The sequence below is a fragment of the Methanomethylovorans sp. genome, assembly GCF_041305605.1.
Classification (GTDB): domain Archaea; phylum Halobacteriota; class Methanosarcinia; order Methanosarcinales; family Methanosarcinaceae; genus Methanomethylovorans.
The window spans coordinates 1-53,584 of sequence record NZ_JBFYLB010000085.1; the positions used below are offsets into that span (position 1 = coordinate 1).

At 43.5% G+C, this 53,584-nt stretch carries 65 protein-coding genes; 22 read left to right on the plus strand and 43 right to left on the minus strand.

What is annotated here, in order from left to right; genetic code table 11:
- The coding region (trpB, locus tag ACCM36_RS05480) for a tryptophan synthase subunit beta (RefSeq protein ID WP_370572745.1) at nt 1–1,108 on the plus strand (1,108 nt) is incomplete at its 5' end.
- Nucleotides 1,105–1,884: a tryptophan synthase subunit alpha gene (trpA, locus tag ACCM36_RS05485; RefSeq protein WP_370572746.1), complete on the plus strand. Its 780-nt coding sequence runs from the start codon at nt 1,105–1,107 to the stop codon at nt 1,882–1,884. The genes trpB and trpA, both read left to right, overlap by 4 nt.
- A 27-nt stretch (nt 1,885–1,911) precedes the next feature.
- On the opposite strand, the gene ftsY is transcribed toward trpA, so the two are convergent.
- The 11 genes from ftsY to ACCM36_RS05540 all read right to left on the minus strand — a co-directional run bounded on the left by ftsY (nt 1,912) and on the right by ACCM36_RS05540 (nt 8,281).
- On the minus strand, nt 1,912–3,054 hold the full coding sequence (gene ftsY, locus ACCM36_RS05490; protein ID WP_370572747.1) for a signal recognition particle-docking protein FtsY: 1,143 nt from the start codon (nt 3,052–3,054) through the stop codon (nt 1,912–1,914).
- A gap of 31 nt (nt 3,055–3,085) precedes the next feature.
- Nucleotides 3,086–3,520, minus strand: a complete 435-nt coding sequence (pfdA, locus tag ACCM36_RS05495) for a prefoldin subunit alpha (RefSeq protein ID WP_370572748.1) — start codon at nt 3,518–3,520, stop codon at nt 3,086–3,088.
- A gap of 3 nt (nt 3,521–3,523) precedes the next feature.
- A complete protein-coding gene (rpl18a, locus tag ACCM36_RS05500; protein WP_370572749.1) occupies nt 3,524–3,700 on the minus strand; it encodes a 50S ribosomal protein L18Ae in 177 nt (58 codons plus the stop codon).
- A 32-nt stretch (nt 3,701–3,732) separates the two neighbouring features.
- Entirely contained in the window at nt 3,733–4,395 is a 663-nt protein-coding gene (locus tag ACCM36_RS05505; RefSeq protein ID WP_370572808.1) for a translation initiation factor IF-6, read from the minus strand.
- A gap of 45 nt (nt 4,396–4,440) precedes the next feature.
- Nucleotides 4,441–4,707: a 50S ribosomal protein L31e gene (locus ACCM36_RS05510; RefSeq protein ID WP_015324267.1), complete on the minus strand. Its 267-nt coding sequence runs from the start codon at nt 4,705–4,707 to the stop codon at nt 4,441–4,443.
- A gap of 13 nt (nt 4,708–4,720) precedes the next feature.
- Nucleotides 4,721–4,876, minus strand: a complete 156-nt coding sequence (locus ACCM36_RS05515; RefSeq protein ID WP_321420896.1) for a 50S ribosomal protein L39e — start codon at nt 4,874–4,876, stop codon at nt 4,721–4,723.
- A 124-nt stretch (nt 4,877–5,000) separates the two neighbouring features.
- Nucleotides 5,001–5,597, minus strand: coding sequence for an alpha hydrolase (locus ACCM36_RS05520; protein WP_370572751.1), 597 nt, complete (start codon nt 5,595–5,597; stop codon nt 5,001–5,003).
- Between the two features lie 9 nt (nt 5,598–5,606).
- Complete coding sequence (locus tag ACCM36_RS05525) at nt 5,607–5,957, minus strand: DNA-binding protein (RefSeq protein ID WP_370572752.1); 351 nt, start codon at nt 5,955–5,957, stop codon at nt 5,607–5,609.
- 67 nt (nt 5,958–6,024) lie between these two features.
- Nucleotides 6,025–6,474 carry a 30S ribosomal protein S19e gene (locus ACCM36_RS05530; RefSeq protein ID WP_370572753.1) on the minus strand — a complete coding sequence of 150 codons (450 nt, stop codon included), beginning with the start codon at nt 6,472–6,474 and terminating at the stop codon, nt 6,025–6,027.
- Nucleotides 6,475–6,607: 133 nt separating this feature from the next.
- The gene (locus ACCM36_RS05535) at nt 6,608–7,879 is read right to left on the minus strand and encodes an adenylosuccinate synthase (RefSeq protein ID WP_370572754.1); all 1,272 of its coding nucleotides are present in this window, start codon (nt 7,877–7,879) and stop codon (nt 6,608–6,610) included.
- 45 nt (nt 7,880–7,924) lie between these two features.
- Nucleotides 7,925–8,281, minus strand: coding sequence for a hypothetical protein (locus ACCM36_RS05540; RefSeq protein WP_370572755.1), 357 nt, complete (start codon nt 8,279–8,281; stop codon nt 7,925–7,927).
- Nucleotides 8,282–8,453: 172 nt separating this feature from the next.
- Here ACCM36_RS05540 and ACCM36_RS05545 point away from each other — a divergent pair, with 172 nt between their 5' ends.
- Nucleotides 8,454–8,726 (plus strand): hypothetical protein, encoded by a 273-nt coding sequence (locus tag ACCM36_RS05545; RefSeq protein ID WP_370572756.1) that lies wholly within the window; start codon nt 8,454–8,456, stop codon nt 8,724–8,726.
- Nucleotides 8,727–8,998: 272 nt separating this feature from the next.
- Here ACCM36_RS05545 and ACCM36_RS05550 read toward each other — a convergent pair whose 3' ends face one another.
- Both ACCM36_RS05550 and ACCM36_RS05555 read right to left on the minus strand, forming a co-directional pair.
- A complete protein-coding gene (locus ACCM36_RS05550; protein ID WP_370572757.1) occupies nt 8,999–9,829 on the minus strand; it encodes a lysostaphin resistance A-like protein in 831 nt (276 codons plus the stop codon).
- Nucleotides 9,819–10,739: a DUF1616 domain-containing protein gene (locus ACCM36_RS05555; protein ID WP_370572758.1), complete on the minus strand. Its 921-nt coding sequence runs from the start codon at nt 10,737–10,739 to the stop codon at nt 9,819–9,821. Before ACCM36_RS05555 ends, ACCM36_RS05550 begins: the two co-directional genes overlap by 11 nt.
- Before the next feature lie 328 nt (nt 10,740–11,067).
- Here ACCM36_RS05555 and ACCM36_RS05560 point away from each other — a divergent pair, with 328 nt between their 5' ends.
- Together ACCM36_RS05560 and ACCM36_RS05565 are read left to right on the plus strand one after the other, a co-directional pair.
- The gene (locus tag ACCM36_RS05560) at nt 11,068–11,409 is read left to right on the plus strand and encodes a hypothetical protein (RefSeq protein ID WP_370572759.1); all 342 of its coding nucleotides are present in this window, start codon (nt 11,068–11,070) and stop codon (nt 11,407–11,409) included.
- A 252-nt stretch (nt 11,410–11,661) separates the two neighbouring features.
- The gene (locus tag ACCM36_RS05565) at nt 11,662–11,958 is read left to right on the plus strand and encodes a hypothetical protein (RefSeq protein ID WP_370572761.1); all 297 of its coding nucleotides are present in this window, start codon (nt 11,662–11,664) and stop codon (nt 11,956–11,958) included.
- 60 nt (nt 11,959–12,018) lie between these two features.
- On the opposite strand, the gene ACCM36_RS05570 is transcribed toward ACCM36_RS05565, so the two are convergent.
- The 6 genes from ACCM36_RS05570 to arsB form a co-directional block, all read right to left on the minus strand.
- On the minus strand, nt 12,019–12,984 hold the full coding sequence (locus tag ACCM36_RS05570; protein ID WP_370572762.1) for a permease: 966 nt from the start codon (nt 12,982–12,984) through the stop codon (nt 12,019–12,021).
- Nucleotides 12,985–13,043: 59 nt separating this feature from the next.
- The gene (locus tag ACCM36_RS05575; protein WP_370572763.1) at nt 13,044–13,514 is read right to left on the minus strand and encodes a universal stress protein; all 471 of its coding nucleotides are present in this window, start codon (nt 13,512–13,514) and stop codon (nt 13,044–13,046) included.
- Nucleotides 13,515–13,572: 58 nt separating this feature from the next.
- Nucleotides 13,573–13,806, minus strand: coding sequence for a thioredoxin family protein (locus tag ACCM36_RS05580; RefSeq protein ID WP_370572764.1), 234 nt, complete (start codon nt 13,804–13,806; stop codon nt 13,573–13,575).
- A 243-nt stretch (nt 13,807–14,049) separates the two neighbouring features.
- Nucleotides 14,050–14,757, minus strand: coding sequence for an aromatic aminobenezylarsenical efflux permease ArsG family transporter (locus ACCM36_RS05585; protein WP_370572765.1), 708 nt, complete (start codon nt 14,755–14,757; stop codon nt 14,050–14,052).
- Complete coding sequence (locus tag ACCM36_RS05590) at nt 14,758–15,201, minus strand: nitrophenyl compound nitroreductase subunit ArsF family protein (RefSeq protein ID WP_370572766.1); 444 nt, start codon at nt 15,199–15,201, stop codon at nt 14,758–14,760.
- A 57-nt stretch (nt 15,202–15,258) separates the two neighbouring features.
- A complete protein-coding gene (gene arsB, locus ACCM36_RS05595) occupies nt 15,259–16,443 on the minus strand; it encodes an ACR3 family arsenite efflux transporter (RefSeq protein WP_370572767.1) in 1,185 nt (394 codons plus the stop codon).
- Between the two features lie 197 nt (nt 16,444–16,640).
- On the opposite strand from arsB, the gene ACCM36_RS05600 reads away from it, so the two are divergent.
- Nucleotides 16,641–17,123: an ArsR/SmtB family transcription factor gene (locus tag ACCM36_RS05600; protein WP_370572768.1), complete on the plus strand. Its 483-nt coding sequence runs from the start codon at nt 16,641–16,643 to the stop codon at nt 17,121–17,123.
- Between the two features lie 156 nt (nt 17,124–17,279).
- On the opposite strand, the gene ACCM36_RS05605 is transcribed toward ACCM36_RS05600, so the two are convergent.
- The 7 genes from ACCM36_RS05605 to ACCM36_RS05635 all read right to left on the minus strand — a co-directional run bounded on the left by ACCM36_RS05605 (nt 17,280) and on the right by ACCM36_RS05635 (nt 22,530).
- Nucleotides 17,280–17,612: a carboxymuconolactone decarboxylase family protein gene (locus tag ACCM36_RS05605; protein ID WP_370572769.1), complete on the minus strand. Its 333-nt coding sequence runs from the start codon at nt 17,610–17,612 to the stop codon at nt 17,280–17,282.
- A 37-nt stretch (nt 17,613–17,649) separates the two neighbouring features.
- Nucleotides 17,650–18,048 (minus strand): putative zinc-binding protein, encoded by a 399-nt coding sequence (locus tag ACCM36_RS05610; protein WP_370572770.1) that lies wholly within the window; start codon nt 18,046–18,048, stop codon nt 17,650–17,652.
- Nucleotides 18,049–18,062: 14 nt separating this feature from the next.
- Nucleotides 18,063–18,299, minus strand: a complete 237-nt coding sequence (locus ACCM36_RS05615) for a thioredoxin family protein (protein WP_370572771.1) — start codon at nt 18,297–18,299, stop codon at nt 18,063–18,065.
- 52 nt (nt 18,300–18,351) lie between these two features.
- The gene (locus tag ACCM36_RS05620) at nt 18,352–19,041 is read right to left on the minus strand and encodes a metallophosphoesterase (protein ID WP_370572772.1); all 690 of its coding nucleotides are present in this window, start codon (nt 19,039–19,041) and stop codon (nt 18,352–18,354) included.
- 18 nt (nt 19,042–19,059) lie between these two features.
- Nucleotides 19,060–20,100, minus strand: coding sequence for a permease (locus tag ACCM36_RS05625; RefSeq protein WP_370572773.1), 1,041 nt, complete (start codon nt 20,098–20,100; stop codon nt 19,060–19,062).
- An 83-nt stretch (nt 20,101–20,183) separates the two neighbouring features.
- Nucleotides 20,184–21,425 carry a UDP-N-acetylglucosamine--N-acetylmuramyl-(pentapeptide) pyrophosphoryl-undecaprenol N-acetylglucosamine transferase gene (locus tag ACCM36_RS05630; protein WP_370572774.1) on the minus strand — a complete coding sequence of 414 codons (1,242 nt, stop codon included), beginning with the start codon at nt 21,423–21,425 and terminating at the stop codon, nt 20,184–20,186.
- Nucleotides 21,426–21,594: 169 nt separating this feature from the next.
- The gene (locus ACCM36_RS05635) at nt 21,595–22,530 is read right to left on the minus strand and encodes a PHP domain-containing protein (RefSeq protein ID WP_370572775.1); all 936 of its coding nucleotides are present in this window, start codon (nt 22,528–22,530) and stop codon (nt 21,595–21,597) included.
- Between the two features lie 224 nt (nt 22,531–22,754).
- On the opposite strand from ACCM36_RS05635, the gene ACCM36_RS05640 reads away from it, so the two are divergent.
- On the plus strand, nt 22,755–23,993 hold the full coding sequence (locus ACCM36_RS05640; RefSeq protein WP_370572776.1) for a UDP-N-acetylglucosamine--N-acetylmuramyl-(pentapeptide) pyrophosphoryl-undecaprenol N-acetylglucosamine transferase: 1,239 nt from the start codon (nt 22,755–22,757) through the stop codon (nt 23,991–23,993).
- Here the strand turns inward: ACCM36_RS05640 and ACCM36_RS05645 are convergent.
- Both ACCM36_RS05645 and ACCM36_RS05650 read right to left on the minus strand, forming a co-directional pair.
- On the minus strand, nt 23,920–24,597 hold the full coding sequence (locus ACCM36_RS05645) for an HAD family hydrolase (RefSeq protein WP_370572777.1): 678 nt from the start codon (nt 24,595–24,597) through the stop codon (nt 23,920–23,922). The genes ACCM36_RS05640 and ACCM36_RS05645 overlap by 74 nt on opposite strands.
- A 65-nt stretch (nt 24,598–24,662) precedes the next feature.
- A complete protein-coding gene (locus ACCM36_RS05650) occupies nt 24,663–25,925 on the minus strand; it encodes a diaminopimelate decarboxylase (RefSeq protein ID WP_370572778.1) in 1,263 nt (420 codons plus the stop codon).
- A gap of 149 nt (nt 25,926–26,074) precedes the next feature.
- On the opposite strand from ACCM36_RS05650, the gene bcp reads away from it, so the two are divergent.
- Nucleotides 26,075–26,566, plus strand: coding sequence for a thioredoxin-dependent thiol peroxidase (gene bcp / locus ACCM36_RS05655; protein WP_370572779.1), 492 nt, complete (start codon nt 26,075–26,077; stop codon nt 26,564–26,566).
- A 199-nt stretch (nt 26,567–26,765) separates the two neighbouring features.
- Here the strand turns inward: bcp and ACCM36_RS05660 are convergent, their stop codons facing one another.
- The 13 genes from ACCM36_RS05660 to ACCM36_RS05720 form a co-directional block, all read right to left on the minus strand.
- On the minus strand, nt 26,766–27,383 hold the full coding sequence (locus ACCM36_RS05660; RefSeq protein ID WP_370572780.1) for a V-type ATP synthase subunit D: 618 nt from the start codon (nt 27,381–27,383) through the stop codon (nt 26,766–26,768).
- Between the two features lie 20 nt (nt 27,384–27,403).
- Nucleotides 27,404–28,786, minus strand: coding sequence for an ATP synthase subunit B (locus ACCM36_RS05665; protein ID WP_370572781.1), 1,383 nt, complete (start codon nt 28,784–28,786; stop codon nt 27,404–27,406).
- Between the two features lies 1 nt (nt 28,787).
- A complete protein-coding gene (locus ACCM36_RS05670) occupies nt 28,788–30,524 on the minus strand; it encodes an ATP synthase subunit A (protein WP_370572782.1) in 1,737 nt (578 codons plus the stop codon).
- The gene (locus ACCM36_RS05675) at nt 30,515–30,817 is read right to left on the minus strand and encodes a V-type ATP synthase subunit F (RefSeq protein WP_370572783.1); all 303 of its coding nucleotides are present in this window, start codon (nt 30,815–30,817) and stop codon (nt 30,515–30,517) included. Before ACCM36_RS05675 ends, ACCM36_RS05670 begins: the two co-directional genes overlap by 10 nt.
- Nucleotides 30,817–31,896 carry a V-type ATP synthase subunit C gene (locus tag ACCM36_RS05680; RefSeq protein WP_370572784.1) on the minus strand — a complete coding sequence of 360 codons (1,080 nt, stop codon included), beginning with the start codon at nt 31,894–31,896 and terminating at the stop codon, nt 30,817–30,819. The genes ACCM36_RS05675 and ACCM36_RS05680 overlap by 1 nt, the downstream gene beginning before the upstream one ends.
- Nucleotides 31,897–31,903: 7 nt before the next feature.
- Nucleotides 31,904–32,455, minus strand: a complete 552-nt coding sequence (locus ACCM36_RS05685) for a V-type ATP synthase subunit E (RefSeq protein ID WP_370572785.1) — start codon at nt 32,453–32,455, stop codon at nt 31,904–31,906.
- Between the two features lie 46 nt (nt 32,456–32,501).
- Nucleotides 32,502–32,750, minus strand: coding sequence for a V-type ATP synthase subunit K (locus tag ACCM36_RS05690; protein ID WP_370572786.1), 249 nt, complete (start codon nt 32,748–32,750; stop codon nt 32,502–32,504).
- Between the two features lie 4 nt (nt 32,751–32,754).
- Complete coding sequence (locus tag ACCM36_RS05695; protein ID WP_370572787.1) at nt 32,755–34,701, minus strand: V-type ATP synthase subunit I; 1,947 nt, start codon at nt 34,699–34,701, stop codon at nt 32,755–32,757.
- Nucleotides 34,694–35,020: an ATP synthase archaeal subunit H gene (gene ahaH, locus ACCM36_RS05700; RefSeq protein ID WP_370572788.1), complete on the minus strand. Its 327-nt coding sequence runs from the start codon at nt 35,018–35,020 to the stop codon at nt 34,694–34,696. Before ahaH ends, ACCM36_RS05695 begins: the two co-directional genes overlap by 8 nt.
- A 208-nt stretch (nt 35,021–35,228) precedes the next feature.
- Nucleotides 35,229–36,413 (minus strand): radical SAM protein, encoded by a 1,185-nt coding sequence (locus tag ACCM36_RS05705; protein WP_370572789.1) that lies wholly within the window; start codon nt 36,411–36,413, stop codon nt 35,229–35,231.
- A gap of 34 nt (nt 36,414–36,447) precedes the next feature.
- Entirely contained in the window at nt 36,448–37,311 is an 864-nt protein-coding gene (locus tag ACCM36_RS05710) for a polyprenyl synthetase family protein (RefSeq protein ID WP_370572790.1), read from the minus strand.
- A gap of 43 nt (nt 37,312–37,354) precedes the next feature.
- On the minus strand, nt 37,355–37,735 hold the full coding sequence (locus ACCM36_RS05715; protein WP_370572791.1) for a cytochrome c maturation protein CcmE: 381 nt from the start codon (nt 37,733–37,735) through the stop codon (nt 37,355–37,357).
- A 7-nt stretch (nt 37,736–37,742) separates the two neighbouring features.
- Nucleotides 37,743–37,871: a CcmD family protein gene (locus ACCM36_RS05720; protein WP_370572792.1), complete on the minus strand. Its 129-nt coding sequence runs from the start codon at nt 37,869–37,871 to the stop codon at nt 37,743–37,745.
- Nucleotides 37,872–38,094: 223 nt separating this feature from the next.
- Here ACCM36_RS05720 and ahbD point away from each other — a divergent pair, with 223 nt between their 5' ends.
- From ahbD to ACCM36_RS05775, 11 genes are all read left to right on the plus strand, one after another.
- Complete coding sequence (ahbD, locus tag ACCM36_RS05725; RefSeq protein WP_370572793.1) at nt 38,095–39,183, plus strand: heme b synthase; 1,089 nt, start codon at nt 38,095–38,097, stop codon at nt 39,181–39,183.
- Nucleotides 39,167–39,622 carry an Lrp/AsnC family transcriptional regulator gene (locus tag ACCM36_RS05730; RefSeq protein WP_370572794.1) on the plus strand — a complete coding sequence of 152 codons (456 nt, stop codon included), beginning with the start codon at nt 39,167–39,169 and terminating at the stop codon, nt 39,620–39,622. Before ahbD ends, ACCM36_RS05730 begins: the two co-directional genes overlap by 17 nt.
- A gap of 10 nt (nt 39,623–39,632) precedes the next feature.
- Nucleotides 39,633–40,091, plus strand: coding sequence for a siroheme decarboxylase subunit beta (gene ahbB / locus ACCM36_RS05735; RefSeq protein WP_370572809.1), 459 nt, complete (start codon nt 39,633–39,635; stop codon nt 40,089–40,091).
- A gap of 37 nt (nt 40,092–40,128) precedes the next feature.
- Entirely contained in the window at nt 40,129–40,800 is a 672-nt protein-coding gene (locus ACCM36_RS05740; RefSeq protein WP_370572795.1) for a bifunctional precorrin-2 dehydrogenase/sirohydrochlorin ferrochelatase, read from the plus strand.
- A gap of 66 nt (nt 40,801–40,866) precedes the next feature.
- Complete coding sequence (gene hemA, locus ACCM36_RS05745) at nt 40,867–42,138, plus strand: glutamyl-tRNA reductase (RefSeq protein WP_370572796.1); 1,272 nt, start codon at nt 40,867–40,869, stop codon at nt 42,136–42,138.
- Between the two features lie 13 nt (nt 42,139–42,151).
- Nucleotides 42,152–43,126, plus strand: coding sequence for a porphobilinogen synthase (gene hemB, locus ACCM36_RS05750; RefSeq protein ID WP_370572797.1), 975 nt, complete (start codon nt 42,152–42,154; stop codon nt 43,124–43,126).
- A 17-nt stretch (nt 43,127–43,143) separates the two neighbouring features.
- Nucleotides 43,144–44,409 (plus strand): glutamate-1-semialdehyde 2,1-aminomutase, encoded by a 1,266-nt coding sequence (gene hemL / locus ACCM36_RS05755; protein WP_370572798.1) that lies wholly within the window; start codon nt 43,144–43,146, stop codon nt 44,407–44,409.
- Between the two features lie 12 nt (nt 44,410–44,421).
- Nucleotides 44,422–45,342 carry a hydroxymethylbilane synthase gene (gene hemC, locus ACCM36_RS05760; RefSeq protein WP_370572799.1) on the plus strand — a complete coding sequence of 307 codons (921 nt, stop codon included), beginning with the start codon at nt 44,422–44,424 and terminating at the stop codon, nt 45,340–45,342.
- Nucleotides 45,343–45,360: 18 nt separating this feature from the next.
- Entirely contained in the window at nt 45,361–46,263 is a 903-nt protein-coding gene (locus ACCM36_RS05765) for a dihydroorotate dehydrogenase (protein WP_370572800.1), read from the plus strand.
- The gene (locus ACCM36_RS05770) at nt 46,263–47,042 is read left to right on the plus strand and encodes a dihydroorotate dehydrogenase electron transfer subunit (protein ID WP_370572801.1); all 780 of its coding nucleotides are present in this window, start codon (nt 46,263–46,265) and stop codon (nt 47,040–47,042) included. The genes ACCM36_RS05765 and ACCM36_RS05770 overlap by 1 nt, the downstream gene beginning before the upstream one ends.
- Before the next feature lie 125 nt (nt 47,043–47,167).
- The gene (locus ACCM36_RS05775; RefSeq protein WP_370572802.1) at nt 47,168–48,076 is read left to right on the plus strand and encodes a tetratricopeptide repeat protein; all 909 of its coding nucleotides are present in this window, start codon (nt 47,168–47,170) and stop codon (nt 48,074–48,076) included.
- 45 nt (nt 48,077–48,121) lie between these two features.
- Here ACCM36_RS05775 and ACCM36_RS05780 read toward each other — a convergent pair whose 3' ends face one another.
- The gene (locus ACCM36_RS05780) at nt 48,122–49,327 is read right to left on the minus strand and encodes a hypothetical protein (protein WP_370572803.1); all 1,206 of its coding nucleotides are present in this window, start codon (nt 49,325–49,327) and stop codon (nt 48,122–48,124) included.
- Nucleotides 49,328–49,575: 248 nt separating this feature from the next.
- Nucleotides 49,576–50,613, minus strand: coding sequence for a hypothetical protein (locus ACCM36_RS05785; protein ID WP_370572804.1), 1,038 nt, complete (start codon nt 50,611–50,613; stop codon nt 49,576–49,578).
- A 148-nt stretch (nt 50,614–50,761) separates the two neighbouring features.
- Here ACCM36_RS05785 and ACCM36_RS05790 point away from each other — a divergent pair, with 148 nt between their 5' ends.
- The 3 genes from ACCM36_RS05790 to ACCM36_RS05800 all read left to right on the plus strand — a co-directional run.
- Nucleotides 50,762–51,496 carry a fumarylacetoacetate hydrolase family protein gene (locus ACCM36_RS05790; protein WP_370572805.1) on the plus strand — a complete coding sequence of 245 codons (735 nt, stop codon included), beginning with the start codon at nt 50,762–50,764 and terminating at the stop codon, nt 51,494–51,496.
- Entirely contained in the window at nt 51,496–51,795 is a 300-nt protein-coding gene (locus tag ACCM36_RS05795; protein ID WP_370572806.1) for a hypothetical protein, read from the plus strand. Before ACCM36_RS05790 ends, ACCM36_RS05795 begins: the two co-directional genes overlap by 1 nt.
- Nucleotides 51,796–51,956: 161 nt before the next feature.
- The coding region (locus tag ACCM36_RS05800; protein WP_370572807.1) for a glutamate--tRNA ligase at nt 51,957–53,584 on the plus strand (1,628 nt) is incomplete at its 3' end.

Genomic DNA, 53,584 nt, shown 5'->3' on the forward strand with positions numbered 1-53,584 from the left:
ATACAAGGAAGATCCCGAATTTCTAAGGGAGCTAAACTATTATCTTACCGAGTTCGCCGGGCGTAGTACACCTCTGTACCATGCGAGGAATCTTAGCAAGAAATATGGTACGAAGATATATCTCAAACGTGAAGATCTGGTACATGGCGGAGCCCATAAACTGAACAACACTATAGGACAGGCACTGCTTGCAAAGTACATGGGCAAGAAAAGACTAATCGCTGAGACAGGAGCCGGACAGCATGGTACTGCAACTGCCATGGCCGGAGCTAATCTTGGATTTGAGACTGCTGTGTACATGGGCGCCAAGGATGTGGAAAGGCAGAAAATGAATGTGTACCGCATGGAACTTATGGGTACAAAGGTGCATCCAGTAATATCCGGTTCTATGACTTTGAAGGATGCCATAAACGAGGCTCTTAGGGACTGGGTGACAAATGTGGAAAACACACACTATCTTATAGGTTCAGTAGTGGGACCACACCCGTATCCCATGATCGTAAGGGATTTCCAGAGCGTGATAGGTACAGAGGTCAAACAGCAGATCATGGAAAAGGAGGGGAGGCTTCCTGACTCCATCGTTGCCTGTGCAGGTGGTGGAAGCAATGCTATGGGCATATTCCATCCCTTTGTGGAAGATACTGATGTGAAACTTTTACCAGTGGAGGCCGGAGGGTGCGGTATACAGGTGCAGGGAAAGACTGCAATGCATTCTGCTTCTCTGGGCGCAGGTGAGGAGGGGATATTGCAGGGTGCCAGAACACTTATCCTTCAGGACAAGTACGGACAGATCCTGGAATCCACTTCTGTGTCTGCTGGCCTGGATTACTCAGGTGTCGGACCTGAACTTGCATACCTGGCAGAGACAGGCAGGATCCAACCTGGCAGTGTGAACGACCAGGAAGCTCTGGATGCATTCCACGAATTGTGCAGACTGGAAGGTATAATCCCGGCACTGGAGTCATCGCATGCACTGGCATACATAAAGAAAATGGCGGATACAGGCGAACTTGGCGACCTGGTAGTAGTGAGCCTTTCCGGAAGAGGAGACAAAGACCTTGAGACGGTATTGAAGTTACAAGCAGGTGCTTGCGAGGGAAAATTATGAGAATAGCAGAAAAGTTCCAGGAACTGAAAGCAAAGAAAGAAAAAGCTCTCATTGCCTATGTATGTGCAGGAGACCCCGGTGAAGATGCTACCAAAGAATATGTGCATGCACTTGTAAAGGGCGGAGCCGATATAGTGGAACTTGGCCTGCCGTTCTCGGACCCGGTGGCAGACGGACCTACTATCCAGGCTGCATCTGACAGGGCCCTGGAAGCCGGTATGAACCCGGACATCTATTTCGAACTTGCTGCATCTATTAAAGAGCAGGTGCCACTGGTATGTATGACATACTATAACCTTATCTTCAGAAGAGGTGTGGAAAAGTTCGTGAAGGATTGCGCTGCATCAGGTATCACAGGTATAATAGTGCCTGACCTGCCCATAGAGGAAGCCGATGACATTCTGAAAGCATCTAAAATACATGGTGTTGACATAATATTCATGGTAACCCCCATAACCGACAAGGACAGGATGCAAAAGATATTCAGCAAGGATTCTGGATTTATATATATAGTGTCCCGCCTGGGAGTCACAGGAGCCCGCGCTGATGTGGCAAAGTCCACAAGAGATATCCTGGGGAAAGTTAACACAACGCTTCCCAGAGCAGTGGGATTTGGCATTTCCAACGGAAAGCAGGCAGCAGAAGTTATAGCAGCCGGTGCCGATGCCGTAATAGTGGGATCGGCCTTCGTGAACATCATTGCTTCCCAGGAAAACGTGAAGGAAAGATTAGAGAAATTAGCACGGGAACTGAAGGCTGAGTGCAGTGGCCAATAGGCTACTGCACATATTATTTATAATTGATCACTCAAAAATCTGATCCACGAACCACTTGGGATCGAATTTCTTCAGGTCATCATAACCCTGCCCCATGCCCAGGAAAAGGATTGGTTTGCCTGTAATATAAGCAATGGATATCGCAGCGCCGCCTTTGGCATCTGCATCTGTTTTGGTTAAGATGGAACCGCTTATGGGTACTGCTTCATTGAACTGGGCTGCCCTCTCCACAGCATCGTTGCCGGCTACTGCCTCATCCACGAAAATAATAAGATCGGGGGAGCTTACCCTGCAGACCTTCTTGAGCTGTTCCATGAGATTGAGGTTGGTGTGCATGCGGCCTGCCGTGTCTGAAAGCACTATATCGGCTTTGTGGGCTTTAGCATATTGTATAGCATCATAGACAACTGCTGCGGGGTCGCCGCCTTCCTGATGCCGGATCACTTTTACACCGACCCTGTCACCGTGTATCTGCAACTGATCGATCGCACCTGCCCTGAAAGTGTCGCCTGCCGCAAGAACTACGGAGTAGCCCATGTCCTTGAAACGTTTTGCAGTTTTAGCGATACTGGTGGTCTTTCCGGTACCGTTGATACCCACAAAAACTATGTGCACGGGCTTCCTGGAATTCTTAACATAGTCATCAAGGTCAAAAACATTGGCACTCATCACATCATACAAAGCATTACGCAAAGCCTGCTCAACAATATCAGTGGTATCCTTGCCAATCTTCCTGCGGGAACCTACAAGCTCCGATTTCACAGCTTCTGTAATAGCTTCCGCAACAGTAAGAGCAATATCACTCTCAAGCAAAGCCATCTGCAATTCCCAAAGGGGGTCCTCGAGATCGTTTTCATCAAGAATGAACTCGCGCTCAAAAACCAGAGCTTTAGCCTTGCTTACAAGACCGAACTTTTTCTGTTCCGAAAGCTTGGGAGCTTGAATATCAGAGTTAAGGTCAGAGCCGGTAGCCTTCTGAGGTTCGATCTTATCGTTTTTAGTTTCGACCGCAGTGTCAATTAAGGGCTGCTGCTCTGCCTCAGAAGGGGATATAACTGGAACTTCAGCTATTTGTTTCTGTGTAGCCTCCACAGGAATAGCCTTTTCATCTATCTGCTTGCCGAGGCTTTTTGTAAAGCCGCTGAGCTTTTCTTTCAGTTTATTGAACACACGACCAACTCTGCGGAAATGCAAAAAAAGATCACTGGGTGCTTGACTGTGCACCCTGCTGCAGTGCTGTAACCTGAGCTTCTATGGCCTGCATACCATGGGCCAGCTGTGCTAAGGCAGTATTCATTTTCTCCAGTATCTTGTCGAGCTCATCCTTACGTCTCTGAAGAATTTCCTTTGATTCAGCAACGGATTTCTCGATACTGATACCGGCACCCACATTGACTACTACTTTATCGATCATCTCAAGCTTAGCATAGACGAATGAACCGGACCCTATGGGGACCATGGTCTGAGCATCTGCCTTTTCTTTTTCCAGTTCCTCAATGGTAGTAATGGCCCGCTGGCAGTCCTGTGCTGACAGACTTACCATGCTTATCTGCTGTTGCAAAGCTTCTGCTCTGCGCTGATACTCACGGTGCTGCATCAATAGGTTACGTGGATCCGTGTCATTCATCTCTGCCATGGATCATGCCTCAGCAATACTTTCGATCTTTACGAACATCCTTTTTATACCATGCTTGCTGCCAAAGAGAGAGTATACCTTATCCTCTGCATTCTTTTCATTCTGGCTAGCAACTTGCTTGGTGAATTTTTCCCATTCACATCCGGCTTTGAACTTTCCTTTAACAACAAAGTCCTTCATATCAATCACCCATATATAAAATTGAAATATTCTTACTCTTTTGTAATAAAGCCCAGAGCACCCTCGATCCTACCTAGCTCATAGCCGGTAGTCTTTGAGCCTGCCACATAACCTTTGGAATTTGCCAGCAGGCCTGAGCCTACCATCGGAGTACCAAAATTAGTGGTACCTACATCCACGGGCAGTTCAAATATCTCTTCAAGGAATGCCAGCTCCTGTGCAGTGGCCTTGGGATTAACGAGCAATCCCTTGTTAGTTACTGTCCCGGCCATGCCTACTGTTTTCAGACCTGCGATAGTACCCCTATGCACATCCACTTTTAAGGTTCGTGCAATGATATCAATAGAGTGGTCAGACAATTCCGGATGGACCAGGGCAGCCGAATCGTTAGCAAGGACAATATTCCCAACTGCGTTCAACTTATCAGGAAGGCTGGAAACCGGAAGATCAATACCCTTCAATCCTTCGATTTGAGAGCCTCTGGGAACAATAAATCCACTGGAATTGCCCCTGATCATAGAACCGATCACACTGCTCTGACTCATTATGACCTCTAATACCCGGACATGCAAATTGTCAGCTATAAAGTCCTTGGCACTTGCTCTTGTGCCACATGGCACCAGAGCAAAGTCTTCCGTACAAGTAGCGAAAACCCCTATAATAGGGGTATCCATTATATCCAGAGTAGGGATTATCATTTCAACGTACTTCGCTTTATAAAATAAGATAAGGCAGTAGTCTCAGGCAAGCTCTGCCTCTACTACTCCATCCTCGAACTTTGCAGCACGTACCCTTATGAAGGATGGAGGCTTCTGCATACCTCTTTCCCATACCTTCTCGTTAATGGTCGTGTGCAACTTTACCTGCTTGGATTCTACCTTCATGTGTTTTGTAAGGTAATTCCTTATGAGCGTCATAGCCTTATCCGCCCTTCTGTACCTGGGAAGTTCTTTTATTGAACGCAGGGGGATCGTATAGATCTGCTCTTTAACTGCATCTTCTGCCATCATCATCACCTACTTACTTAGCATCCAGATCGCTTCTTCTCCAGCTTCTTCTCTTGGGGTGACCTACAACCTTTCTAGCGGTCTTGATTATCACCCAAGTTGGAACCCTGTGATTCTGCCTGTGTGCTTTTGCAAGCCTAATTTTTTGTCCTTTAGTATTCTGGCTCACTTGTCTCACCTATCTATGGAATCATAAATCGAATAAGATGTATATCAAGGTTTGGCTTTATTTTGTATATTGCTGTTTAGTGATATCCAGTATAAGATATCTATTGGCAATTTAAGATAGTATATTATTTCTTACGGCCAATGACATAAGACTGTACATGAGAGGGAAAAAGCTTCCCTATCATATATTCACCATGTCTTTGACGTATGATCTCACGCAATTCTGTTTCATAATCTGCCTTTATGACCTCTGAACTTTGGCCTTCATCTATTATCAAATATTTGCTTACCAGAAGATCAACAGCAGATCTGCCGTATCCCTTTAGCGGACATATATACTTTATACCTAACCTGTCCTCTATACTGCGGGACTGGCCAATGGTCAATACAGGAACGCGGTCATCCCGGCGCACCCCATCAACAACTACTGAAACATCCTTCTCACAGGCAAGTCTTTCCACAGCCGCGTGATGTATATGATTAATGGCGCTTCTGGGAAAACCATCCCTTATAAGAAGATCATTGGCTTCTTCCAGCACCTGCCTGTCAAGTTCAAGAGCCCGGTGAGCAAAACCAAGCCGTTCAGCTGCTTTTCTGGCAACTTCACCCACTGGGAGCAAACCAAAGGTACATGTCACCAATTCTATCTCAAAGAATGGCTCAAGCAGTATAGCCGACAGAGAACTGTCCTTTCCACCGCTGAAAAGAACGGATGCCTTCATAACCTGTAGTTATACCCTTGTTATACTGGTCTTGCGCTTCTTGGGCTGCATTTGGGCCAACAACGCCTTTAATTTCTCATCAGTAATTTGCGACTGCAGGCGCCCGTTCTGTGCAAGCATTATAAGCTGGGATTCCAGCTGTTCTACCAGTTCGGGCCTGGACATTTTCAATGTGGTCATCCGCTCCCTTGCTTCGGGAGTAAGGATCTGCCGAAGAATGGATTGTTTCTTGGCTTCAAATTCGGCCTGCATCTGTTCCTGCTGATAAGCAGCCTGAATATCTGGATGCATTTGCCCGGCCTGTTGGCGCTGTAATTGTTCAAGCCTTTTTCTGCGGATATCCTCAAGTTCACCTGCCATGCAATCACCTGTGAATATACTATCGACTTACATGAATATTGGAAGTTTATCGGGCATTGAGTGCCAATCAGTATTTGGCAAGCCCTGGGATCTTCTCTAAGAGTGCCTGCTTGACCTCATATGCGGTATTGTCCAGCATGGATTGACCAGCAGGAGAAACAATACGACCACTCTTCAGTGAGCGAACGAAACCTGCTGCTTCGAGCTGTTGTGCAGCCTCTCTGGCAATGGAGCCGCTTCCTTTAGCCTTTCTGTGAGGTTGGGAACCCATATCTTTTTTACCTCCGTAGACAGATCGCAGCCTCTCTACACCAATGGGACCATCAGTATAAATAGTTCTTAACACAGCGGCACAGCGAATGTACCACCAGTCACTATTCTTAGGAGCAAGTTCCTTGTGGGCACCGGTCTTAACATAGGCCGCCCATTCCGGAGGTTTTACATGCTCATTCTCCTTCAACTTCTCTGCTACCTTAGAGATCAGGTCACTTGCAGGAACATCATATAACGTAGTCATTCTATTCTCCCTGGATTAGATAACAAATTTTCAGATAATTGGACTCAGCATCTTGAAACTTAGATACGGTAAAGTATTGGTTTTAAACTCTCAGTTAGTATATACGCTTTTCGGCAGAAAAGAAAGAAAGGAGTTATTTTTTGAAAGTCTGTTCCCTTCCAGGACCCACTGAAATATATTCAGTGGGTACCCCAATTTTATCCTCAAGATATAGAACATACCTGCGGGCAGCATCAGGAAGATCAGAGAACCGGCGTACATGAGTAAGATCGCCTGACCATCCCGCCAACTCCTCATAAACAGGAACACACTGTGCAAGGTCAGCAGTGAGCTCAGGAGGATACTCCATGAACTTACCTCGTAATTCATAGCCTGTACATACCCTTAATGGATCAATGCCAGAAAGCACATCAAGCTTTGTAAGAGCAAGTTCCGTGTAACCATTGAGGAAAACAGCTTTCTTTACCAACGGCAGGTCGAACCATCCGCAACGCCTTGCCCGGCCAGTAGTTGTACCGAACTCTCTCCCAACCTGCTGGAGCTGTTTACCCACATTGTCTTTTAGTTCGGTTGGCAGAGGACCTTCACCTACACGAGTGATGTATGCCTTGACTATTCCCAGCACATTTTCCACTTTAGTAGGCCCTACTCCCAGATTGGCACATGCAGAACCAGCAATAGTACAGGAGGAAGTGACAAACTTCTGAGTCCCATGGATCACATCAAGATGTGTCCCCTGTGCACCTTCAGCCAGCACATTCTTCCCCTCTTCTAATGCCTTGTTGATCTCCAGAGAGACATCCGTCATGTAAGGTGCAAACTTTTCACCCAGTGTGACATAGAGATCTATAAATTTACTATCCATAACAACGGATGGATCGCCCCCTAGCTCACGGATTGAATTCTCCTTCTGAGAAGCCAGTTCCCCGAGTCTTGCAAGGAACTTTGCCTTGTCTGTAAGATCAGCTAGCCGTATCTCATCTCTTGCAACCTTGTCTATATATGCAAAGCCTATACCTTTTTTAGTGGTTCCGATCTTTTCAGAGCGACTGGACTCTTTCAGACCATCGAGTTCAATGTGATATGGCATGATAATGCTGGTTTTGGCATCTATACCGAGCTTATCAGGACCAATATGGATCCCACCCTTGGCAAGCATTTCCAGCTCCTGTTCCAGAGATTGAGGATTCAGGACCGTACCCGGACCTATGAGTACCCTGGAATCCAGCAGAAAACCAGAGGGTATGAGGTGCAGTTTGTAGATACTATCACCTACTTTAACCGTGTGACCAGCATTATCCCCTCCCTGGAATCTGACCACAAGGTCATACTTATCAGATATCAGGTCAACTATCTTCCCTTTGCCTTCATCACCAAACTGAGCACCTGTAATGATCGTGAACATAGGATGCAGATGAACGTGGATGCATAATAATTTTGTGATGCTGACTTACAATTCCTCGTCGAATAGTACCATCCGTGTACCTTCATCAAACGGATCATTATCATTCTTACTGCAACGCAGAGTACGTGCATTACCCATATCAAGCAGAGTATCGATAAGTTTTTCGGCCAGGTTCAACGTTACATTGAACTCTGACTCGAGCATGTAAATTGCATCCTGCCGTTTAACAGAAAAATTACAGGAATTGGATCGACGCGAAGATGTACATGAACTAAAGAATTCACACCTTTGTACCCTGGAACTGTTCTTGAAGTGTACAGCAAGGCCATGCCATGAATAAACATTGTGCAAACCTTTGATACCATATAGATTTGATTTGCTCTTATCCTGGATGTCGGGCATATCAATTAATATATTAATTAAATATAAATAAACAATCGTTCATAAAAAGACAAGGCAGTAACTACTAATAGATATTGATCAGTAGATAAAAGAATAATTGCAACAATTGCTGGTAATGCCACCGAACAGTAGAAAAGATATATATAGTGATAAGGAATATGGACAGGACAATATGTTAACATCTATAGCATCTGCAGCATTAGTAAGTGCAGTGGCATCTGTCACTACAACGGATGGAACCACATCGATGACCACAGCTATGGGACTTCCCGAATATGGAGTACTTGCAGTCATAGCATTAGTGACGCTACTCTCTGCAAAGCTTATGTTATCCGCGTCTACAAGATGGAATAGTACCATCAAGTGCTCACTGGACATGAACATAATACCACTGTTGATTTCTTTCGCTGCTATTGTAATTTATAAGATCATTACGATAATCTGAGAAATAGAGTTAATACTTAGTTATTTTGATAATGATCTGTTAGTAGATGGCTGAACCATACATTTCTTTTGAATTTTCGATTTTTATTCACTTATTTTTACTTAGGATCCACCTATAATTCCTACTAGCTTTCAGCTTTACTGAAATATCGATAGAATCAGTAAAGGTATGAAATGCAGATAGAAGTGTCGTTGGGACAAGTTCGAAAAGAATGATACTGGATGGAACTTTACCTTAGCAAAGCCCATCGTAAATCAGTAAATATGTATTTATCAGAGTATCCCAAGCCCTGGCCCCAGCAAGGGTATGAGGCCAAAAAGGAAGAGATTGACAAGTCCATGAGTAAGAGCAACAAGAGGCAGACTATGAGTTTTACTGAACATGTAACCCAGCATCAGACCTACCACGGATGCAAAGAGAATTCCATAGACTGCGCCATGACCGGAACTCATAACACCAAAAAGCAAGCTGGTAATAATAAGCCCCATTGTGGAACCAAATACACCTTCAAGCCTTGTCTGCAGAATAGATCTGAACACAAGCTCCTCCACCAAACCCACACAAAAGATCATGATCAAAGCAATGTCCACCATATTATAGAAAGACATGTTTGGCACGAGAGGACCGACAGGAGCAATAAAATACTCACCTTCTGCTATCAGCAAACTGATCACTAATGAAAGAGGCAAATAAAAGACAAACTTCTTAAAAGACAGACCAAGCTGTATCAGAGAAAAACTCTGATGCCTTATTATAAGGAATATGGGTATAAACAATGGTATATAAACATAGAAATATCGATATAACACCATTTCTGAGAATACAGGCATGGAGAAATTGATCAGCCTTAACAAAGGCAGAAGCATAAGAGCCTGCAGAGCCCATGCTATATACTTATCTTTGATGCGCACAGTGCTTATAGACACAACAATAAGAACAAACGTATGTAGTAGGATTGCTGCTCCCCGTATTCCTAAAAACATCAGGAGCTCCGCAAACACTATGAGCAAGATAGTAAACAAAACTGGACGTGACGACCTGGTGGCCAAACGGGAGAATTCAAGCTCCCGTTTACCCGGGACATTTTCTTCATTAGGCTGCATTCATATCCCTCGTTACATTAACCCATAGATGAAGATCTCTATAAGGAACAGTCAGATTATCGTTCTTGTAAAGCAGGAACTCTAATTTCATGTTATTACCAACAGAATTTGGAGTAAATACCACAGGCCTCTCCCAGGTAGCATTGTGTTCTAAACTGAAACTCTGAACATTGGATGGAATTGAGAGCGAATCATTGTTTAGTCTAATATCCATTGTATATTTGGCACGTTCATATTCGTGATTGACCACACCAACGATCACCTGGCCATCGTCACCCAGAGTAAAATGCGTAGTATAATTGTCCGCCTTGCCATCCATACCAAGAATGTAGAATTCTGTGAATTTTTCACCTTGTTTAGGACTTACCACAACGTACGCAAGTGCAACCACAGATGCCAAGACCGAGATAACAAGAATGATAGTAAGAATGCGGTCCAACCGGGATTCGGGTTGACTGCTAACAGGCGCTTTAAGGGATTCATATACCTCACCCGGGGACACCGAAAAAGCCTTCTCAGAAGGAAGCTGAGCTCTCCTGTAAACCGCAACCGCACACATGAAGAGGGTAAAGACCGATAAAGAGACTAATATTGGAATGAGCCTTATACCCCAGGGCGTGTAGTTAAGCCCAAGACCTATCAGCGGTACAACGGCAATACTCAGACCAAAACCCAGTGCCAGGCGTTCAATACCATCAAGATCATCTTTTGATGGAAAAAGAGCTGCTATTAGAGCATATCCCGGAAGGAACAGGACCATAGGCAAACCCAGCACCGTACGGATAGGAGTTGCGGCCAGCTCCGGTATTAATATGAATAAGTCCGTAAGCAATACTAGAGCAGCAACAATGGGAAGGTCAACAGAATTTTTCCTTTTATTTGGCATGGCTATCCCTGTGATGTAATTCATACTAATTGAATGTTTCTAACAGAGTTTTAATAAAGAGACTAACTGGTTAGATAGAGTCCTATTTGCTTATTAGATTTATTATATTTTTCGAATTTGCCCTTCATTGAGTAATAGACAGGATCAAAATAAATATGATCGACTTTTTTCCCATTAACCCCATTATATTTATATTACAATTGCACCTATGCTTTTGTAGTGGAAATGCAAACTTGAACTTTAGAGGATTACGGATTTATCCTATATGGATACCATTCATGATGCTGGAGTTCTGACGTTACCTAAACTTTACGCCTAGGAATTTATGAAATATACAAAGGGGGTTTAATATATGGATAAAATGACAAAAGTTGGGATTCTTGGTGCAGCTGCACTGATTGGTGCAGGATTGGCAGCGTTGTCTGAAGAAAGAATAAGAGAGTTCGTTAAGGAAAAGGTTGATACCGGTACCCTCAGCAAAGAAGAAGGTAAGATGCTGGTGGAAGACCTGGTCAATGAAACCAAAAAACAGAGGCTTAACCTGGAGAAGAACGTTGTTGAAAAAATACGTGCAACTGTTTTGAAGGCTGACAAGGAACTTTCAGATCTTGAAGACAGGATCGACGAACTCAAGATCCAGGGACTGGAAGCCGAACTCGAAAAAATGAAAAGTCTCAGGAAAACTGCAAAATAAGAAATAGTATTTTTTTAAATTGAAAGGACTGTTAACCCTCCGGTAATCTGTTAGGAAAAAACGGTCCTACCATGTTTTATTACTGATTTTGGTCATTTTCTTATGATGCGCACAGAGAAACAAAAATGCAACATCTATTATAATCCCAGTCACTCCATTGTTGTCATATATTCAGGTTCATTAAACTTAAATAGAATTTCAATAGATATTGAAACACTTGCAATGGCAATTTTACCTGCGAGAGGATTGGAAATGAGAGTTGCACATACAGAAAAGATCCTGCCCTGCATAGCTGATCCCTGGAAGCTGAGGATCATTGCGCAGCTGGACGAAGCACCTGATCTTACTTTGATAGCCAGGTACCTGGATGGCAAGTATTCCGAGAAATTGGGTATGGCGGTCGTAAGAAGCGGCATTATAGAAATGAACTTTTTTCAGAATGGGCAGGTCACAATAAGGATGGTAGACTCTGAAGAAGAAGCTATCAACTTTGTGAATAAGATACTTGCAATGGCATATCACAAAGCGATGATAACAGGAGACCTTTAAGAATCATTTACATTATTAGATCCTTATTTGGTACTTTGAAGAACACAATTGAACAATTCTCTATAGGAGATAATTGAACAGATACCCTGTAAAGATTATGGATACTGTTATAATTGTCACAAAGACCGAAATCAATTCTTTCTTCAATACTTTCTTCAGGATAATTATCTCCGGGAGGGACAAAGCGGTGACACCCATTAGAAATGCAAGCGAGGTCCCAACTGGCAGACCTTTTCCAATCAAGCTTTCTACAATGGGAATCATCCCCATGACATTAGAATAGAGGGGGACTCCTATCAGAACGGCTATTGGAACTGCCAAGGGGTTATCTTTACCTGCATATTTAGCAAGTATTCCTTCAGGAGCATACCCATGGAAAATGCCTCCTAAAGTAACACCTATGATAACATATATCCATACCTTTCCAACAATATCTTTTACTTCATCTACTGCATAATCAAGTCTTTCCTTTCGGGTCATTTTGGTTTCAGCAACTTGTTTGGAATGGATTTTATACACAAAATCTGCAACGTACTTTTCCATTTTTAACAAACCTATCAAATATCCTCCAATAACACCAATTACTACTCCTGAGATTACATACATCAGTGTTGCCTTGGGTCCGATGGTAGCCCAGAGCACAGCAACTGCTGCTTCATTTACTAGAGGAGAAGTGATAAGAAATGAAAATGTGACTCCCAGTGGCACACCAGCTTCAAGAAAACCTATGAATAAGGGAACAGAAGAACATGAGCAAAAAGGAGTAACAGTTCCAACCAACGATGCTATCAGGTTATACTGAATACCTTTTTTGCCTCCTAGTACCCTTCTTGTTTTTTCTGGTGTAACATAGGTTCTAATATATGCTACAAAAAATATCATGAAGCATAAGAGGATCAAAATCTTCATTATGTCGTAGATTATGAAATTTACACTACTTGCAAGGGCTGTTCCTTGAACAATGCCAAAAGTGTCATATGTGAGCTTATCGGCTAACCATTGTAAAGGATAAAATACATCTACCATTGTATTCAACTTCTTCTTAAAATGTCTTCATCTAAGTGTGGAATTCAACAACTTGGAAATTATGAATTGAAGATTTTATCTGTAACCAAAAGAACAGAGATCTTTGAATGTTTTATAACCTTATCTGCTACACTTCCAAGTAGGAATCTTTCTAATCCACCCTTGCCAAGAGCTCCCATTATTACTAAATTTACTTTGTTCTGTTCTGCAAACTGAAGGATTGTATGAGCCGGATCACCTTCCAGAATTACAGTTTCAATGTCTACTCCCTTATCCTCTGCAACCTTCTTTGCATATTGAATAGCCTCATTTCCTTCTTGGCGTAACGTTTCATCCATGATATCCCATTTAGAACCCAAAGGGATCGATGTTTTCAATATAGGTGGTGCATATGCTTTTTTGTCAAGGACATACAAAACATAGACCTTAGCATCCATTAATATTGCAAGCTCTATTCCTTGAAGTATAGCATTCTGGCTATAATCAGACCCATCTGTTGCAATCAGCAGTTTTCGAAAAGTAGTGATCATATATCCCCCACACTCCAGAAAGCTATTAAGAACTATTTGTATACCAGTTAAAACAACCCTATTTTAATATCCACTTCTTGACATCGTCGACAGATGGTACCTTTCCTGCAACTTTCACATCACCGTCAACTACCAATGCAGGAGTGAGCATAACACCATAAGACATTATTTTCTCTAAATCCTCAACTTTCACAACTTCAGCCTTTACTCCAGTTTCAGCAACTGCTTTGTCTACAATTTCCTTAGTCATCTTACACTTCTTGCAACCAGTTCCGAGTATTTCCAACTTCATTTTGATTCCATCCTAGTGTTTTTTTAAAATCAACGAGATACAAAGTATTTCAATATAATTTGAAATGCGAGTAGATATAGATTTTGCTCAAGAAATTGATTGACGCAAAGAATGCAGGCATTTTAAAAAATTACAAAATTAACATCTATTTGTAAGCAGATTATACATATTATTCAAGATAAGTGTTTTATCTGGATTCCTGTAGAATAAATAGGAATCGTATCTTTACTTCAGTCTTATAAATCAGAACAAAAGCCTAAGACAATAGAAACCTGCTAAAATAAAGACGAGAGCTGTTACTTTTCTCATGCTCTTCTCAACTAGATGAAGCTTATGTACAAATTCTCCGACCCTTGAAACAGAGTATACCAGCAACACAGAGAAGAACAGCACCGGTAAAGCTGTTGCAATAGCAAATACCGAGGGTACGATGATTGGATCCCCAGCAGCCATTGCCAGAGGGACTATCATCCCAAAGAACAGCACCGCACTGAAAGGGCAGAAAGATAGAGCAAAAACAAAACCAAGAAGGAAACCACCCAGATAACCTTTGTCTCCGTATTTTTGACCCAGGCCACTGATCATGCTGCATCCTTTGGAAGAAGGCAACCTATCGGCTGTAAGCATAAGAATTCCCAGGAAAATAAGGAATGGACCTAGTAAAAGTTCTCCATATTGCTGCAACAATAAAGCAATATCCTGGCTGCCCAAGCCAACCCATAGGATAGATGATGCTACCAGCACATATACAACCATTCGTCCTAATGTGTAGACTAAGCCAGCTGCCAGAGTATGCCTGCCATGACCAATCCTCTTGGAGATATATGCTATAGCAGTGATGTTTGTAGTAAGAGGACAGGGACTTATTGCAGTCATCAGACCTATGAAGAATGCAGCAACCAGTGGAATATCACTGGACCCCATCGACTGCATGAATTCGAGTACGGTCATTTAAAGCCCTGCCAGCTTTTCATTTATAACCTCGCTTAAGTAGGACATGTAAGAGTTCCTATCTTCAACCTTATACCAGACATTCGTGTCCTGCTCAGCAGAAAAACCCTTTTCAGTATATGTACCAATCCAGAGAGAAGAATATGCGGCTCCATATCTTTGAGTTAATTCTTTATCTTCGGGGAGATCGAAGTTCACATGCCTAAAGACCAGATTACCAGAGTCCAGCTCGTCTGGGAAATAAGTATTTACCGTCTCTTCAGCATAAGCCCCTACTACCTGGCAACTATAACATTGATTATTCCCATGGAAATGGATGACCTCGATATGAGGTGATTCCTGCAAATTTCCATCGACAACTTTCGTAGTTCCTTCAGCATTATTTCCAACACACCCGGCTGAAAATAGAGTAAGGACGAGTATTACAATAAGTAACCTATTCATCTGAACACCATATAGAATGTATTTCGACCGATTAATCAAAACTGGAAAAAGTTGGTATCAACTTGCAAACCAATCCTTTGTCCTCAGGCAGAACTTTACCAGCATGAGCATCACAGGCACCTCTATAAGCACACCCACTACAGTTGCGAGTGCAGCACCCGACGATAGACCGAACAGGATTGTTGCAGTTGCGATGGCAACCTCAAAATGATTGGATGCACCAATCATAGCCGAAGGAGCAGCATCTTCATAGCTCAGACGCAGAACTTTAGAGAACACATACCCCAGCATGAAGATGAATGTCGTCTGGATGAACAGGGGAATAGCTATCCATAGAATAGTAAGAGGCTGTGCAAGAATAGTCTCTCCCTTGAAACTGAACAACAGGATGAGCGTGATCAGCAGGGCTATGATGGTCACTGGAGTAAGAAGATGGATAAAACTTGTATTGAACCACTCCTCGCCTTTGCCCCGGATGATGAGCTTTCTGGATACATATCCGGCAGCAAGAGGCAGGGCTACGTATATACCTATGGAAAGAACCAATGCCTGCCATGGCACCGGAAGTTTGCCGACTCCAAGAAGGAATCCTCCCAGGGGACCGTAAAGGAAAAGCATTGTCAATGAGTTGATAGCGACCATCACAAGAGTATGCGCATCATTGCCTCTCGCAAGAAAACCCCAGACAAGTACCATTGCCGTACATGGAGCAATACCCAGGAGAATACAACCGGCAAGGTAGCTGCGCCACAGGGGTATCTCAAGCATTTTCACGCCATCCACCAGCACTACTGTACCTTCGCCATAAGTATCACCTACTGAAAGGTCAACACCAAATGGGATCTTAACAATATCTGTAGCTTCCGGACCGATGAAACCCAGGAAAAGTGTTCCCAGGAAAAATACTGAAATGGCGTACATTGTGAAAGGCTTTATTGCCCAGTTGATGAAGAGAGTAAGCCCCACAGGTTTGATGCTCTTCCCGGCTTTAAGCACCTCCCCAAAATCAATCTTTACCATGATGGGATACATCATGAAGAACAGGCAGATAGCTATGGGTATTGAAACCACGGGTGCTTCACCGATATAAATGGACAGGCTGTCCAGATACAATGCTACACCTGGAGCAAATCTTCCAAGCAGTATACCTGCGATGATACAGAGAATTACCCACACTGTAAGGTATCTTTCAAAAAAACCGAGACCTTTAGGTTCCTTTGTAATGCATGCTTCTGTTACCATATCAAAGTCTCCTTGTTCTGTGAATATTTGTTGATATTTTATCACTTGATGTTTCAAGTAAAATTGAAACATTCCTTGTATTTATAGTTATGCAGCTATTGTCAACGACCACTTACTTATTAGTTATGAACTTGTAAGTTAGTCATTAAGGTTAATCTACTCCAACAGAGAAATCTGCGGCACAAGAGATTTTGATCATGGTAATACCTGATGCCCTTTTCAAAATGGAATGCAGTTTCTCCTATGAAACTTATGCAGTCTCTAAATATAACAGTACAAGTTTGATATCAAGACATGTTGATGTGAATACTTATATATGGTTTAGTTTTCTTTTAAAATCCATGAAATGTTGTCCGGTTGACAAGGACCTTAAAGAAGAATGGGAGCAAGATTTGGAAGATGAAGCCAACATAGATGAAAATGAGATCAATCGGCTATGTAATGTTTTCAAAGTATTAAGTAATCCCATCAGATTAAAAATCGCATATCATCTTCTAAAGCAAGATTATTGTGTTGATGCATTAGTCCATACGCTAAAGGAAAAGCAGAACCTTGTTTCCCATCATCTGTCTGTTATGAAACAAAATGAAGTTGTAGATTCTTTTAGAAGTTCCAGATACACGTATTACAGATTAAAACCGGAAATACGTCCAATTCTGAACAGGAAGAATAAGATTTAGCTGGGCTCTGTAGAAGATCTGTCAAAGTAGGGATTTACAGACAAATATAGTTTGGAAACTACAGAAGATTAAATGTCCTAGCGTTATAGAAAAGATCATTTACGTGAAAAGGGACACAGAAATAAAAATAAAAGGAATAGGTTGAGGATTGAAACCTTAGTCCTTGTCGCCTGCACAGCAGCAGGATACATTGCCTTTAAGGATCTCTTTCCACTCACCTATGACATCGTGGGCCCAGCAATCATCCGCACCTGCAGCTTCACGCATTGTCAAAGCCAGGATATAGGTTAGTTCTTTCACAGTTGCACCTGCCTCAAGGGCACCTTTGAAATGTTTCAGCACACACGGTTTTGAGCGGGCCTTGATGGAAAGAGCAAAGCATATGAACTGATATGTTTTCTCGTCAATGGTCCTCTTGTCCCTGTATATCTCATCGATCTCATCCAGCTTCTCTGCAAATTCCGGGAAAAACTCTTCCAGCATCCTCATATTATTCACCTGCATATTATGTACAAGCATACATTTTCTAGATTCCTAAAGATTTCTCTAATTTGACCAATATCTCACTTACCTCATTTGCATCAACATCAAGATGTTTATTTTTTGCCACACCCAGCTCTGTTAATACGACATGAGTGCCAACTGTGAATCCTGCAAGCTCCAGTGACTGTTTTGTACAATTAAGAGAACAGCCATCGATAGCAACTATCACATCAGCGCCTTCCGTAGACTTCATGATACCAGGTATTCTGCCCCCAATACCTGCCGTACACATCATCCTGCCTTTTCCTTGCTTAGTAAGTTCCACAGCTACTTGATTTGCCATCTGTCCCACATTGGAAGCACCTGAACATGCATACAGACCAATGTTTGCAGCTTCACATGCACATTTTGCCCCTTCTGCCATTTTTACTTTTTCAGCCATGATATATCCCCCCGTTATTTCTTTGAAAGCCATTCCTTGACTTTCTCGACCGTTGGGACCTTCCCTGCTATCTTTACATCACCGTCTACTACAACAGCTGGTGTGATCATTACACCATAGTTTAGAGCAGCATTGATGTCTTCGACCTTTAAAACCTCTGCATTGATGCCGAGCTCTGCAACTGCCTGCTCAACGATCTCTTTTGTTTTCTTGCATTTCGCACAACCTGTTCCAAGTATTTCTATTTTCATACAATCACCTTTCTAAGTATTATTTATACACGTATCATTTATACGCAATAGTTCAGTAACCTCTTTTCAGTATTGCTATCAATTCGTCTGCATTTGGCATGTTTGTCCTTATCTTCCTGAAAACACCCTCCATATCGTATTCAACCCGAATTATTTCAGCCTGTAATGTGCCTGTGTCAAAAACCGCGCAGCTTGCACGAGTATCCCCATCCCTGGGCTGGCCCACTGATCCAGGATTCACCAAGGTCACATCACCTACTTTTCTGACAAAAGGAAGATGAGAATGACCAATAAATATAAACTCTGCATCTACTCCTTTTATAAGTTCTTTTATTGCATCTTCGGTAGTATCGGGTTTGATGTAATCATAGAACGATACAGGACTACCATGAGCGAAATAGAGCTTTTTCCCATTTTCCATTCTTTCATAATCCAGAGGGAGATTGCTAAGGGATTCGATCTGAGTATCCCTTAGAACAGCCCAAGTATATTCTCGCGTTGATTGGGAAAGATGCTTATACTGATAGCTGCAACCACAGTCCATCCTGAAAGCCACTGCACTGTCGTGATTGCCCATGATGGTAGAAATTTTTTGGTCGATCAATAGATCGATGCACTCACCAGGAGACGGACCATAATCCACAAGGTCACCTAGACATATAACATCGTCATGTGGTACCGCCATGACTGCATCGAGAGCTTCTTTGTTCCCGTGTACGTCCGAAATGATCAACAGTCGCATATACCCACCTTTTCCCCATCAAAGTGCATAATAGTCGAATACGAATCCTGAGATCATTGCCATTACAACTACCAGTCCAATATATGAAAGACCTTTTTGAATACCCATTATCCTGCTGATCACGATCATACTTGGAAGGCTCAATGCCGGACCTGCAAGCAGCATGGAGAGAGCAGGGCCTTTAGCCATGCCGAGCAATGTCAGAGCACTGATGATGGGAACTTCCGTAAGTGTTGAGAAATACATTAGTGCTGCAGCAACAGAAGCAATGAAGTACGACATGAAGTTGCCACCACCCACGTATTGTACTACAATTTCAGAAGGTAGGAGTTCTACAATGATGCCTGCAAAAAAAACGCCCACGAGCAACAGAGGAGCTATCATCTTCACAAGGAACCAGGTCTCCTGCATCCAGCTTTCCCTCTCTTCTCTGGAATACCATTTGAAAGACAGGTATACTGTAGCAGCTATGAGCGGGACCTCTAAAAGAGCAAGATATGTCCATGATCTGATTATTTCAGGAACCACAAGGATGGCCAGCAACAGCAGGAAAAGCTGAATGGTATGTGAGTGCTCTTCCGCATTAAAGGTCTTGATGCCATTATGTGCACCATTGTTCCTCTCATATATTGCAGCCATTATCAATCCTATAATGACCGATAGCAGAATTGCTGCTACTGCCCTGGCCGCCCCAATATCATAACCCAGGATCTTTGCGGTATACACTATAGCCAGGATGTTAATAGCGGGTGCAGAGAACAGGAAAGTAGTGGCTGGACCTATGCCAGCTCCCCTTTTATAGATGCCAGCGAACAACGGGAGTACAGTACAACTGCATACTGCAAGCAGGCAGCCAGATACTGCTGCTACGGAGTAGGAAATATATTTTGGCGTACTGGCACCAAAGTATTTCAGTACCGACTCTTTTGAGAATAGCGATGCTATCGCACCAGCTAGGAAGAAGGCCGGGATCAGACATAGCAGTACATGCAATGCCAGATATTCCTGGACAGATTGCAAACCAATAGTGAAGAGATGTAAGAGATAATCTTGAGTCATGTGTTTCAAATATATTTGAAGCATCGTATTTAAAGGTTAGTATTTCAAATTAGATTGAATTATCCTTGCAAGTATAAAACTGATCAGTGATATTTCTGATCACTTTGTAAAAAACCGGCACGAATCTTACGTGCCCAGTTCTTTGTTCTTCTAAGAGGCGCCGAAATCCAAGATGTCCGTCCCAAAACATGATTACTGGATGCAACACTGGACTCCAGCAATTTGCAGATAGCTGCCGCTCCATTCATCTGTTCTGATAATTGGCGCATAGATCGTGTATTTTCCACAAATTTTCCATTGTAAATTATTTCTTTTAGATACATCAGTATGTCTTCAGAAGAAGTGGAATAATCAAGGGAATAACCGAGGGCGTTCTCTGCTATTACATAAGCATTATTTTGCTGTTCGGTATGATCCCGGTCAGGAAAAGAGAGTACAGGAATACCAAAACTCAGGGTTTCCATTAAGGTACTATGCCCTCCGGGAGCAATAATGACCTCAGAACCTTTGATATAAGGGAACTGGTCACTGATGAACTGTAGTATATTTACGTTGGATGGTAAACCCGTGAATTTTCCAGGGTCTACGCTGGGACCTGCAAGCAGAGTATAATGAATACAAGGAGACATTTCGGCAGCCTTGATAACTTTTAAAAAAAGAGGTTCTCTGTAACCAAAACCACCAATTGTTGAAAGCACATGAGGATGCAGTACCTGGGCAGGCAGAACTTCCCCATAAGTCTTACCAACAACAGGCCCGCTATAAAACACCTTTTCCATTAACTTGTCATCAAAACTGATATTTTTCCGGCATATAGTATAAGGCATGGGATAATCAGGAATAATAATACCATCAACTATCCCGAAAACTCCAGAGTAGAATTTTTTCACTATTTTAGCAAGAATTCTGCCGGAAACGCCTCTGTCCATGAAGAACTCTTCCATATTGGACTGATTCATGATGATATAAGCTGGCACGTTCATAGATATTGAAGCCAAAATTCCGGTAAAATAACCATCCGAGATTACAACATCGGGCCTAACGTTCCTAATAAGCCGTTTGATAACAAGAATGCCCAGAAATCTACCTTTTTTCACAGTTTCAAAGATAGAAGTTTTAAGATCGAGTTTTCCAGCCTCGCCTACTAAAGTAATCTCTGAAGGAATGGTACTGACCGTGTAACCTTTTCTTTCGATCAGTTCCTGTGAATAGCTATAAGCACCAAAATGTACTTCATGACCAGCTGAGACAAGTTCTCTGGCAATGGCAATGCAACGGCTTGTATGTCCAAGACCTTCCCCGCAAACAAGTATCAATGTTCTCATAGAAAGAACCTTTTGAAATATACATACATAAGTGAGCAATATCAAGATCCTACTCCCAGACCAGGAATTCAGACTCACTGCATGTAAAAGGGTAGAAAGACATATTTATTAATTCTGGCTGTACTGTTTTTCAAAATAGTCACCCAAGTATACCTAAGGCTACTTAAAGCTACTGAAGATTCATTATATTCTTTATTTCTGAGATCTGTGACCTTTTTGATAGCATATACAGAAAAAAAGGCAATCCTGAAGTAGATAGTTTCTGCATTGACTTCATCGTAAATCTGTTAACACTGGGATAACCAGCAAGTTTGTCACTTGCAACCATTCTGACAGCCCTGTCCAACAAAGTGACACCAGTAAAGAATTCAGCTCCAACCTGCCGATCCGTGCTGAAAACAAGCTCAATCCACGCACTAAGTTCTTGAGTAATATGTTTCCAGATAGGATTATCCATGACAAGATAATAGTTACCCTTACTGATATTGTTGAAATACTCTCTGAAATCATCACCTTTTGCCATTGTATATACTGCCCCGATACCACCGGTATGACTATCCGTGGTAACAGCCATACCTTTTCCAAACCTATGGGCAAGTGCCATTGCAAACAGGTTCTTTTGTTTAAGATCCTGCATGTTATATTCTATTACAGGAAAATGCTTTGCTAGCTCTGGAACGGCAAGCAAATTAGGCTTTTCTCCTACCGCGAACCAGAATGGATGATTGTACATGTAAAGAAGATCATTGTCTTTGAGAAAATCGATGACCATAAATATATCTTGCTGTTTTGTTGCTATAGACTTCATATCTGTTAACTGCTCGCTGTCAAGCTCAAAGACATTTATATGCACAGTGTGTCCCACATTGGACTTATCAGTGACAGATAACTCGACACCTGGAACCAGTTTTTCTTTTTTCCACCCCAATATGTCGAAAGCTTCTACGGTGTCATGATCCGTGAACGTCACATAACTCATATTTTTCGACATAGCCTTTTCAAAAAGTATTTGTGGATGAACTGTACTGCTCTTAGGAACATCATATGAGCAGCTGCTGTGCACATGCAGATCTGCCTTTTGCCATCCGTCATCCATCAGTTCCATTGCTTTCTCCGATGAAAGCACTTTTTTTATGGAAAAACGTGCTCTTTTATGCAATATACACACATCCGTAGAATATCATCCGGGTATATGGCATATAAAGGTGGCATTTTATAAATAGATAATCTTTATAGAATATACTAATTTTATTAACTATATAGTTTCTTGGTGAACATGATATATGACAGGACATAAAAGTAACAAATATAAGTGCTTAGGAGATACTAATGATATTTCTGATATTCATGTGTGGTGAGGGTTTAGGCCATACAGGCAGGTGTATTGCCGTGGGAAAGGAACTGCTAGCTGCTGGCCATGAGGTATATTTTGGGGCATATGGTTACTCAAAGGAACTTATAGAAAAGGAGGGATATGAGGTATACAGAATACCGCAGGAGTTCAGGCTGGTAGGAAATTCCGGAACATTCGATCTGAAGGAATCCATAAAGAGTACCGTGTCTGCTGTGGACATTGCAGGAGTTTCCCACATTTTCAAGCTGCTGAAGAATTCAAGACCTGATGCCGTTGTGTCAGATGGATATTACCTAGGGATACTTGCTGCACGCTTGAAAAATATCCCGGCCTATATTATAGTAAATCAATCCAACATGGTAGAATACTTCCAGGAAAAGCTGGACATTAAAGGTGATGTACACTGGGTAGCAAAAAATCAATCCAACATGGTAGAATACTTCCAGGAAAAGGGGTTTTTCATGAGCTTGCTTGGAAGGCTCACAAAGATATTCTATGACAAAGTGTACGGTATTGTGTATACCATCATTGTGCCTGACTTTCCATTTCCTTACACTATTTGCAGGAACAATCTTTCTTTTTCCAGAAAAGTGCAACACAAGATAAATTACAGTGGACCGATAATACGCAAAGGACCGAAGAAAGCAACTGCAAAAGAACTTGCCCATCCACACGTATTATGCACAATCGGAGGATTCGGTTACAGACTTCCCATATTACAAAAAGTGATTTCCACAGCAAAATTAGACAAGGACATTCACTACACCATTGTTACGGGTCCTAACATTGGCCCAGGGCAATTGGCAGAAGTGCCGGAGAATGTGGAAGTTCAGGATTTCATAGCTGACCCGTTCTCCTATTACAATAGCACAGATATTGTAATCAGTGCCTGCGGACATGGAACAACTATGGAGACATTAAGTTATGGAGTGCCGATACTGGCATTCCCGGACCGTGGACAAAAGGAACAGGAGAACAATGCACAGCTAATAGATGAAATGGGATATGGGAAAAAGATGGAGTATGAAGTGTCTGCCGATTCACTGCTCAGGTCGATAAGAGAAGTACTTGACAGCAGTACAATAAAAGAGAATACTAAGATGCTTAAAAAAATGGCGTCTGAGCTGGAGGGTGCAGTTTTCATGAGAAAATTGCTGGAAAAGGATCTTCAGGTTCGCACCGTACCAAACGATGGAGATATGCCACTAAGCTGAGATGATCCTCCAATACTTTATCTGCCATTCCCAACAGTTGAGGATCAACATAAGTGGGGATGCCGATACAGTAAAGGCCAGCATTTTTTGCAGCTTGCACACCATAGGGAGCATTCTCAAAAACAATGCAATTCTTAGGGTCTGCTCCAAGATAATCTAATGATTTTAAGTACGGGTCAGGATCGGGTTTTCCTTTAATGACATCATCACCCGATATCACTGCATCGAAATTAACGCTGAAATGTCGGCCAAGTATACCATCAACTGCATTGCGATCTGAACCTGAAACCACTGCAAGCAAGTAGTCTTTGGAAAGCAGTTCCAAGGGATCAGTGATACCTGGAAAAGGCTTGACATCCATTATATTGAAAAGAGCCTGTTTTCTGACAGCTATTGAAGAAAAAGAGTCGAATGAACCGAAAATACTCTTCTCAGACAAGATATTTTCCACGATACCTCTATCATTTGCACCTTCAAGCCTGAAAATGGATTCCGGAGATATGATGATACCTGATTCCAAAAAAGCAGCCTTCCAGGCAGCAGCATGCAGGTGCATTGAATCCACAAGCACGCCATCCATATCAAAGATAAGGGCTGGTTTCATGCTATATAGATACAGAATAGAATATATAAAAGTGCTGGAAATTCATATCCAGCATAAACTGCAGTTTAACTGAAACTGGTAAGACCATCCATATCCAGCGTTGCAAAGTAGTCATCCACGGTCTCAGCCCTGCGGATCTGTACAAAGTTACCATCTGGCCTCAGCAGGATCTCTGCAGAGCGTAGTTTGCCATTATAGTTGAAACCCATAGCATAACCATGAGCTCCTGTATCATGGATCAACAGAATATCCCCACGCTGTACTTCAGGGAGCATACGATCAATTGCAAACTTGTCATTGTTCTCACATAGAGAACCAGTGACATCGTATTTGAACCTTGACTGCTCCTTTTCCTTACCAAGTACAGTAATATGGTGATATGCACCATATATCCCTGGCCTCATAAGGTTGGCCATGGAGGCGTCAGTACCTACATAGTCCTTGTAGATATGTTTCATGTGCCTGACAGTAGTGACAAGGTACCCGTAAGGACCAGTAATGACACGCCCACATTCGAGGTAGATCTTAAGAGGAGATAAACCGTTTACCTCAATTATCTTTGCATACTCCTCCCTCACACCCCTGGCAATGACATCATAAGGAACCGGCTCCTGCTCCGGACGGTAAGGTATACCGATGCCTCCTCCCAGATTCACGAACTCAAATTTTATGCCAAGCTCCCTGGAAATATCAGCTATGAGCTCGAAAAGGATCTTAGCCGTTTCTACAAAGTATTGAGGATTCAATTCATTGGATGCGACCATGGTGTGCAGGCCAAATCTCTTCACACCTTTATCCCTCATGTACCTATAGCCCTCAAAGAGCTGCTCACGAGTAAAGCCGTACTTAGCCTCCTCCGGTTTACCAATTATTGCATTGCCATCCTTAAGAGGACCTGGGTTATATCTGCAGCATACAAGCTCCGGCAGACCCACCTCTTCTTCCAGGAATTTGATATGACTGATATCATCGAGATTTATTATAGCACCCAGTTCCTTTGCCTTCCTGAACTCTTCTGCCGGAGTATCGTTGGAACTGAACATGATGAGTTCTCCCACGATCCCTGTCTTCTCCGCAAGCAACAGTTCAGGTAAAGAACTGCAATCGGCTCCAAAACCCTCTTCCCTGAGGACCTTCATAATATATGGGTTTGGAAGAGCTTTCACAGCAAAGAATTCCTGAAAACCTTCCAATATGCCGAAGGCTTCCTTCAGCCTGCGAGCGTTCTCCCTGATACCTTTTTCATCATACAGGTGGAAAGGTGTAGGGTATTGTGCAATTATCTCAGAGATCTTTTCTTTTGTGAAAGGGAGTTCCTTTGATACCATTTTCTACCCTCTAAGCCAAAAAGGCTGTATATGAATCGTCATATAACGATAATTGGGATAAACTATACCTGCTTGGATAAATACTCATTGGGAAATAAATAGTCAACTTATTACACATTAAATCAAATAGATATGCAACAGGAGATACAATGTCCGAAAACTCACTTTCGGTAGGTCAGCAAGCACCTTTGTTCTGCCTGCCTGATCAGGATGGGAAAGAGATATGCCTACAAGACCTTAAAGGAAAATGGGTAGTACTGTACTTTTATCCCCGAGATAACACTCCGGGATGTACAAAGGAAGCACAGGACTTCACTTCCCTTAGAGCCGAATTCGAAGCGGAGGGAGCAGTGGTTCTGGGTGTGAGCCGGGACAGCATGGAATCCCATCAAAAGTTCATTGAAAAAAAGGAATTGGCAATAACACTTCTGTCTGATACTGAGATCGTTGTGCATAAACTGTACGATGTATGGCGCCTGAAAAAGTTCATGGGCAGGGAATCCATGGGTACTGTGAGAACATCATTCCTTATAGACCCTGAGGGCAGCATTGTGAATATGTGGGATAGTGTGAGAACAAAGGACCATGCACAGTCTGTACTGGAAAGGCTAAGATCAATGAAAAATGAAACAACTCAATAACTGAGTATCAAAGGTCTAATTTGCCTGACAGATGTAAAAAAATGAGGATATAGCCCAAAACCAGTACAAACAATGAGATAAACCAGGCCCATCTTAAAATTCTTGCCAGGTTATGGGGTTTACCAAGTTCTGTGAAGAAACGATCGACCATATTAGGCCGATCATCTCCGGGCTTTCCAGACTCCATATTATGAGAATATTATCCTTTGATCTTCTTGAGTCTGAACGTATTCTCTCTTTCCATCTCTTCCAGACGGAGCCTGATAAAGTCCATAGCTTCCTGCATTTCAGGTATGACCTTGAACTCAAGAGCATTGACACGGCGCTTGGTCTTTTCGATATCATCGAGCAGCTTCTTCATAGTAGTCTCGATCTCTGCTGCAACAATTATATTTTCCACCAGTTTCTCATAGGCGTCTGCGGCTTCATCGGTGTAGGAACTTGTTCCCAATATACCATAGCCACGTTCTTCTATGGATTTGCGTACACTGGAGGATTCGATCTTGGGGACCACGACACCCATTATGTTCCGGCTTTCAAGTTCGATCTGGGGAATGTTCTCCAAGGCGAAAGCTGTGGATTTGACGGTAATGATACCGTCAACAGCATTTGCGAGACCTATCTTCTTATTAGCCACTTCATAGGCTTTGTCCAACTCGGACCTAACATCCTTTGCTTTGCTAAGGATATCGAAGAACTCAAGGATCAATCCATCTCTTTTCATTTTGAGCAGCTTGTGGCCGCTTTGGGAGAGCTTGATCTTCTTCTTGAGCTCTATAAGCTCAGACCGTGTTGGTTTAACATCCTTTGCGCCCATGTTCGTTCACCAGGTTCCCTTTAGTTGCTTTTCTTATGAGCAGGGTGGTACTTGTCTATGAACTTGTTGTCTATCCTTGTAAGCAGTGCTTCCGGAAGCTCTGACAGAATAGACCATCCAACGCTCAATGTATCCTCAATGGATCTGTCCTCGTTCCTTCCCTGACGCACAAACCTGTTCTCGAACAGATCTGCAAATTCAAGAATCTTCTGATCCCTTTCAGACAATGCTTCCTTACCTACGATAGCCACCAAGCCTCTGAGGTCACGACCTTCAGCATATCCTGCATACATCTGGTCGGAAACTGCTTTGTGATCCTCCCTTGTCTTACCTGCACCGATACCGGAGTTCATAAGACGGGATAGTGATGGCAGAACGTTGATAGGGGGATAGATACCTTTTCTGTGCAGTTCCCTTGAAACCACGATTTGTCCTTCGGTAATGTAGCCAGAAAGATCCGGGATCGGGTGAGTGATATCGTCACCGGGCATCGTAAGGATGGAGAACTGTGTCACAGATCCTTTTCTGCCTTTGATGACACCTGCACGCTCATACAGGGATGCGAGGTCAGTGTACATGTAACCTGGATAACCTCGACGTCCTGGAACCTCTTCACGGGCTGCACCCATCTGACGCAGTGCCTCACAATAGTTGGTGATATCTGTAAGAATAACAAGCACGTGCATGTCATGCTCGTATGCAAGATACTCAGCTGCTGTAAGAGCCATTCTTGGAGTGATCAGACGTTCAACTGCCGGGTCATCTGCAAGGTTAAGGAACACCACTGCCCTTTCAAGAGCACCTGTCTTCTCGAAGTCTTCCATGAAGTACTGTGCTTCTTCATTAGTAATACCCATTGCCGCAAATACTACTGCGAAAGGTTCTTCAGAACCAGGGACTTTTGCCTGCCTTGCGATCTGTAGGGCGATCTCGTTATGTGGAAGACCTGAACCTGAGAAAATTGGCAACTTTTGGCCTCTTACGAGGGTGTTGGTTCCATCGATCGTGGAGATACCTGTCTGGATGAACTCCTCAGGTGGCATCCTTGAATAAGGGTTCATTGATGCACCATTCACATCGATCCTGTCTTCAGGAACTATGCGTGGCCCACCGTCAAGAGGTTCACCGGACCCTGAAAGGATACGACCCAGCATGTCCTTTGAAACTGGTAATTTGATAGTCTCGCCGGTAAACACTACTCCGGATTCCTCGTTGAGTCCGCCGGTACCCTCGAACACCTGCACAGCCACTATGTCAGCTGATGTGTCAAGCACCTGGCCTCTCTTTGTGCTGCCATCCGGCAGGTTGATATTCACAAGTTCACCGTAACCTACTGGTTCGGTCTTCTCGAGGAATATAAGAGGGCCTGATATTTCTACTATAGTCTTGTATTCCTTGGTCATTTTAATTGCCTCCAAGCTTTGCGAACTCAGAATCCATCTTCTTCAGGACCTCATCAAGTGCTTTGTCGAAATTCTCTTCGAACTTGACCTTTGCCAGTTCATCCTTTGACTCCAAGGCTAGAATATCTTTCATTGGAACCCCTGCTGTCAGAGCAGTTGTTGCCATGTCACTGTACTTGGATATGGCTTTAAGCAACTTGTACTGCTTGTCGAACGAACAGTAAGTGTCCACAGGGTGATATGCATTCTGCTGCAGGAAGTATTCACGGATCATACGACATATTTCCAAGACCAGCTGCTGGTCCTCTGGCAAAGCATCGGAACCTACGAGCTGCACAATCTCCTGTAGTTCAGATTCACGCTGGAGCAGGTCTATTGCATTGTTCCTGAGAGCATTCCAATCCGGAGCGACGTTTTCACTGAACCATCCTGCAAGAGAGTTGCTGTAAAGACTGTAACTGGTAAGCCAGTTGATGGCTGGGAAGTGCCTTCTCTGTGCAAGCTTGGCGTCAAGAGCCCAGAAAACCTTTACGATACGCAAAGTGTTCTGCGTGACCGGTTCGGAAAAGTCGCCTCCAGGCGGGGATACTGCACCGATAACAGTAATGGAACCATTCACGCCTGAGAGGGATTTTACGTAACCTGCTCTTTCGTAGAACTCTGACAGCCTTGCTGACAAATAAGCTGGATAACCTTCCTCACCAGGCATCTCTTCAAGCCTTGAGGAAATTTCTCTCATAGCTTCTGCCCATCTTGAAGTGGAATCTGCCATAAGGGAAACATCATATCCCATGTCACGGTAGTATTCGGCGATAGTGATACCAGTGTATACTGATGCCTCACGAGCAGCTACCGGCATGTTGGAAGTATTTGCAATGAGCACAGTACGTTCCATAAGTGGACGGCCAGTTTTTGGATCCTGCAGTTCAGGGAACTCATTGAGCACATCTGCCATCTCATTACCACGTTCTCCACAACCGATGTAGACCACGATATCAGTGTCACTCCACTTGGCAAGCTGCTGCTGAGTAACTGTCTTTCCTGAACCGAATGGCCCTGGTATTGCAGCGGTACCTCCTTTTGCAACCGGGAAAAGTCCGTCGAGGATCCTCTGACCGGTGATAAGAGGAGTCTTTGGTAAGAGTTTCTTACTTACTGGCCTTGGTGCTCTGACAGGCCACTTCTGCATCATCTGTAGTTTAGTACCATCTGTAAGTACGCAAACTGTTTCTTCCACAGTGAACTTTCCGGCTTTTATTTCGGCCACTGTGCCTGAAACCTTTGGAGGGACCATGATCTTGTGCTCAATGTTCTGAGTCTCCTGTACAAGACCGATAACTTCTCCACCCTTTACCTTATCACCATTATTGACAACGGGTTTGAAATCCCATTTTTTCTCCCTGTCAAGTCCGTTTGCAGTTACACCCCTCTGAATGAAATCCCCCATTTTTTCCTGGAGAACCTTCAGAGGTCTCTGGATACCATCATAAATACTTTCCAATAGACCTGGACCAAGTTCTACAGAAAGGGACATACCGGTGTTCTCCACTGGCTCACCTGGCTTAATTCCAGATGTGTCCTCGTATACCTGGACTGTAGCTTTATCACCTTCGATTCTGATGACCTCACCCATCAATCCTTCGTGACCAACTTTGACCACTTCATACATTTTTGGCTTGATACCGGTAATAGTAACGACTGGTCCGGCCACACGATAAATTTCACCTTTTATTTCCACAGATCTACACCTACCGATTGTTTAATCTTTTCCCTTAAGTTCGAACTTTGACCACTACCTCCCAGAGTAACAACAGTCGGTTCGACAGATTCATTGATCGTGTCCCTCAACATCTCCGGTAGTCTGGACAGGTCATCGCCATGCAATATGAGTATTCCGATATTCCTATCCTCAAGCACTCTTTTTACAGTAGGTTCAAGTTCTACATGATTATTAACTTCAAAGATCTTCTTTATTCCAGCCAGCCTGAATCCAGTGACAAACTCGCTGCTACCTACTACTGCAAGCTCCATCAGATCACCAACTGATTCTTGATTTCCTCATCGCTTAGACCAACTGCCTTCCCACGGACGATCATGCGCAGATTGCTAACCTCGTTTTCCTTACTAAGGACATAATCCATAATAGGTACAATCGAAAGAGGATAGACATGTGAGAAGCTTGCTGCAGATTTAAGCCTGAGTTTCCTGAGCCTTGTTTCAACATATATAAGAGAATCCATTTTTGGCCCACAACAATCAGATATTTCTTCCCAGTAAGGAGTATTCTCCAGCTCCACAAGAAAATCTTCGAAGGATAAAGAAAGCATTCTCTCCATTTCCTGGATCTTTAGCTTGAGTCCACCCTCTATAAGAAGGTCTGCCATCGATGGATCTGTAAGTCCATACTTCTTAAGCCTGAACAATGTAACCAGGTTCTTTAAGTCGATGTCAGTCCTGATAAATTTACTGAAAAGTTTTTGGTCTTTGGATTTTGGATTCCCGATGGCCTGGAACAGGTCATCATAATACTTCTTATCAAGGCGGTTCTCTATCTCCGACAGGTTCTTTCCATCATATTCCTTCAAAATTAAGGAGTATTCACTTGTCAACAATGATGTAATGACATCCTCATAAGTGGATTTTGCAGCCAATTCCGAAGTGAAAGTGTAACTAAGGCGGCCTGCTGCAACAACTGCCTCAAGAATATCATCTGTTGATGCACCACAATATTTTCCACGAAGGATTGTTTTGATGTTCCATATGTCGTATTTCTTTAAGTATTCAGAGATCAGGAAATTCAGTTCGCCTTCAGATATACTAATAAGTTTAGTGAAGGTCACAGCCAGGTTCCTGTTCAGTGCATGCTCAATGAGATCGACACCTTCATACAACCTTGCAAGCTCATCAACGTCCTCTTTGTATTCAAACTCTTCAATGAACCTTGTGATCTCATCAATCTGCATGTTCATGAGCCTTGGATATGTTTCCTGAGGAAGTAACTTGCTTTTCATTGCACGTACACGTGCAGTAGTGTATGCATAGTTGGAATGACCTTGAGGCCGTGACTTCTGGGTATTGAACCCCTGCTTCAATCTCTGCAACAACCGCATTTAAGAATCACCCGAATAAGATGTCAGATGTCTGTTTCAAAAACTGCTCATTCACGCCTTTCAGGATCACATCGTAAGTATAATCTAGACGGATAGTTCCATCCTCGTTCTCTATGACCACACCGCCAGCGCAGTTGATGTTGCCAGCATATTCCAATGAAGACAATTCCCTTACAAGCTTTTCAGATTTCGCATTGGAGTAAATCTTCTTACCCTTGACTTCATTGTTTGTGAGAATAACTTTTAGTATTTCTTTATTCTTCGCTTCAGGCAAAGAAGAAATAGCTGCAAAGGTACGGTCATAGACTTCTTCGAGTACTTCCTTGCGTGCATTGAGCAAAGTGCGTTTCACTTCAAGATTTGCACTGGATATCTCTTGCTGCTTCATCCTTTTGATATCATCTTCGGCTTTTGCAAGACTCTCGCCCATAATGCGCTTAGCTTCGTCTTTAGCTTCTACAACAATCTGCAAAACTTCAGCATCTGCCTCCGATTTTATTCTGGACACTTCAGCACTGGCAGCATCCATGATATCTTTAACAACCATTTCAAGTCCCATGCTCAACACCTTTTAAAAATTTAAGAGCAAGTGCGCTCTTAAATATTTAGCTGATAAGCAGTGCAACTACCAGACCAAAGATAACGATGGTTTCTGGGATAACAGTCAATATAAGGCCTTTACCAAAGAGAGCCTCGTTTTCTGCCATTGCACCTACTGCTGCGCTACCGATATCCTTTTCTGCTATACCTGATGCAATTCCAGTGAGACCTACTGCAAGTCCTGCACCAATTGCTTTCAACCCTGCTGGGTCCATATATGTTACTGCTGCTGCTGCTGTTGCTACATCTGCCATTTTATTATTCCTCCGTGTATTTTCTAATATATCCAAATGGATCGTATTTACGTCCGCCTCCCTCGTAGAACTTTCCAAAAAATTCTACGTACTGCAACCTCAAAGCATGCAGTCCGGGGGCAATGATACTCAGGACAGTGTTTAAAGCATGCCCGAATATAAATACAAGTATTGCAAAAACTGTCATAGGCCCAAATTTCTCGGGCCACATCATCTCGAACGCAATCATATTGACAGTGGATGCAATATAGATTGAAGATAATCCTACAGCTATCAAACGAGTGTAGGATAAAGAGTTACTAAGTAAGGACGGTAATTCCACAGGTCCTTTGATACCTTCACCTTTGAGCAGCATCGCGAAACCTATAAGGAATACGATTATGCCTGCATATGCCACTGCAGATGGGAGAACTCCGGTGTATCCAAGAACTCCTAGCAATATTCCAAGCTCAATTACCATCCAGCTACCCTTCTCCAGAAGAGCTGTGGTAAAACCATGTTTTCTGTTCTCGTTTATGAATCCCAGGATGTATCCGATATTAATGTGGATGATACCGATCAACGCTGTCAGTACTATCATCGTCATAACGAGATGAGTCCTGTGTATTGGATAAGTTATCATCTCTCCACCTACAGGGGAAGCAAACAGATCGATAGTATTAAAGCCTGGAATCAAGCCTGCCTCGACTTCCCCATGAGATACAATACCTGCAAGTGGGAATCCGAGGAATTCTCCGTAAAGAACACCAAAAATCAAAGTAGATATCTGACAGTAGATCAGTATGTCCATGAGAGGCTTTACTGCATCAGATTTTACTGCTTTCTTGATGAAGAAAGCAAGTGCCATCAGAATCAAAGCATAGCCAATGTCACCAAGAATCATTCCATAGAACAGTGGAAAACTGATGAATATAAGGCTAGTAGGGTCTAACTCCTTATATCTGGGACGTGCATACAGGTTCATGATCTCCTGCAAAGGTCTGACAATCTTGGGGTTGTCGTACTCTACGGGAACCACTGGTTCCTGTTCATGCTCTATCTCCTGTTGTGTTACGAATACACGATCCTGGGTTGCTTTGGAAATGGCCCTTTCGAGCTTATTATAACTGTCAGAAGGAACCCAGCCCTCTATGAGGAACGCGCTTTCGGATGTGGCAATATGTAGGGGAGATTCAGATTTATCGGCCTCGATAGAGAGCATCTCATTGCTTGCCAGGATGAAATCTTTATATTTATCTTTAAGAGCTGCGATATCTGCATCTATTCCTTCTATCTGCTTAAGAAGGTCTGCTTTCTCTACATCGATCCTTGAAATGATCTCAACCGGTGTACCTTTCTGATCCGGCACTTTAAGTTCCCTGTACTCAAACCCTGAAAGAGCTTTAGAAGTGGCTTCAACAACTTTTTTGGGCACGAAAAGCACAATTGTTCCTGATTTAGAGTCTGAGAATAACTCATAGGATCCAGTTATGTTTGAAATTTCAGCTTCAAAGTTCCCTTTAACAACGCCTGGGAATACCATCAGATTTTCATATCCACGATATAGATCAAGATCAAGTGGTATATCTGCAAAAGGCAACAGGTCTTTTTTGATGGATTCGATTTCTTTAACACGGGTTTCCAGCCCATTCTTCCTTTCGGTCCTTGTGGACACTTCCTTGTCCAGCACTTCAAGAGTAGAATTCAGTTTATCAGAAAGAATGGTAACTTTTTGTTTCCCGGTAGATTCGTCCTTAACTTCCAGAAAACTGGCTATTGATCTAATCTTGATCAATGTCTTTGAAAGAGAATCCACATCACCAAAGGGCTTGCCGATTTTAAGACCCGAATCGTCCTCAATATAGTCCTCTATCTGAAATAGATTTATTGTGTGAAGAGCCTCGACCGTTTCTTCAAGGAGATCTTTGTGGCCGACTATTAAAGCACGACTCATTTGCCTTGGCTTAAGCATGGATCGCCCTCTCAAATTCACTAATCAGATTCTCCACCGCAGTATCGACTTTTGCCTTTGAATTTTTTGAAACTACGGTTGCTTCTTCTTTGCCCTTCAGGATAATTTTTTGTTTTTCGGAAGCTAGCTCATGTTCTGCAGACTTGAGAGTGCTCTGAGCCGACCTATGGGCATCAACCTCAGCCTGCTTTATAATCTCTCTGGCCTCAACACGGGCTTTGGTAGTACGCTCGGCTTTTTCTTTTAAGGCACCATCCACCATCTTCCGTGCATTGGCTTCTGCTTGCTTGATTTCTGATAAGATTTTATCTTTGGCCATGCATAATCCTCATGCAAAGGTGATTACTAATTCGCTTGATATGATAAGATACCCACTGTAATTGTAACTTTGAATATAAAGTATTCGGTATCATGAGCCCCGCCAAACTATATTATTATATTAATTTAATACCGTGATTATGACCAAAATAAAAATAAAGATACCACGGAAGGCGTCTTCCTAGCTATTACAGAGATAGAATCTTTTGTTAAGACATGTCCATTCTCAATGGCAAAGTGGCATCTTTAGGAATAACATGGATGTATTTTTGCCTGAATTTCTGGTCCCGCATCCTGCAAAAATCCGCAGGTTTCCTGTAAGCCTCATGTTGCCCCATACGCTTCCATACAGTATCCAATCCTTCTTCCATTATATTCCCAAAAGAAAGAGGTGTATATGCACATGGAAGAACGTCACCGCCTGCAGTGATATGCATCCATCTTCTGCCAGCAAAACAACCAAACTGGTCAGGACCCATAAAATAAGGAAGAGCTGTTACTCTTGGACCATCTGCTTTCCTGTTCTTTTCCTTCTGGAACCTGCCCAGCATCTTCACATCTGATCCGGAGATGACTTCATCCTCATGTTCCAGCCAGCGACCCACTGCAACAATCTCATATATGGACAATTCATGCATACCAAGGCTCTCGGCAAGTCCGTAGAAATCCTCAAGATAATCAATATTATGAGGCGAAACTACTACGAACATATCAGCCAGCATCCCTGCTTCCAGAGTACTTTTGATACCCTGGAGGCTGTCCTGAAAAGCCCCTTTACGTCCTCGAACACGATCATGTTCCTCTTCCCTGGGACTATCGATGCTGATATGTGTTGCATAAAGACCCGCAGCTTTCAAATCCTTAGCCCTTTCTTCTGTGAGCCTGAACCCGGAAGTGAAACAGGTAACTATTGCCTTACTCTTATCCACAGCCTTTACCATTTCAGTGAGGTCATTGCGCATCATGGTCTCACCGCCATCAAAGGAAACATAGTAAGAACCAAGTTCAATAGCCTGCCCTACCGCACTATTGATCTGCTCAATGGAGAGCTCCTGCTTTGTTACAATATCAGCAGCACCACAGTGTATGCAATTATTTGGGCATCTGGAAGTTATTCCAATAGAAAACTGATCAGGAACCCGTTTTTTTAATATAGAACTTATTTCTGCACTTATGAGCCTGTTGAAGACGTCACCTGGTATAGGAGGTACCCATGTCGAAAAAACTATGTTCTGATCATCAACATATATGGGTTTCTCTTCCTGAAAAATATTATTGATCCTGCTAATGATGGGTTTAGCAATAGGATTTAGTGGCCCCTCACTTTCAAGCACCACTTTCCCATTCTCTATACCTGCATCTATTTTGATAACTGATCTATCGTATACGCGCATCCGTTCACCTTGAAATTGAAATAAATAGAAGAATTCAGATCCTGTTTGGGAGCAGATCAACAGTTATATGATCTGTGATCATGAACAATTTTTCCCGTGCAGGACATGGTCTGAAAGTACTTAGCAGTTCTTTGGCAAACCCCACATACCTGTGAACCTCTGCAATAGTCCTTTCTACTGCTTCTTCACGTCCTAAGGTACGACTGTATATCTGGGGCAAGGTAACTGACTCTTGTGTGGATTTTTTATCTTCCAGTTCTTCAAGGAACTCGAGAAGGTCATCTACTATCTGATATGCTATACCCACTTTCTCCCCGAAAGCATGGAACCTCAGAGCCTCATCCTTACTGCATCCTGCGATATAGGCCCCAATAGCCGCACTGGATGCAAAAAGGGAAGCTGTTTTTTTATTTATGCACTCGAAATAGTTCTTCTGCCTGAATTCCTCGTTCACACTCCTTACATCAATCGTCTCCCCTTCAGCCATGTGCATTCCTGCACTTCCGAACTCATAGACAGCATCACGCCCATAGGGAGAGATAAGTGTTATCGCCTTGGATATGAGAAAGTCACCGCAAAGAAGTGCAGCAGCAACCCCATATTTCTCATGTGCCGAAGGCAATCCCCTTCGAAGTATACCTCCGTCAAGAAGATCATCATGAATAAGAGAAGCGGAATGTATCAGCTCAATGGCAAGTGCAGCATCGATGCTTCTACTCTTATCACCACCACACACCTCTGTGGAAAGAATGAGAATGAGAGGTCTTATTTTTTTCCCACCCGAACTGCACACATGATTTAACATCTTCTTCATCTGGGAAGAGTCATCCATCTTCTGGATAAGATCAGAAAGCGCTAAGTTGATCTGCTCATACTCCTCAAAATCCTCTACTCTCATAATTCCATCATTTCCGCTATCTTGCTTTATCGTTCACATAACATTATTCAGTGTATTTAGATGGGCACCCCATCACTATCTGGTGCGCTTCTATCTTCTGAGCAGAAACCATGGTTCCGCTTAGACTGATACCCTGCCCTTCAGCAAAGCTTGCAGGCAGCTCACCGGTATATTCGATCTCAATCTCAGAAACATGATCCTCTACATCTACCAGGAAAAAAGTAATTACTCCCGGAGTTACCTGTAAAGTCCCGTTCTTTATATTACCCATGGTATTGACCTCACTTCCGATATGAGGCTGGGGATCATTTGTCAATTCGGATACCATGGAATAGCTTTGGGATAAATCGACTCCCCAAAGGCCTATCACCGCAACCAATGTTACGAACAGGATCGCTACAATAGTTTTTTGCTGTTTTTCCATACCTAACTCAATTCCTACCCATTTTCTTAAGTATGTTTAGTTCACGCTGCAAATGAGAATAAGTCCTCATCATATGCAGGATATATAAAAGTATAACTATCCAGGTTATAAAAAAGGCGGAAAGGAAAGCTTCCACTTTATCACCTTCATAGCATACAGATCATCTATGAACAAATGCCCATATATCATAGTTACATGTCCGCATCTTTACGTAACACAACTAATTATTAATATGGGTTAGTGAGTATAGACACATCCTATTTAAGGCGATTGACAGGAAATGTGAAGTGTCAAAAATATTGGCTGAACTTGATTCTGGAACTAATTACTAAAAATAAATGAAATCCTTCGAGATCAATATGGAACCAAATATGGAACCTTCTTTCAAACCCCCCAGATTAGTTGCATGGGAACTGACCGCTGGCTGTAACCTTTCATGTAAACACTGCAGAGGAGCCTCTACTTCGCAAGTCCCTGAAGGAGAACTTGATACTAAGGAAGCAAAACGTTTCATAGATGAGATAGTAGAACTGGGGAACCCTATTTTGATCCTTAGCGGTGGTGAGCCTCTTGTCAGAAAAGATGTCTACGAACTTGCACATTACGGTACTGAAAAAGGACTAAGAGTTGTGCTTGCCACAAATGGTACCCTTGTTACTCCGGAGGTTGCGAAACGACTCCATGATGCTGGAATCAAGAGAGTCAGTGTAAGTCTTGATGGCGCTACAGCTGATTCACATGACGATTTCCGCTGTGTTCCCGGTGCTTTTGAAGGTTCCATGAAGGGTATAGAAGCACTCAAAAATGCAGGTATCGAGTTCCAGATAAACACTACCGTTACAAAACGGAATGTGGGTGAGATACCACTTATCCTGAAAATGGCAGAGGAGATCGGTGCCGAAGCATTGCATATATTCCTGCTTGTACCTACCGGCCGCGGCAAAGAACTGGAAAACGAAGAGATCCCATCTGTGGAATATGAGCGCATTCTTAACTGGTTCTATGATCAGCAAAAAACAACGTCCATCCAGTTGAAGGCAACATGTGCACCTCATTATTTCCGGATCATGCGCCAGCGTGCCAAAAAGGAAGGTATTGAGATCTCGGTAAAAACACATGGATACGAGGCGATGACTAAAGGATGCCTGGGAGGCACCGGTTTTTGCTTTGTTTCCAGTACAGGTGATGTTTACCCCTGCGGATACCTGCCAGCTCTTGCAGGGAATATAAAGCAGCAGCCCTTCAGAGATATCTGGACAGATGCCCAGGTGTTCAGAGACCTGCGAGATACTTCCAGATTGAAAGGCAAATGCGGAAGATGTGAATTCAAGAACGTGTGCAGTGGGTGTAGGGCAAGAGCCTATGCGGCAACGGGCGATTATCTCGCTGAAGAACCGTATTGTATTTACATACCTAAAAACGAGGATTTACATGATCCAATTAGATGAAACAGACAAGAGACTTCTCAATCTTATACAGCTGGGTTTTCCACTAGATGTGCATCCATTCAGGATACTGGCAAATGAAATAGGCATCTCTGAAGAAGAAGCGATACATCGCATGCAACGCCTTCAGAATGAGGGAGCTGTGAGGCGTATAGGACCTATAATCAACAGTAAAGAAACCGGCCGTGTAGGTACGCTTGTTGCTTTAAAGGCCCCGGAAGACAAAATAGAACATATCGCAGGACTCATAAATTCCTATCCTGAAGTATCACACAATTATCTGCGCCCTGGGGATTATAATGTATGGTTCACACTTTCCGCATCCAGCAGAGAACGCCTGGATGAAATACTCGATGAACTTAAAAGAAAAATTCAATGCCCAATGATGGACCTGCCCACCACTCACCTGTTCAAGATAGGAGTTAATTTCAAGATAAAGTGATGCTATGGAAATGACAGAAATACAAAAACAGATACTTCTTCTGACACAGGAAGGCATACCTATTACTTCGTCCCCTTATCACGAGATTTCGCGGCAACTTGCCATAACCGAAGAAGAAGTTGTTAAACATATCACTCTGATGAGGGAACAGGGCATAATCAGAAGATTTGGCGCTTCCATAGGACATAGGGACATCGGCATCACTGCTAATGCAATGTGTGTCTGGAACGTTCCTGATGAAAAAGTAGAAGATGTGGGCAGGCTTATGGCATCCATAGATGACGTGACACATTGTTATGCTCGCCCCCGCCATCCTGGCTGGCCTTACAATGTTTTCACAATGGTCCACTCTTATTCCCGTGATGACTGCCTGGCAATTGCCAAAGAGATATCAAAAGCCACCGGCATAGACGACTACAAAGTTATGTTCAGTGAAAAAGAGTTCAAGAAAACAGGCATCAGATTGTAGTAACATCAAACATTCCAGAATTATACAGGAGAATATCATGCCAGAGAAAAAAAGTTTTCTTCCGCTGATGGTTGACCTGCATGGCAGAAAAGTGGTAATTTTTGGCGGAGGATCTGTCGGGGAGAGAAAAGCCGAATTGTTCAGCGAATATGCAGGAACTATGGTAATCAGCAGAAATTTTTCTCAAAGGCTCAAAGAACTATATAAACAAAAAAGTGTAACTCTGATACAAATGGACGCAGGGTCCCTTTCCGATAATGAGATCAAGGAACTGGTCGATGGTGCATTCCTTGTGATACCTGCTACCAGCAACAGACAAATAAACGATAGGATCACATCCGTTGCAAGGTCCCTGAACATATTGACAAACCAGGTAGATACTATCGGTGAAGTCACCATACCAGCTGTGATCCGCAGAGGAGATCTTGTGATAGGTATCTCCACAACTGGTTCAAGTCCGGCCTTCTCAAGATATGTCCGACAAAAAATCGAAAAGGTCATTACCTCTGAATACGAGCAGATGATAATCCTGCAGAATGATATCAGAACATATCTTAAGGAACATGTGGAAGACCAGAAAAGGCGTAGATCAATACTCTGGAAAGTACTGGAAGATGCTATCGTCTGGAAAGATATTTCGGATTCATATGAAAAAGGGTATAATAGAGCATATGATATAGTACAGGAACAAATCAATAAGAAAGATTGATATCATGGAACCACACTCCCATATCTCACACATGGAGCCAGCCATTAGCAACGATGGAGGTGCACATTGACAGAGATAAACAGCATGGTGATAACCCATTCCAAAGCCAGCATAGAGGAAATGGAAAGGTCCTGGAATGGGGATCATGAAGAAGTGCTTAGAAAACTTTATTCTAATGAATTCGTCCACGAATGTGTGGTGATGAAGACCTGTAACCGCATAGAGATATATGTGGTTTCTCCAAAGGGGAGCAGTGTGCTGTTCAATTTTGCAAAAAGTATGGCTTTTCCTTTGCAGGTAGTTGAGTTCCTGGACCACCAGGAGTCACTCCTGCATCTGCTGAGGCTGGCTTGCGGATTGGAATCCATGATAGTAGGAGAGGACCAGATCCTTGGGCAGATCAGAGATATGTACCTCCTTGCAAAAAAAGTAGGTACTACCGGGAGAATGCTTGATACCGCCTTCAGCAAAGCTATACAAGTAGGTAAACGCGTCCGCACAGAGACAGAAGTGAACAGGGGTGCAGTGTCTATTGGTTCGGCTGCTGTGGACCTGGCTGAGATGGTACTTGGTGGGCTGGAGGGTAAAATGGTGCTTGTGATAGGTACCGGCGAGATGGGGACCCTGGTTACCAGAGCGCTTGCCCATAGGGAAATGGATCTATTATATATAGCAAATCGCACTTTTGAAAAAGCCCGTGATCTGGCCGATAGCATGGGAGGTCATGCAGTGCGTTTTGAGAATCTGGCCGAACATGTAAGGAAGGCGGATGTAGTTATCAGTGCAACATCTGCACCTCACTACGTACTCCGAAGATCTTTGATAGAAGAAATCATGAAAGGCCGCGACAGAGAACTCCTTCTGATCGATATAGCCAATCCAAGGGATATAGAATCAAATGTTGCAGAGATCGAGCACGTCAAACTATACAACATTGATAATCTAAGGATAATAAATGAAAGGAGCCTTGCACAACGCAAAGAAGAAGCAAAGAAGGCAGAAAAGATAGTTGAGGAAGAACTGGGCCTGCTTCTGAAACAATATAAACAGCAGAAAGCTGATCATATAGTTTCTGCCATTTATGCCAATGTGTATAACGTAAGGAAACAGGAAAAAGAGCGTGCAGTAACTAAACTGCGTGCCTATCATACCATCGGCGAAATTGAGAACAAGGTGCTGGATGACCTTACACACTCCATTGTCAACAAGATACTGGCAGAGCCTACAAAAGTACTACGCAATGCTGCAGAAATCAATGATGATGAACTACTGGATGTAGTTTCAAGGCTATTCAACATTGACAGAACCCAGGAAACGAATAAGGACAAATGCAAGTGACAGAAGTGATCAAATGTTCCCACAGGTTAGGATGAGAAGACTAAGAAGCGGCAAGATAAGAGATATGGTGCGTGAGACCTCACTTTCGGTTGATGATCTTATCTACCCCATGTTCGTGGACGAAAATATTGATTCACCATTGGCAATGTCCTCCATGCCGGGAATGTCCAGGCTCCCCGTGAAAATGGCAGCAGATGATGCAAAGGAAGCTGCAGACCTGGGGATTCCAGCGGTTATACTTTTCGGGATACCTTCCACAAAAGATGAAAAGGGAAGTAGCGCATGGGGTGAAGACGACGTAGTGCAGAGGGCTGTACGCGAGATAAAGAACGAGCTCGGAAAGGACATGTATGTGATAACAGATGTATGTCTGTGCGAATATACAAGTCATGGCCACTGTGGCGTTGTTGATATGGAACACGAGCAGATATTGAACGATCCCACACTTCCATTGCTTGGTAAAACAGCAGTAAGCCATGCACTGGCCGGAGCAGATATGGTAGCTCCTTCGGGAATGATGGATGGGATGATAAGTACTATAAGAGATGCACTTGACGAAAATAACTGCAAGGATGTACCTATAATGTCATATGCAGCAAAGTATTCTTCTGCTTTTTACGGTCCTTTCAGGGAAGCAGCAGATTCCGGATATTCATTTGGTGATCGTTCCAGTTATCAGATGGACCCTGCAAATTCAGATGAGGCAATAAGAGAAGCAGAACTGGATATATTGGAAGGGGCTGATGTGATAATGGTAAAACCTGCCCTTCCTTACCTCGATATACTCTATCGAATCAAGACAGAGTTCAAGATGCCCACTGCTGCATACAATGTCAGCGGGGAGTTTGCAATGCTTAAAGCTGCCGCACACATGGGATGGCTGGATGAAAAGAAGGTTATGTATGAATCCCTGCTCTCTATCAAAAGGGCGGGAGCAGACATGATATTAACCTATTTTGCAAAGGACCTGGCAAGGATGCTGAAATAAAATAAAATGGTGATCTTATGTCGTTGGAGAAATCTAAAGAATTATATGAGAAAGCAAGAATACTAATTCCGGGTGGAGTGAGCAGTCCCGTCAGGGCTATCAAACCCTTCCCCTTTTATACAGCATCAGCCTCTGGATCAAAGATAACCGATGCCGATGGCAATGAGTATATTGATTTCTGCCTTGCATATGGGCCAAAACTGCTGGGACATGCCAACCCAAAGATAAAGCAGGCTATCATTGAACAGCTTGACAAGGGTTGGTTATACGGCACTCCAACAGAATTGGAAATAAAGCTTGCCGAAAGGATCTCAGGACTCTACCCCAGCATAGATATGGCAAGGTTCGTTTCCACCGGTACTGAGGCAACCATGAGCGCCCTGCGTGTTGCACGTGGCTTTACCGGCAGGAACAAGTTCATCAAGATAGAAGGCGGCTTCCATGGGGCACATGACGCAGTGCTCATTAAAGCCGGCTCAGGTGCCACCACCCTGGGAAAACCTGACTCTCTTGGAGTACCTGAAGACTTCACAAGAAATACATTGCAAGTGCCTTTCAACGATATAGAGGCACTTACAGAGGTCATGGAAAAGTACGGAAAGGATATTGCTGCATTCATTCTGGAACCTGTAATGGGTAACGTAGGTCCCATCCTGCCTGATGACGGTTACCTGCAAGAAGTGCGCAAGATCACACAAGAGAACGATGTAGTGCTTATTTTTGATGAAGTCATCACAGGTTTCCGCATGGCCATGGGCGGAGCACAGGAATACTACGGAGTTACACCGGATATGACCACATTAGGTAAGATCATAGGCGGTGGCATGCCCATAGGGGTGTTCGGAGGAAAACGTGAGATCATGGAAATGGTAGCACCATCCGGAGGTGTATACCAGGCGGGCACTTTTAGCGGCAGCCCCACATCCATTGCTGCGGGACTTACTGTCCTGGATGTTCTGGAAAAGGAAAATGTGCACAAGAAACTCAATGCCACCGGAGACAAATTGCGTGCAGATATCACTGATATAGTTGAAGATCTTGGTCTTAACTACAACGTGTGTGGTGTATCTTCGATGTTCAAGGTGTTCTTTGGAGATAAACCCCGCAACTATCATGAAGTACTCAGGTGTGACAAGGAAGGTTATCTGAAATTCTTCTTCAGGATGCTGGAAAGCGGAATATTCCTGCCTCCATCGCAGTTCGAGACGAATTTCCTCTCTACTGCACATTCGGAAGAGGATCTCAACAGGCTGCTGGCTGCATATAAAGCAAATCTCAAATAAGGTTGCCATAACATGATAATAGGAACACGTGGCAGTGCCCTTGCTCTTGCACAGGCGGACATTGTTGCCAAAATGCTGGCTGACAGGGGTATCGAAACAAGCCGTAAGATAATAAAGACCACTGGGGATAGGTTCACAGACAGACCTCTCCATGAAGTAGCAGGTGTAGGCGCATTCGTACGTGAACTGGATGACAGAATGGTGGAAGGAGTGATCGAAATAGCAGTTCATTCCATGAAAGACCTGCCAACTGTCAGGCCGAAAGAACTCACAACTTCTGCGGTCCTTGAAAGAGATTCACCCAACGACGTGCTGCTTACCAGAAATGGAGCAAAGCTGGATGACCTGCCAAAAGGCGCGATACTTGGTACAACTTCTATGCGCAGGAGAGCCCAACTTTTAAGATACAGATCCGATCTGCACATAAAAGATCTGCGTGGTAACATCAATACCCGAATGAAGAAACTTGAGGAGGGTCATTACGATGGGATATTGCTTGCAGAAGCAGGTTTACAGCGCATGAAATGGGAGCTTGATGTAGAACGCCTGGATACAGACAGGTTCTGCCCTTCTGCTAACCAGGGAACCATAGCGATCGTGACACCAGCAGGTTCAGAGGCCGAAACAGTGACCTCCCAGCTTAATCACACCCAGACACGTATCACCACCGAGATAGAACGCATCGTGACAAAAGATGTAGAGGGTGGATGCACAGCTCCTATAGGCTCCTTTTCACAGTTCATAAACAATGATGAGGTAAGAGTACTTGCAGAAGTACTTTCCCTTGATGGTACACGCCAGGTCCGTATTGATGAGGTCATCTCTCTTGAAAACTACCGTACCCATGCGTCCAAGCTTGGCAAGGAACTTGTGGCTATGGGGGGGAAAGATCTGGTGAAAGAAGCAGTTTCCAAACTAAGGATCAACAAATAAGACCTAAGGGGTTTTTCCATGATGAACATCACAGGTCTGCGTTTAAAAAATCCGACAATACTTGCTGCAGGCATCATGGGTACCACAGGAGCTGCACTTATCCGGGTGGCTCATGAAGGTGCTGGTGCCGTGGTAACAAAGTCCATCGGCCCACAACCCAAGGACGGACATAACAATCCAAGTATGGTGAAGCTAGATCATGGTTATCTGAATGCCATGGGTTTACCAAATCCTTCCTATGAAGCCTTTTTACCGGAACTGGAAAAAGCAAAGAATAAAGCCGGAGTGCCGGTGATAGCAAGTATTTTCGGTGGCAATGCAGAAGAGTTCCGCAAGGTAGCAGAAGGTCTGGTACCTGGAAAACCGGATGCATTCGAATTGAACGTCAGTTGTCCTCATGCCATGGGATATGGTGCATCCGTAGGCACTGATCCATCAATGGTAAAAGCAGTTACTTCAGCAGTATCTGAAATTACTGATATACCAGTTTGGGTAAAACTTACTCCAAACGTCACAGATATCGTTACAATAGGTAAGGCAGCCCAGGAGGGAGGAGCAGATGCAGTGGTTGCCATAAACACAGTACGTGGCATGGCAATAGACATACATTCCGGTTATCCGGTGCTTGGTAACCGCTTCGGTGGTCTTTCGGGCGATGCGGTGCGTCCTGTTGCTGTAAAATGTGTTTATGACCTCTATGAGAACCTGGATATACCGATAATAGGAGTAGGAGGCATATCTACTTGGCAACATGCCGTAGAAATGATCATGGCAGGTGCCAGTGCCATACAAATAGGCTCCGGAGTCTATGAAGGGCTCAATGTGTTCTCCGATATATCCCAAGGTATTAGCAGGTTCCTGGAAGAGCATGGTTATGCAAAGACAGAAAACATCACAGGAATTGCACACGAGAGGTTCTGATGCTTCCATTGAATGCAAATATTGTCAAAATAGTGGATGAAACACCCTCCACCCGTACATTCTTTTTCGATCATTCGTTCGAAGATGCCATGGTAGGCCAGTTCGTTATGGTATGGATAAGAGGAGTGGATGAGATCCCCATGACACTTTCCTACAAAAATGCCGTTACCGTGCAGAAAGTCGGTGATGCCACATCACGTTTGTTCGAAATACAGGAAGGTGGGCATGTAGGATTGAGAGGACCTTTTGGAAGAGGGTTCACACTTCCAAAAGAGGGAGAACATGTATTACTTATTGCAGGAGGAGTAGGTGCAGCACCTCTGGCACCACTTGCCGAGATGGTTTTTTCCACATGTTCTCAGATAACCACCATTCTGGGAGCCCGGAATGTCAATGAACTGTTATTTATGGACAGATTCCTGCAATGCGGACAGGTCTACATCACCACAGATGATGGCTCTGCACATCGCTGCGGCTTTGTGACAGATGTACTGGACGAACTTGATATCTCAGGATACGACAAGATCTATACCTGTGGTCCGGAAATGATGATGAAGAGGGTCTTTGATATTCTTGAACGGGAAGAAGCGTTAAAACACACGGAGTTCAGCCTTCACAGGTATTTCAAGTGTGGGATCGGAGTCTGTGGTGCATGCTGTATGGACGATGCCGGCCTGAGGGTTTGTAAGGACGGACCTGTATTTAACGGAGAAGAGCTGGTAGGCAGTGAATTCGGTAAATACGCAAGAGGACCGTCAGGACAAAAAAAGTTGTTCTGATACAAGGCTCATTGCTAAACAATTATCACTGATGCCTACATTTCAGTATATTATATATACCAATGGATCTGATAAGTTGTAAGGATGGCAGATATATTGGTTTGTTAATGAAATGAGGTGTGCTTATGGGTTTGATGGATGACGTAAAATCCAAGAAGAAACAAAAGGAAGCAGAGAATTGGTTTAACATGGGGATCAAAAGCCAGGATCCGGAAAAGAAACTGGATTATTTTACCCGTTCTCTTGAATTAGATCCTAATAATGTCAGTGCATGGTTAAAAAGAGGCAGGATCCTTGAAGACCTGAGCAGGTTCGACGAAGCAAAAAGAAGCTATGACAGGGCTACGCTTCTTGATCCTTCACTGGATATTCGTGTAAAAAAGACAAACTCGTTCCCGGAAGAAGACACCAATGTACCGGATATGACAGGGGAACAAACAGAGTATGCACAGGAAGAGACACAATATACACCGTCTGAAGAGGATTATTTACCTGAAACACCTGAAGGGGAAACAGAATCTGTCATTGCAAAAGAAATTGAAGAAGTCGTGCCCTTTACTCCTCCACAGGGAGAAGAATCATTGTTCAGCAATATAAGAAAAACTGAGGTTCCGGCATCTGAAGAGGAAAAAGATCTCATTCCAACCGATCCGGAGTCTGTAAAGTCTTCCGAAGTGATCAGTTTTAACCGCCCTGAACCGGAAATTGTTCCGGATGATAATGTACCGAGACAAAATATGCCTGACAAAATAAATGAAACTGTGGTTATTACTTCATCACCTGAGCCAAAAAATGATAATACGATTAAGAGAGATATTCCTACAACTTCCGGCAAAAATCCTACAGCAGGCAATACATCAACCACTGGTAAGGAAAGAAAACAAATCCAAATGGAGAAAGCAGGGATCTCTTCTTATGTTGAAATGGATGGAAAAAACGCCAATCTGAGAATACCAATTTCAGAAACCATAAAATTCTGGCTTGTGGGTGCAATTGTTCTTTTGGTCCTTTACCTGATCACACGACTGATCTGAGTAATACTAAAAAGTATGCTTCTTCCCCGAAAGGGGAAGATGTACTCAAACCACTATAATGGTTCCCGATATATCAGTGCCCTCCAGCATGAAAGTATAGGTACCGGTTTTATCGAATGTATAAGTGAAGACCTTACCATAGTAAATGGTCTGGGATTCCCAAAGATCTTCCTTGCTCACCACCACTATCGGCATCTTCGGCCTTTGAAGATTTCTCCATGTAACAGATTCCCCCACATTTATTTCCATTGATGTGGGTTCCAGGGTTCTTATCATAAGGAACTCCCTTGTCTGGGTAACAGTTTGCACCATTTCCCCGGCTCTTTCCTCTACTTGTTCCCTTGTTTCATTTTGCACCATCACCGGACTTGATACCGGAACATTAGGTACGACTGCCTCTTCTGCAGATTCCGGTACATTTGCCATGGAAACCTCTGAAACAACTACCGTACCTGTTATATTAGTGCCTTCCAGCATGAAAGTATAGGTACCTGGTGTATCGAAAACGAAACTGAATACCTTGCCATAATAGATTGTCTGTGGTTCCCACAGGTTCTCTTTGCTTACTACCACGATAGGCATCTTTGGTCTCTGCAGATTATGCCAGGCAACAGTTTCACCAGCCTGCACTTCCATATAAGTAGGTTCCAGGGTTCTTATCATAAGGAATTCATTTGTCTCCCGGGTAAGCTGTGCAATGGTTCCTGTTACGGTTTGCATCATACCCTCAGTTACATCTTTCGTCTGGTTCCATATCATCATGGGCATTGAACCAGGAGCTGTAGCAGTTTCTGATTCTTCTTCAGCCACGCTTTCCATCCTCTTTTCCGAGACAATCACTATACCTTCCATCTGTGTACCTTCTATGCTAAAGGTATATGTTCCCGGGTTCAGGAAAGTGTAGGTGAAGAACTTACCATAATAAATGGTCTGGGGTTCCCACATATCATCCTCACTTACCAGAACTATTGGCTTTTTTGGCCTTTGGTGATTGGTCCATGTAACTGTATCGCCCACTTCAACCTCTATGATATCAGGACTTAAGGTACGTATAACCACAAATTGATTCATCCCGGATGGTGCCACTTGTACCGAAGCAGTATTATCAGTATCTACTATCCTTGCTGATCCTCCATACTGGGAATACAAAGAAGTATCAGCTGACTGAGCACTTCCAACAGTAACAACTATCCCCGCAATTAAAATAAGGATCAAAAGAGGTACTGAGATAGATCTCTTATATGATTTCATCTATAATTCCCCCAATTAAGTATCAGCATTAGGCCGTGTTCAGATGTACCCAACCTAGTCTCTCCCACATTTCATTGATCGGATCTGAACGTTTTAAAAGCGGTAGAAGATATTGCCTACCGCTATATTAGAATTAATAAGTATACTTATATATAGTATGCGTTTGAGCAAACGTTTCTAAAAATGTTTCAAAAACAACAGAAGAAAGGGAAAAAAGATAAGGACCAGATCAACGGTCCGGCTACTTGCTATGCCTTAAGGTCAATTCCCTGATCAAAAGGAATGCCTGCTTCCAGATACCATTTTTCCACAAAGGACAGCATGTGGTACTTGAGAAATGCTCCAAAAGGCATGCTTACCAAAGCCATGACAATTATGAAAAGTATTACTTCCACCAGAATGAACGGGACAAGAACTATCCACTCTGAGCCTGATAGAACCAAAGATAACAACAGGTAGAGAATACCATCCACTATCAGGAAAGGTAATAGTGTTACCAGAATTGCGAGCATCATGACAATTAGCGCTGCTATGCCAACGATTATTCCCAACACTGCTCTTCCTACCCAGTAAACAACTATCTGTTGCCAGTCAAGTTTGAACTTCCTGAGAACTTCCATAATAGCTGACAACACTCCTACATTGTTATATAGTGCTATGGGTATGGACATGCTTATGAATGATCCAAAAACAGAGGCAATGACTGCAAAAATAATAACCAGGAATATAACCAGCATCATTCCGCCGATGAACGACAACCAGAAATAATCACCTGAAGGCATCCCAAATAGAAGAACAAATGGAAGTAACAACACTGCAAGCACTAACAGAGACAACAAAAGTGCTGCGATCCTGATAATGAATAGCTGAAACCCTTTTCCAAGGAAATGGCGAGTGTATTCCCAGAACTTAACACTATTGCTGACAAGAGACTCCACCAACACGAATTCCATGACACTTGAGACATACATGAAAATAATTATCAGGAAAAGTACCAGAGCTATAATTGCCATTACAGCTGCACTGAAAATCGAGTCAAATGTATCGCCTATAGAGTCTAATGGGTTATAGTCCGAACCATAACCTGAGCCATAACCGGAACCATAGTCTGAATCCATTGAGTTTGAAAATGAGTTGAAAGAATTTCCCCCGTGACCCGACCCTCCACCCACGAGCATGAGTATTATGGCAAGTTTTACCCATTTCCAGAGATCAAAGGGCTCAAAAAGGCACCTTTTTGTACGCTCGTAAGCTACCTCCACTGCATCTATCACATACCAATCCATAAGAGGAATTACACAGAGTCAGCTTAAATAATTTACCCGAGGCATCTATTTGAATGTACAGAGTACTTTTTGTGCTCTAGAAATACACCAAACTTTTGCTATTTCTAACACTCACTCTTATCTACAATGAAAGCAAATCCATAACCATATGCTGGGTCGCTTCAGGTACAGGGATGAAACCTTTTATGGGAACGTGGATGGCAACAAGGTATTTGGAAAAGGTAATGTTGAAGGCAAGGTCTTCGAACTTTCCGAATTGAGCATTCTTCCCCCTGCTGTGCCCACGAAGCTCGTATGCGTAGGCTTGAACTACCATGACCATGCCATTGAGGTAAATATGCCCATACCTAAAGAACCGGTGCTTTTCCTAAAGCCCCCTTCATCTGTCATAGGGCATCTGGATAAGATAGTTTATCCGCGTATGAGCGAGCAGGTGGACTTTGAAGCGGAACTGGCTGTGATCATAGGCAAACGCTGCAAGAACATCAAAAGAGAAAAGGCAGTTGATGTGATAGCTGGCTATACATGTTTTAACGATGTCACTGCAAGGGATCTTCAACGCAGGGATGGCCAGTGGACACGTGCTAAAAGCTTTGACACATTTGCACCTGTTGGTCCTTTCATAGTACCTGCAGCCAATATAGACCCGGAGAACGTATGCATACGCAGTCGGGTAAACGGCGTGACAAAACAGGACTCTTGCACTTCAAATCTCATTTTTGAAATACCTTATCTACTCGAATTCATATCCAACATCATGACACTTGAGGTTGGTGACATCATCGCCACAGGTACTCCTCCGGGTGTAGGTCCTTTTCACCCCGGAGATGTGGTAGAGATAGATATCGAAGGTATAGGTATTCTGCAGAACAAGGTGGTATAATGCTTTTCGACCAGATCGAACGGGAAATGGACCTGTCTGAAAGGCACTTGATGGTCCTCAAAACAGTAGTTGAGAAGGGACCGATCGGCATACTTAAGATTGCCGAAGAGACTGGAATGCCTACCCATAAAGTACGCTATTCACTCCGGGTGCTGGAGCAGGAACAACTTATAAAACCATCTATACAGGGTGCTATAGCAGGTCCTGCTGTGGAGAAATTCCTGAAGGACTTTGAGAGCGATATGACCAGACTTCAGGAAAAGACAGCCACTATACTTCAGATTGGAAGATCAATCTGATATTTGTAGTATGTTCTAAAAGAGATATATATTTTTATATTTTTGTGCTTAATGTCTTGGTTCACAGAACATTAACTTTAACTAGTTTCCACTCAACTAAAACCAAAATAATACGCTTCAGATGACATAGGAATTAAATTCCGTATCCAGGGAGAGTCCGGATGACATTAACTGATGAGGATAAACAGATCATTGAGAAATACGCACTTCAAAATGCCGTGAAATATGGAAAAGCCCCGCAACTTGCGGCTGTGATGGGGAAGGTGATGGGTGAGTGCACCCATCTGAGAGCCAGTGCAAAGGAAGTCTCGCCTTTGATACAGGAGATCCTTGAAAGGGTATCCAAAGAAACTCCCGAGCAATGGCAGGCAAGACTTGAAGTGCTTGCTCCGGAAATGATAGAGAACATGTGTGCAAAAAAGGAGCCTGTAAAGGGTTTGAAACCTCTAGAAGGTGCCGAGTGTGGAAAAGTGGTCATGCGTTTTGCACCCAATCCCAATGGTCCTCCTACCCTGGGAAGTACCCGTGGCATAGTGGTGAACTCCGAGTATGTGAAGATGTACGAGGGCAAGCTCATTATCAGGTTCGATGATACCGACCCGCAGACTAAGCGGCCTATGCTTGAGGCTTACGACTGGTACCTGGACGATTGCAAGTGGCTGGGTGCCGTGCCTGACCAGGTGGTCATTGCTTCTGACCGGATACCTCTGTATTATAAGTATGCTCGCCAGCTCATCGAACAGGGCAAAGCATACGTATGCTTCTGTACCAGCGAAGATTTCAAGAACCACAAGGATATCAGCGAGCCTTGCCCTCACAGAGACATAAGTCCGCAGGAGAACCTCACGCACTGGGATAAAATGCTGGCCGGGGAATATGAAGCGAAGGATGCCGTGCTGCGTCTGAAGACCGACATCAAGCACAAGGACCCTGCAATAAGGGATTACGGAATATTCCGCATTGTTAAACAGTCTCACCCGCGGCCGGAGGTCGATGACAAGTACGTAGTGTGGCCTCTGCTCGATTTTGAGGGTGCCATTGAGGATCATGAGCTTGGCACTACCCATATCATCCGGGGCAAGGACCTTATGGATAGTGAAACACGCCAGACCTACATCTACAAGTATCTGGGTTGGAAATACCCGAAAACTTTGCACTGGGGCAGGGTGAAGATGCATGAGTTCGGCAAGTTCAGTACCAGCACCCTGCGTCGGTCCATAGAGGAAGGTGAATATTCCGGCTGGGATGACCCGCGCCTGCCGACCCTGAGAGCTATGCGCAGAAGGGGAATACTGCCCCAGGCCATTCGCAAGTTCATGATAGAGATGGGTGTGGGCGAGACCGATGTGAGCATCAGCATGGACACGCTGTACGCCGAGAACAGGAAAATGGTGGATCCAATCGCGAGCAGGTACTTCTTCGTATGGGACCCTGTGGAACTTACGATAGCCGATGCACAGCCCCGCACAGTCAAACCCCCTAAGCACCCTACCGAGAACAAGGGACATCGCAGCATAGATGTTGCAGACAAGGTGCTTGTGTGCAAGGACGATGTGGAACAGCTTCAGGTAGGCTCACGCATTCGCCTCAAGGACCTGTACAATGTAGAGATCACTTCACTTTCTCCGCTACAGGCTAGTTATGTAGGTGATGAAGTTGCCAACCTTAAAAAGGACCGCATGAAGATCATCCACTGGGCACCGGTTGACGGCATCCCTGTCAAAGTGCTCTCTCCTGACGGTGAGTTCAAAGGTATCGGGGAAAAGCAAATCACTGAAGAACTCGACAA

What these genes read in the sequence shown, in the direction of transcription:
- ACCM36_RS05675 (WP_370572783.1), bottom strand. Translation starts at nt 30,817, where the DNA reads ATGGAGCTTGCAGTAGTAGGTAGCAGCGAGTTTGTCACTGGATTCAGG.
- ACCM36_RS05785 (WP_370572804.1), bottom strand. Translation starts at nt 50,613, where the DNA reads ATGGATTGGTATGTGATAGATGCAGTGGAGGTAGCTTACGAGCGTACA.
- ACCM36_RS05705 (WP_370572789.1), bottom strand. Translation starts at nt 36,413, where the DNA reads ATGCGCGTATACGATAGATCAGTTATCAAAATAGATGCAGGTATAGAG.
- ACCM36_RS05530 (WP_370572753.1), bottom strand. Translation starts at nt 6,474, where the DNA reads ATGACTACGTTATATGATGTTCCTGCAAGTGACCTGATCTCTAAGGTA.
- ACCM36_RS05550 (WP_370572757.1), bottom strand. Translation starts at nt 9,829, where the DNA reads ATGCAGCCTAATGAAGAAAATGTCCCGGGTAAACGGGAGCTTGAATTC.
- ACCM36_RS05795 (WP_370572806.1), top strand. Translation starts at nt 51,496, where the DNA reads ATGCTTTTCGACCAGATCGAACGGGAAATGGACCTGTCTGAAAGGCAC.
- arsB (WP_370572767.1), bottom strand. Translation starts at nt 16,443, where the DNA reads ATGGTAACAGAAGCATGCATTACAAAGGAACCTAAAGGTCTCGGTTTT.
- ACCM36_RS05525 (WP_370572752.1), bottom strand. Translation starts at nt 5,957, where the DNA reads ATGGCAGGTGAACTTGAGGATATCCGCAGAAAAAGGCTTGAACAATTA.
- ACCM36_RS05625 (WP_370572773.1), bottom strand. Translation starts at nt 20,100, where the DNA reads ATGACTCAAGATTATCTCTTACATCTCTTCACTATTGGTTTGCAATCT.
- ACCM36_RS05770 (WP_370572801.1), top strand. Translation starts at nt 46,263, where the DNA reads ATGCTTCCATTGAATGCAAATATTGTCAAAATAGTGGATGAAACACCC.
- ACCM36_RS05510 (WP_015324267.1), bottom strand. Translation starts at nt 4,707, where the DNA reads ATGGCAGAAGATGCAGTTAAAGAGCAGATCTATACGATCCCCCTGCGT.
- ACCM36_RS05630 (WP_370572774.1), bottom strand. Translation starts at nt 21,425, where the DNA reads ATGAGAACATTGATACTTGTTTGCGGGGAAGGTCTTGGACATACAAGC.
- ACCM36_RS05540 (WP_370572755.1), bottom strand. Translation starts at nt 8,281, where the DNA reads ATGCCCGACATCCAGGATAAGAGCAAATCAAATCTATATGGTATCAAA.
- ahbB (WP_370572809.1), top strand. Translation starts at nt 39,633, where the DNA reads ATGACAGAAATACAAAAACAGATACTTCTTCTGACACAGGAAGGCATA.
- ACCM36_RS05780 (WP_370572803.1), bottom strand. Translation starts at nt 49,327, where the DNA reads ATGAAATCATATAAGAGATCTATCTCAGTACCTCTTTTGATCCTTATT.
- ACCM36_RS05665 (WP_370572781.1), bottom strand. Translation starts at nt 28,786, where the DNA reads ATGACCAAGGAATACAAGACTATAGTAGAAATATCAGGCCCTCTTATA.
- ACCM36_RS05660 (WP_370572780.1), bottom strand. Translation starts at nt 27,383, where the DNA reads ATGGGCGCAAAGGATGTTAAACCAACACGGTCTGAGCTTATAGAGCTC.
- ACCM36_RS05570 (WP_370572762.1), bottom strand. Translation starts at nt 12,984, where the DNA reads ATGGTAGATGTATTTTATCCTTTACAATGGTTAGCCGATAAGCTCACA.
- ACCM36_RS05585 (WP_370572765.1), bottom strand. Translation starts at nt 14,757, where the DNA reads ATGACCGTACTCGAATTCATGCAGTCGATGGGGTCCAGTGATATTCCA.
- ACCM36_RS05615 (WP_370572771.1), bottom strand. Translation starts at nt 18,299, where the DNA reads ATGAAAATAGAAATACTTGGAACAGGTTGTGCGAAATGCAAGAAAACA.
- hemB (WP_370572797.1), top strand. Translation starts at nt 42,152, where the DNA reads ATGTTCCCACAGGTTAGGATGAGAAGACTAAGAAGCGGCAAGATAAGA.
- ACCM36_RS05635 (WP_370572775.1), bottom strand. Translation starts at nt 22,530, where the DNA reads ATGGAACTGATGGATGACGGATGGCAAAAGGCAGATCTGCATGTGCAC.
- ACCM36_RS05680 (WP_370572784.1), bottom strand. Translation starts at nt 31,896, where the DNA reads ATGCGGTTGTTGCAGAGATTGAAGCAGGGGTTCAATACCCAGAAGTCA.
- ACCM36_RS05740 (WP_370572795.1), top strand. Translation starts at nt 40,129, where the DNA reads ATGCCAGAGAAAAAAAGTTTTCTTCCGCTGATGGTTGACCTGCATGGC.
- bcp (WP_370572779.1), top strand. Translation starts at nt 26,075, where the DNA reads ATGTCCGAAAACTCACTTTCGGTAGGTCAGCAAGCACCTTTGTTCTGC.
- ACCM36_RS05765 (WP_370572800.1), top strand. Translation starts at nt 45,361, where the DNA reads ATGATGAACATCACAGGTCTGCGTTTAAAAAATCCGACAATACTTGCT.
- ACCM36_RS05620 (WP_370572772.1), bottom strand. Translation starts at nt 19,041, where the DNA reads ATGCGACTGTTGATCATTTCGGACGTACACGGGAACAAAGAAGCTCTC.
- ACCM36_RS05645 (WP_370572777.1), bottom strand. Translation starts at nt 24,597, where the DNA reads ATGAAACCAGCCCTTATCTTTGATATGGATGGCGTGCTTGTGGATTCA.
- ACCM36_RS05695 (WP_370572787.1), bottom strand. Translation starts at nt 34,701, where the DNA reads ATGCTTAAGCCAAGGCAAATGAGTCGTGCTTTAATAGTCGGCCACAAA.
- ACCM36_RS05520 (WP_370572751.1), bottom strand. Translation starts at nt 5,597, where the DNA reads ATGAAGGCATCCGTTCTTTTCAGCGGTGGAAAGGACAGTTCTCTGTCG.
- ahbD (WP_370572793.1), top strand. Translation starts at nt 38,095, where the DNA reads ATGGAACCAAATATGGAACCTTCTTTCAAACCCCCCAGATTAGTTGCA.
- ACCM36_RS05590 (WP_370572766.1), bottom strand. Translation starts at nt 15,201, where the DNA reads ATGAATAGGTTACTTATTGTAATACTCGTCCTTACTCTATTTTCAGCC.
- ACCM36_RS05580 (WP_370572764.1), bottom strand. Translation starts at nt 13,806, where the DNA reads ATGAAGTTGGAAATACTCGGAACTGGTTGCAAGAAGTGTAAGATGACT.
- ACCM36_RS05575 (WP_370572763.1), bottom strand. Translation starts at nt 13,514, where the DNA reads ATGATCACTACTTTTCGAAAACTGCTGATTGCAACAGATGGGTCTGAT.
- ACCM36_RS05560 (WP_370572759.1), top strand. Translation starts at nt 11,068, where the DNA reads ATGGATAAAATGACAAAAGTTGGGATTCTTGGTGCAGCTGCACTGATT.
- ACCM36_RS05710 (WP_370572790.1), bottom strand. Translation starts at nt 37,311, where the DNA reads ATGAGAGTAGAGGATTTTGAGGAGTATGAGCAGATCAACTTAGCGCTT.
- ACCM36_RS05715 (WP_370572791.1), bottom strand. Translation starts at nt 37,735, where the DNA reads ATGGAAAAACAGCAAAAAACTATTGTAGCGATCCTGTTCGTAACATTG.
- ACCM36_RS05775 (WP_370572802.1), top strand. Translation starts at nt 47,168, where the DNA reads ATGGGTTTGATGGATGACGTAAAATCCAAGAAGAAACAAAAGGAAGCA.
- ACCM36_RS05600 (WP_370572768.1), top strand. Translation starts at nt 16,641, where the DNA reads ATGGTAATACCTGATGCCCTTTTCAAAATGGAATGCAGTTTCTCCTAT.
- ahaH (WP_370572788.1), bottom strand. Translation starts at nt 35,020, where the DNA reads ATGGCCAAAGATAAAATCTTATCAGAAATCAAGCAAGCAGAAGCCAAT.
- ACCM36_RS05730 (WP_370572794.1), top strand. Translation starts at nt 39,167, where the DNA reads ATGATCCAATTAGATGAAACAGACAAGAGACTTCTCAATCTTATACAG.
- hemL (WP_370572798.1), top strand. Translation starts at nt 43,144, where the DNA reads ATGTCGTTGGAGAAATCTAAAGAATTATATGAGAAAGCAAGAATACTA.
- trpA (WP_370572746.1), top strand. Translation starts at nt 1,105, where the DNA reads ATGAGAATAGCAGAAAAGTTCCAGGAACTGAAAGCAAAGAAAGAAAAA.
- ACCM36_RS05685 (WP_370572785.1), bottom strand. Translation starts at nt 32,455, where the DNA reads ATGGGACTTGAAATGGTTGTTAAAGATATCATGGATGCTGCCAGTGCT.
- ACCM36_RS05610 (WP_370572770.1), bottom strand. Translation starts at nt 18,048, where the DNA reads ATGGCTGAAAAAGTAAAAATGGCAGAAGGGGCAAAATGTGCATGTGAA.
- ACCM36_RS05690 (WP_370572786.1), bottom strand. Translation starts at nt 32,750, where the DNA reads ATGGCAGATGTAGCAACAGCAGCAGCAGCAGTAACATATATGGACCCA.
- ACCM36_RS05650 (WP_370572778.1), bottom strand. Translation starts at nt 25,925, where the DNA reads ATGGTATCAAAGGAACTCCCTTTCACAAAAGAAAAGATCTCTGAGATA.
- ACCM36_RS05535 (WP_370572754.1), bottom strand. Translation starts at nt 7,879, where the DNA reads ATGTTCACGATCATTACAGGTGCTCAGTTTGGTGATGAAGGCAAAGGG.
- rpl18a (WP_370572749.1), bottom strand. Translation starts at nt 3,700, where the DNA reads ATGAAGGACTTTGTTGTTAAAGGAAAGTTCAAAGCCGGATGTGAATGG.
- ACCM36_RS05545 (WP_370572756.1), top strand. Translation starts at nt 8,454, where the DNA reads ATGTTAACATCTATAGCATCTGCAGCATTAGTAAGTGCAGTGGCATCT.
- ACCM36_RS05565 (WP_370572761.1), top strand. Translation starts at nt 11,662, where the DNA reads ATGAGAGTTGCACATACAGAAAAGATCCTGCCCTGCATAGCTGATCCC.
- hemC (WP_370572799.1), top strand. Translation starts at nt 44,422, where the DNA reads ATGATAATAGGAACACGTGGCAGTGCCCTTGCTCTTGCACAGGCGGAC.
- ACCM36_RS05555 (WP_370572758.1), bottom strand. Translation starts at nt 10,739, where the DNA reads ATGAATTACATCACAGGGATAGCCATGCCAAATAAAAGGAAAAATTCT.
- pfdA (WP_370572748.1), bottom strand. Translation starts at nt 3,520, where the DNA reads ATGGCAGAGATGAATGACACGGATCCACGTAACCTATTGATGCAGCAC.
- ACCM36_RS05605 (WP_370572769.1), bottom strand. Translation starts at nt 17,612, where the DNA reads ATGAGGATGCTGGAAGAGTTTTTCCCGGAATTTGCAGAGAAGCTGGAT.
- ACCM36_RS05640 (WP_370572776.1), top strand. Translation starts at nt 22,755, where the DNA reads ATGATATTTCTGATATTCATGTGTGGTGAGGGTTTAGGCCATACAGGC.
- ACCM36_RS05790 (WP_370572805.1), top strand. Translation starts at nt 50,762, where the DNA reads ATGCTGGGTCGCTTCAGGTACAGGGATGAAACCTTTTATGGGAACGTG.